The sequence below is a fragment of the Dakarella massiliensis genome (assembly GCF_001182045.1).
Lineage (GTDB): Bacteria > Pseudomonadota > Gammaproteobacteria > Burkholderiales > Burkholderiaceae_F > Mesosutterella > Mesosutterella massiliensis.
On the sequence record NZ_CVTY01000007.1, the window covers coordinates 975,866 to 1,033,063 of the forward strand.

Annotated in this window: 49 protein-coding genes, 3 tRNA genes and 1 other RNA gene (1 of these 53 running past the window's edge); 12 read left to right on the top strand and 41 right to left on the bottom strand. The window is 60.0% G+C overall.

Going from position 1 to position 57,198, the window contains the following annotated elements:
* Window positions 1-75, bottom strand: partial view of a preprotein translocase subunit SecA gene (gene secA, locus BN1936_RS10845; RefSeq protein ID WP_022443783.1) — the beginning only. 2,664 nt of this gene lie to the left of the window's left edge; only the first 75 of its 2,739 coding nucleotides appear in the window; it begins with the start codon at window positions 73-75; its stop codon lies beyond the left edge, outside the window.
* 214 nt (window positions 76-289) lie between these two features.
* Here secA and BN1936_RS10850 point away from each other — a divergent pair, with 214 nt between their 5' ends.
* Window positions 290-784, top strand: coding sequence for a hypothetical protein (locus tag BN1936_RS10850; protein WP_022443784.1), 495 nt, complete (start codon window positions 290-292; stop codon window positions 782-784).
* Between the two features lie 8 nt (window positions 785-792).
* On the opposite strand, the gene lpxC is transcribed toward BN1936_RS10850, so the two are convergent.
* The 16 genes from lpxC to rnpB all read right to left on the bottom strand — a co-directional run bounded on the left by lpxC (window position 793) and on the right by rnpB (window position 19,670).
* Complete coding sequence (lpxC, locus tag BN1936_RS10855; protein ID WP_049687387.1) at window positions 793-1,710, bottom strand: UDP-3-O-acyl-N-acetylglucosamine deacetylase; 918 nt, start codon at window positions 1,708-1,710, stop codon at window positions 793-795.
* A gap of 91 nt (window positions 1,711-1,801) precedes the next feature.
* Entirely contained in the window at window positions 1,802-3,253 is a 1,452-nt protein-coding gene (gene ftsZ / locus BN1936_RS10860) for a cell division protein FtsZ (RefSeq protein WP_082164582.1), read from the bottom strand.
* A 144-nt stretch (window positions 3,254-3,397) separates the two neighbouring features.
* On the bottom strand, window positions 3,398-4,645 hold the full coding sequence (gene ftsA, locus BN1936_RS10865; protein WP_049687388.1) for a cell division protein FtsA: 1,248 nt from the start codon (window positions 4,643-4,645) through the stop codon (window positions 3,398-3,400).
* Between the two features lie 11 nt (window positions 4,646-4,656).
* Window positions 4,657-5,529, bottom strand: coding sequence for a cell division protein FtsQ/DivIB (locus tag BN1936_RS10870; protein ID WP_049687389.1), 873 nt, complete (start codon window positions 5,527-5,529; stop codon window positions 4,657-4,659).
* A 23-nt stretch (window positions 5,530-5,552) separates the two neighbouring features.
* Window positions 5,553-6,497 carry a D-alanine--D-alanine ligase gene (locus BN1936_RS10875; protein ID WP_082164604.1) on the bottom strand — a complete coding sequence of 315 codons (945 nt, stop codon included), beginning with the start codon at window positions 6,495-6,497 and terminating at the stop codon, window positions 5,553-5,555.
* The gene (murC, locus tag BN1936_RS10880; RefSeq protein WP_049687390.1) at window positions 6,497-7,921 is read right to left on the bottom strand and encodes a UDP-N-acetylmuramate--L-alanine ligase; all 1,425 of its coding nucleotides are present in this window, start codon (window positions 7,919-7,921) and stop codon (window positions 6,497-6,499) included. Before murC ends, BN1936_RS10875 begins: the two co-directional genes overlap by 1 nt.
* On the bottom strand, window positions 7,921-9,021 hold the full coding sequence (gene murG / locus BN1936_RS10885) for an undecaprenyldiphospho-muramoylpentapeptide beta-N-acetylglucosaminyltransferase (protein WP_049687391.1): 1,101 nt from the start codon (window positions 9,019-9,021) through the stop codon (window positions 7,921-7,923). The genes murC and murG overlap by 1 nt, the downstream gene beginning before the upstream one ends.
* A gap of 51 nt (window positions 9,022-9,072) precedes the next feature.
* Complete coding sequence (ftsW, locus tag BN1936_RS10890) at window positions 9,073-10,326, bottom strand: putative lipid II flippase FtsW (protein ID WP_022444296.1); 1,254 nt, start codon at window positions 10,324-10,326, stop codon at window positions 9,073-9,075.
* Complete coding sequence (gene murD / locus BN1936_RS10895; protein WP_049687392.1) at window positions 10,320-11,756, bottom strand: UDP-N-acetylmuramoyl-L-alanine--D-glutamate ligase; 1,437 nt, start codon at window positions 11,754-11,756, stop codon at window positions 10,320-10,322. Before murD ends, ftsW begins: the two co-directional genes overlap by 7 nt.
* A gap of 32 nt (window positions 11,757-11,788) precedes the next feature.
* The gene (gene mraY / locus BN1936_RS10900; protein WP_022444298.1) at window positions 11,789-12,943 is read right to left on the bottom strand and encodes a phospho-N-acetylmuramoyl-pentapeptide-transferase; all 1,155 of its coding nucleotides are present in this window, start codon (window positions 12,941-12,943) and stop codon (window positions 11,789-11,791) included.
* Between the two features lie 4 nt (window positions 12,944-12,947).
* The gene (locus tag BN1936_RS10905; protein ID WP_049687393.1) at window positions 12,948-14,345 is read right to left on the bottom strand and encodes a UDP-N-acetylmuramoyl-tripeptide--D-alanyl-D-alanine ligase; all 1,398 of its coding nucleotides are present in this window, start codon (window positions 14,343-14,345) and stop codon (window positions 12,948-12,950) included.
* A complete protein-coding gene (locus BN1936_RS10910; RefSeq protein ID WP_049687394.1) occupies window positions 14,342-15,850 on the bottom strand; it encodes a UDP-N-acetylmuramoyl-L-alanyl-D-glutamate--2,6-diaminopimelate ligase in 1,509 nt (502 codons plus the stop codon). The genes BN1936_RS10905 and BN1936_RS10910 overlap by 4 nt, the downstream gene beginning before the upstream one ends.
* 14 nt (window positions 15,851-15,864) lie before the next feature.
* Window positions 15,865-17,703 carry a peptidoglycan D,D-transpeptidase FtsI family protein gene (locus BN1936_RS10915; protein WP_082164605.1) on the bottom strand — a complete coding sequence of 613 codons (1,839 nt, stop codon included), beginning with the start codon at window positions 17,701-17,703 and terminating at the stop codon, window positions 15,865-15,867.
* 29 nt (window positions 17,704-17,732) lie between these two features.
* A complete protein-coding gene (locus BN1936_RS10920) occupies window positions 17,733-18,056 on the bottom strand; it encodes an FtsB/FtsL family cell division protein (RefSeq protein ID WP_022444304.1) in 324 nt (107 codons plus the stop codon).
* Window positions 18,053-19,054: a 16S rRNA (cytosine(1402)-N(4))-methyltransferase RsmH gene (gene rsmH / locus BN1936_RS10925; protein WP_022444305.1), complete on the bottom strand. Its 1,002-nt coding sequence runs from the start codon at window positions 19,052-19,054 to the stop codon at window positions 18,053-18,055. The genes BN1936_RS10920 and rsmH overlap by 4 nt, the downstream gene beginning before the upstream one ends.
* A gap of 310 nt (window positions 19,055-19,364) precedes the next feature.
* Window positions 19,365-19,670, bottom strand: an RNA gene (rnpB, locus tag BN1936_RS11230) — RNase P RNA component class A.
* 159 nt (window positions 19,671-19,829) lie between these two features.
* Here rnpB and BN1936_RS10930 point away from each other — a divergent pair.
* From BN1936_RS10930 to BN1936_RS10940, 3 genes are all read left to right on the top strand, one after another.
* Window positions 19,830-20,963, top strand: a complete 1,134-nt coding sequence (locus BN1936_RS10930) for an outer membrane beta-barrel protein (protein WP_049687395.1) — start codon at window positions 19,830-19,832, stop codon at window positions 20,961-20,963.
* A gap of 103 nt (window positions 20,964-21,066) precedes the next feature.
* Window positions 21,067-22,356 (top strand): glutamate-1-semialdehyde 2,1-aminomutase, encoded by a 1,290-nt coding sequence (gene hemL / locus BN1936_RS10935; RefSeq protein WP_049687396.1) that lies wholly within the window; start codon window positions 21,067-21,069, stop codon window positions 22,354-22,356.
* Window positions 22,357-22,375: 19 nt separating this feature from the next.
* Window positions 22,376-24,556: a protein-disulfide reductase DsbD family protein gene (locus BN1936_RS10940; RefSeq protein ID WP_049687397.1), complete on the top strand. Its 2,181-nt coding sequence runs from the start codon at window positions 22,376-22,378 to the stop codon at window positions 24,554-24,556.
* Here the strand turns inward: BN1936_RS10940 and dacB are convergent.
* Window positions 24,528-25,982, bottom strand: a complete 1,455-nt coding sequence (gene dacB, locus BN1936_RS10945; RefSeq protein WP_157274795.1) for a D-alanyl-D-alanine carboxypeptidase/D-alanyl-D-alanine endopeptidase — start codon at window positions 25,980-25,982, stop codon at window positions 24,528-24,530. The genes BN1936_RS10940 and dacB overlap by 29 nt on opposite strands.
* Window positions 25,983-26,207: 225 nt before the next feature.
* Here dacB and BN1936_RS10950 point away from each other — a divergent pair, with 225 nt between their 5' ends.
* A complete protein-coding gene (locus tag BN1936_RS10950; protein ID WP_022444312.1) occupies window positions 26,208-26,495 on the top strand; it encodes a co-chaperone GroES in 288 nt (95 codons plus the stop codon).
* Window positions 26,496-26,535: 40 nt separating this feature from the next.
* Entirely contained in the window at window positions 26,536-28,167 is a 1,632-nt protein-coding gene (gene groL / locus BN1936_RS10955; RefSeq protein ID WP_049687399.1) for a chaperonin GroEL, read from the top strand.
* 136 nt (window positions 28,168-28,303) lie between these two features.
* Here the strand turns inward: groL and BN1936_RS10960 are convergent, their stop codons facing one another.
* Window positions 28,304-28,906 (bottom strand): thioredoxin fold domain-containing protein, encoded by a 603-nt coding sequence (locus BN1936_RS10960; protein WP_148521256.1) that lies wholly within the window; start codon window positions 28,904-28,906, stop codon window positions 28,304-28,306.
* Between the two features lie 132 nt (window positions 28,907-29,038).
* Between BN1936_RS10960 and pyrF the strand changes: the two genes are divergently transcribed.
* The gene (gene pyrF / locus BN1936_RS10965; RefSeq protein ID WP_022444315.1) at window positions 29,039-29,866 is read left to right on the top strand and encodes an orotidine-5'-phosphate decarboxylase; all 828 of its coding nucleotides are present in this window, start codon (window positions 29,039-29,041) and stop codon (window positions 29,864-29,866) included.
* 13 nt (window positions 29,867-29,879) lie between these two features.
* Here pyrF and BN1936_RS10970 read toward each other — a convergent pair whose 3' ends face one another.
* The 12 genes from BN1936_RS10970 to tyrS all read right to left on the bottom strand — a co-directional run bounded on the left by BN1936_RS10970 (window position 29,880) and on the right by tyrS (window position 40,079).
* Window positions 29,880-31,214 (bottom strand): hemolysin family protein, encoded by a 1,335-nt coding sequence (locus tag BN1936_RS10970; RefSeq protein ID WP_022444316.1) that lies wholly within the window; start codon window positions 31,212-31,214, stop codon window positions 29,880-29,882.
* A gap of 64 nt (window positions 31,215-31,278) precedes the next feature.
* A complete protein-coding gene (locus BN1936_RS10975) occupies window positions 31,279-31,788 on the bottom strand; it encodes a CinA family protein (protein ID WP_022444317.1) in 510 nt (169 codons plus the stop codon).
* Between the two features lie 26 nt (window positions 31,789-31,814).
* On the bottom strand, window positions 31,815-32,351 hold the full coding sequence (locus tag BN1936_RS10980) for a phosphatidylglycerophosphatase A family protein (RefSeq protein ID WP_022444318.1): 537 nt from the start codon (window positions 32,349-32,351) through the stop codon (window positions 31,815-31,817).
* A 30-nt stretch (window positions 32,352-32,381) separates the two neighbouring features.
* Entirely contained in the window at window positions 32,382-33,392 is a 1,011-nt protein-coding gene (thiL, locus tag BN1936_RS10985; RefSeq protein ID WP_022444319.1) for a thiamine-phosphate kinase, read from the bottom strand.
* 68 nt (window positions 33,393-33,460) lie between these two features.
* Window positions 33,461-33,979, bottom strand: a complete 519-nt coding sequence (gene nusB / locus BN1936_RS10990; RefSeq protein ID WP_022444320.1) for a transcription antitermination factor NusB — start codon at window positions 33,977-33,979, stop codon at window positions 33,461-33,463.
* Window positions 33,980-33,981: 2 nt separating this feature from the next.
* Entirely contained in the window at window positions 33,982-34,503 is a 522-nt protein-coding gene (gene ribH, locus BN1936_RS10995) for a 6,7-dimethyl-8-ribityllumazine synthase (protein ID WP_022444321.1), read from the bottom strand.
* 142 nt (window positions 34,504-34,645) lie between these two features.
* The gene (locus tag BN1936_RS11000; protein ID WP_022444322.1) at window positions 34,646-35,263 is read right to left on the bottom strand and encodes a riboflavin synthase; all 618 of its coding nucleotides are present in this window, start codon (window positions 35,261-35,263) and stop codon (window positions 34,646-34,648) included.
* Complete coding sequence (ribD, locus tag BN1936_RS11005) at window positions 35,263-36,375, bottom strand: bifunctional diaminohydroxyphosphoribosylaminopyrimidine deaminase/5-amino-6-(5-phosphoribosylamino)uracil reductase RibD (RefSeq protein ID WP_049687402.1); 1,113 nt, start codon at window positions 36,373-36,375, stop codon at window positions 35,263-35,265. Before ribD ends, BN1936_RS11000 begins: the two co-directional genes overlap by 1 nt.
* Window positions 36,362-36,838 (bottom strand): transcriptional regulator NrdR, encoded by a 477-nt coding sequence (gene nrdR, locus BN1936_RS11010; protein WP_022444324.1) that lies wholly within the window; start codon window positions 36,836-36,838, stop codon window positions 36,362-36,364. The genes ribD and nrdR overlap by 14 nt, the downstream gene beginning before the upstream one ends.
* Window positions 36,839-36,952: 114 nt before the next feature.
* On the bottom strand, window positions 36,953-38,212 hold the full coding sequence (gene glyA / locus BN1936_RS11015; protein ID WP_049687403.1) for a serine hydroxymethyltransferase: 1,260 nt from the start codon (window positions 38,210-38,212) through the stop codon (window positions 36,953-36,955).
* Between the two features lie 138 nt (window positions 38,213-38,350).
* The gene (gene dtd, locus BN1936_RS11020) at window positions 38,351-38,806 is read right to left on the bottom strand and encodes a D-aminoacyl-tRNA deacylase (RefSeq protein WP_022444327.1); all 456 of its coding nucleotides are present in this window, start codon (window positions 38,804-38,806) and stop codon (window positions 38,351-38,353) included.
* A 10-nt stretch (window positions 38,807-38,816) separates the two neighbouring features.
* Window positions 38,817-40,079, bottom strand: coding sequence for a tyrosine--tRNA ligase (tyrS, locus tag BN1936_RS11025; protein WP_022444328.1), 1,263 nt, complete (start codon window positions 40,077-40,079; stop codon window positions 38,817-38,819).
* Between the two features lie 444 nt (window positions 40,080-40,523).
* Between tyrS and BN1936_RS11030 the strand changes: the two genes are divergently transcribed.
* Window positions 40,524-41,912 (top strand): M23 family metallopeptidase, encoded by a 1,389-nt coding sequence (locus BN1936_RS11030; protein WP_157274796.1) that lies wholly within the window; start codon window positions 40,524-40,526, stop codon window positions 41,910-41,912.
* Between the two features lie 118 nt (window positions 41,913-42,030).
* A complete protein-coding gene (locus BN1936_RS11035) occupies window positions 42,031-43,161 on the top strand; it encodes an anhydro-N-acetylmuramic acid kinase (RefSeq protein WP_049687405.1) in 1,131 nt (376 codons plus the stop codon).
* 89 nt (window positions 43,162-43,250) lie between these two features.
* On the opposite strand, the gene erpA is transcribed toward BN1936_RS11035, so the two are convergent.
* The 4 genes from erpA to BN1936_RS11055 all read right to left on the bottom strand — a co-directional run bounded on the left by erpA (window position 43,251) and on the right by BN1936_RS11055 (window position 45,754).
* The gene (gene erpA / locus BN1936_RS11040; protein ID WP_022444331.1) at window positions 43,251-43,655 is read right to left on the bottom strand and encodes an iron-sulfur cluster insertion protein ErpA; all 405 of its coding nucleotides are present in this window, start codon (window positions 43,653-43,655) and stop codon (window positions 43,251-43,253) included.
* Between the two features lie 288 nt (window positions 43,656-43,943).
* Window positions 43,944-44,336: a 30S ribosomal protein S9 gene (gene rpsI, locus BN1936_RS11045; protein WP_049687509.1), complete on the bottom strand. Its 393-nt coding sequence runs from the start codon at window positions 44,334-44,336 to the stop codon at window positions 43,944-43,946.
* Window positions 44,337-44,345: 9 nt separating this feature from the next.
* Complete coding sequence (rplM, locus tag BN1936_RS11050; RefSeq protein WP_022444333.1) at window positions 44,346-44,774, bottom strand: 50S ribosomal protein L13; 429 nt, start codon at window positions 44,772-44,774, stop codon at window positions 44,346-44,348.
* 320 nt (window positions 44,775-45,094) lie between these two features.
* Complete coding sequence (locus tag BN1936_RS11055; RefSeq protein ID WP_049687406.1) at window positions 45,095-45,754, bottom strand: hypothetical protein; 660 nt, start codon at window positions 45,752-45,754, stop codon at window positions 45,095-45,097.
* Window positions 45,755-45,980: 226 nt separating this feature from the next.
* Here BN1936_RS11055 and BN1936_RS11060 point away from each other — a divergent pair, with 226 nt between their 5' ends.
* The gene (locus BN1936_RS11060) at window positions 45,981-46,286 is read left to right on the top strand and encodes an HPF/RaiA family ribosome-associated protein (protein WP_022442709.1); all 306 of its coding nucleotides are present in this window, start codon (window positions 45,981-45,983) and stop codon (window positions 46,284-46,286) included.
* A 125-nt stretch (window positions 46,287-46,411) separates the two neighbouring features.
* Here the strand turns inward: BN1936_RS11060 and BN1936_RS11065 are convergent.
* From BN1936_RS11065 to BN1936_RS11075, 3 genes are all read right to left on the bottom strand, one after another.
* Window positions 46,412-46,487: transfer RNA gene (locus BN1936_RS11065), tRNA-Glu, on the bottom strand.
* Window positions 46,488-46,498: 11 nt separating this feature from the next.
* A tRNA-Ala gene (locus tag BN1936_RS11070) sits at window positions 46,499-46,574 on the bottom strand.
* A gap of 124 nt (window positions 46,575-46,698) precedes the next feature.
* Window positions 46,699-46,774, bottom strand: a tRNA-Ala gene (locus BN1936_RS11075).
* A 192-nt stretch (window positions 46,775-46,966) separates the two neighbouring features.
* Here BN1936_RS11075 and uvrA point away from each other — a divergent pair.
* On the top strand, window positions 46,967-52,639 hold the full coding sequence (uvrA, locus tag BN1936_RS11080; RefSeq protein ID WP_049687407.1) for an excinuclease ABC subunit UvrA: 5,673 nt from the start codon (window positions 46,967-46,969) through the stop codon (window positions 52,637-52,639).
* 34 nt (window positions 52,640-52,673) lie between these two features.
* Here the strand turns inward: uvrA and BN1936_RS11085 are convergent, their stop codons facing one another.
* From BN1936_RS11085 to lptF, 3 genes are read right to left on the bottom strand one after another with little or no spacing between them, the layout of a single operon-like run.
* Entirely contained in the window at window positions 52,674-54,152 is a 1,479-nt protein-coding gene (locus tag BN1936_RS11085) for a mechanosensitive ion channel family protein (RefSeq protein WP_022442707.1), read from the bottom strand.
* Window positions 54,153-54,200: 48 nt separating this feature from the next.
* A complete protein-coding gene (gene lptG, locus BN1936_RS11090) occupies window positions 54,201-55,340 on the bottom strand; it encodes an LPS export ABC transporter permease LptG (protein WP_049687408.1) in 1,140 nt (379 codons plus the stop codon).
* 10 nt (window positions 55,341-55,350) lie between these two features.
* The gene (gene lptF / locus BN1936_RS11095) at window positions 55,351-56,517 is read right to left on the bottom strand and encodes an LPS export ABC transporter permease LptF (RefSeq protein ID WP_325058620.1); all 1,167 of its coding nucleotides are present in this window, start codon (window positions 56,515-56,517) and stop codon (window positions 55,351-55,353) included.
* Window positions 56,518-56,729: 212 nt separating this feature from the next.
* Here lptF and BN1936_RS11105 point away from each other — a divergent pair, with 212 nt between their 5' ends.
* On the top strand, window positions 56,730-57,179 hold the full coding sequence (locus BN1936_RS11105) for a tripartite tricarboxylate transporter TctB family protein (protein WP_049687410.1): 450 nt from the start codon (window positions 56,730-56,732) through the stop codon (window positions 57,177-57,179).
* Window positions 57,180-57,198: the final 19 nt, after the last annotated feature.

Here is a 57,198-nt window from a genome sequence, read left to right on the forward strand (position 1 = left end):
AACGCGCCGACGGTACGCCTTCACAAGGCGGTTATTTCGGCTGCCAAAAATTTTCGTAAGAATTCCGTCAAACATATCGTCCCCTCGGCCGGACTAAAAACGGCATGAGGTAAATTTTGAAATCGGTAGAATTTCCACCCTTTTTATCAGGCTTACGCCTTAAGGGTACGGAAAAAGAATAAAGGATTATCGCACATAGCTATTAAGAAAAAACGATTCTCCTTCAGTAATCGGGGATTTCGCCCCGCTATACTTTCCCTATCAACGTAAATCCCAATCGGAACGAACCATGAAAGACCGCATCCGCTCGGGGGCTGGCTTTCAGAGGAGCCTCCGTTTTCTGAATTCTGATGAGCAGGGAATGGATTCGCTCGAGCTGAGGCTTGCCGTCTCGCGGCGCATCCTGCCCGCACTGAACCGTATCTGCGAGCGCCGCTTCCTCCGCATCTCGTTCACGTCACCCGGTCAGGTCTTTGTGTCGCCTGACGGAGCGGTCCGCCTGATCGTCAAGGATCAGTCTCAGGTCTATCAGCTGAAGAATCTGCTTCCGACCCTTCGGCGCGAAGTGGAGAAGGCCTGCGGCTTTCCGGTGCCCGAAATCACGGTGGGCGTGAATCCGGGGCTTCACGAATCGCTCTCCGGCCGCACCGAAACCGCCACCGGCGAACCCAGAAAAGCAAACCCGGATGCCGCTGCCGCCATCCGGGAGAAAGCCCGCGCGCTGCCGGAAGGCAGTGTCACGCGGAAATCGCTTGAAAGTCTTGCTGAGTCGCTCGAAAAGTAGCCGCCCTGTCAGACAATCGCGAGATTCGGACGGAAGGCGAAGTCAGCCGGAGCCTTTTCCGCTTCGGTGAACGTCACGATTTCCCAGGCGGTAGCATCCGCGAGCAACGCGCGGAGCAGCTTGTTATTCAGGGCGTGACCCGACTTGCATGCGCTGTACGCCGCGAGCATCGGGTGTCCAAGAACGTAAAGGTCGCCCATCGCGTCGAGGATCTTATGCTTCACGAATTCGTCGCGGCTGCGCAGACCGTCGTTATTCAGCACCCGGTAATCATCCATCACAACGGCGTTATCGAGCGAACCGCCCTGGGCAAGGCCGATCGAGCGGAGGAACTCCACATCGTTCACAAAGCCAAACGTGCGCGACCGGGCCACGTCCTTCTCATAGGAGTCGTGGGCGAAGTCGACCTTCGTGCTCTGAATCGTGGAGTCAATCGCCGGATGGTGAAAATCAATGGAAAATTCAAGACTGAAGCCGAAATGCGGCTCAAGCTTCGCCCACTTTCCTTCTTCCTTCACCTCAACCGTCTTCAGAATCCGCACAAACTGCTTCGGAGCATTCTGCTCAACGATACCGGCCGCGTGAATCAGGAAAACGAAGCTCGCTGCTGAGCCATCCATCACCGGAATCTCAGGGGCATCCACCTCAACGAGGCAGTTGTCGATCCCAAGACCGTTGAAGGCGCTCATCAGATGCTCGATTGTGGACACGCGCGCCTGACCGACATTCACCGTCGTCGCGAGCCGCGTGTCATTCACGTTTGTCGCGACAGCAGGAATATCTACGGCAGGCGTGAGGTCCGTCCGACGGAACACAATACCGGTGCCGGCAGCGGCAGGTTTCATCACGAGATGAATTCTGCGGCCGCAGTGCAGACCGATTCCGACGGTCGAGACAGATTCCCTCAGCGTTCTTTGCTTCAGCATAAAAAGTACCAATAAGTTCAATAGGCGGCAGAACTTGCATTCTGCCGCCGGAAAATTCAGGCGCCGGCTATTCTAGCCGCAAAAAGGGCGATCAGTGGCGTCCCTTGTTGCGCAGGTAAGCGGGGGTCTGAAGATTTCGGATTGTTTCCTCATCGAACGTACCGGAGAAATTCCAGACGTTCGGCTGGGAAGCCGCGGCCTGAGGCTTAGGCGCTTCAGCCTGCGGCTGAGGAGCCGGAGCGGCGGGTTTCGCGGGCGCTGCGGCAGGAGCCGCGGCCGGAGTTTCCAGGGGCTGCGACCCAAAAAGCGGTGCTGTTTCGCCGGTCTTATGTTCAAAGTGCGGCGCAGCGGCGGCCGGAGCGGCCTCATGCACCGGTGCTGCCGGCGTGGGATCCGCCGCGAAATGCGGCATCTCGGGAGCCGGGGCTGCCTTCACGGGTTCCGGCGCGCGGGGCGCAGGAGCCGCGGCCTGAGGTGCAGGCTGAGCGGGCTGTGCCGGCTGGTCAGCATTGGCCGAAGATCCCGAGAAAATGGAATTCCACATATTTTCCGGACGCATCCCGGTCTGAGCCTTCTCCTGCTCGGTGAGCGGGCTGTCCATACCGGTCGCCACCACCGTAACGCGGAGCTCGTCCCCGAGACTGTCATCACGGGCCGAACCGAAGATAACGTTGGCGCCCTTCGACACGAAGTCGCTCAGGACCTTCATCACCTTTCTCGGCTCAGAGAGCTTCAGAGAGTTGCTTGCCGTGACATAAACAAGGAGACCGCGGGCACCGGTAAGATCGGAACCTTCAAGCAGCGGGCTAGAAACGGCGAGTTTCGCCGCTTCTTCAGCGCGGTTCGGACCGGAAGCCGTGGCCGAACCCATCAGGGCCGTGCCGTGCTCACGCATCACCGTGCTGAGGTCATTGAAGTCGACGTTGATCAGACCCGGCGTATGAATGATTTCCGCAATGCCGTGGCAGGCCTTGTAGAGCACATCGTTCGCGGCGTTGAAGCATTCTTCCATCGTGGCGTCTTCGCCGAATTCGTCCTCAAGACGGTCATTCAGAATGACGATGAGGGAGTCGACGTATTCCTTCAGATGGGCAATGCCTTCTTCGGCGCGCTGCTTGCGGGCCGTGCCTTCATAGGAGAAAGGCTTCGTCACAACACCGACGGTGAGAATGCCTTCTTCCTTCGCGATCTTCGCGATAACAGGAGCGGCGCCCGTACCGGTGCCGCCGCCCATGCCGGCTGTAATAAAGAGCAGATGAGCGCCGGACACGGCGTCACGGATTTTTTCAGTAGAATCAATGGCGGCTTTCTCGCCAACCTGAGGATTCGCCCCGGCGCCGAGCCCGCTTTCGCCGAGCTGCAGAAGCACGTGAGCCTTATTCATGGCAAGAGCCTGATGATCGGTGTTGGCCGCGATAAACTCAATACCGTCAGCCCCCTGATCCACCATATACTGGACGGCATTTCCACCGCCGCCACCCACGCCGATCACTTTGATCACCGTGTTGCGCGGATCCTTACCCAGCATTTCAAAACTACTCATTGCCCTTCTCCGTGATGCTGCCGAACGGGTAACGCCGCCCAAAGCCTGGTCGGCCCGCGTTACCCTCGCTGTGTGTTGTTTCTTCCGATCTTAAAGGCGTCGTCAGAGTTTAGTATATTTTGCCCCATTCTCGGGGTTTGTTGCTTAATAATTTCCGATAAACCAGTGCTTGATGGTTGAGAAAAAGCCCTTCCTCAGACGCTTCTGGCCTTTTTCCTCTGAATGCCGGCCTTTCTGGGCGATGTGAGCCGCCTCTTTAAGGAGTCCGGCCACCACAGTCCAGGCAGGAGAATTCCCCGCGCCGCCAAGACCCGCGACAATATCCGGGGCTCCGATGCGGCAGTTGTGCTCAAACACATCTTCCGCGAGTTTCAGGAATCCTTCGGTCTGAGTCACGCCTCCGGTGAGCACAATACCCGCCGGAATCATCTGATCAAACTTGGACGCCTGGAGCCGCTCCTTCACGAAGGAAAGGATCTCCTCCAGTCTAGCCTGCACCACTTCAGCGAGCTTCTCCTGTGCGATCACTTCAATCGCTTCTCCCGGCCGGGTGCTCCGGCGGATATCGGCGAGATCCACCACGTCAGCGCCCGTGAATTTTGTCGGATCCGCACTGCCGTACTTCAGCTTGATTCTCTCAGCCTCATCCTCGTTCAGCTGGAAAAGCGCCGCGATATCGTGCGTCACCGCGAGACCGCCCACCGGAATAATGTCGGTGTACCAGGGCTTGCTGCCGCTGTAGACCGTGACATCCACCGTGCCGGCACCGATATCGATCAGGCAGACACCGAGCTCTTTCTCCGACTCGGTGAGCACCGAGTTCGCCGCGGCCCAGACCGGAATCTGCCAGTGTTTCACCTCGACACCGCTGCGCCTCACGCAGCGGAAGAGATTGGTCGCCGTGGTCGGAAGACCGCAGGCAAGATGCGCTGTCGCCTCAAGCCGCTTTCCGGACATTCCCACAGGGTTCAGAATTCCCGCCTCTCCGTCCACCGAGTAGCCGAGGACCTGCATTTTCAGAACTTTGGCGTCTCCCTGGAGCGCGACATCGCCGACATGCTCTGTCGCGGCATTGAGTTCCTCCTGGCCGATCTCCGTTCCTCGCACCGGAGTTGCCCCCGTGTTATTGAAGAACCGAAGACGGGGATCCTCACAGGCCGTATAGACCTCTGAGATATGGAGACCGGATGTCCGCTCAGCCTCATCAAACGCCGCCCGGATGGAACCTACGGCGGCATTGATGTCGATCACGACACCGTTTCGGATGCCGGCAGACGGCGCGGAGCCGAGGCCGCAGATCTTCACGACCCCATCGGCGCCGGGATCGGCCACGATCACGGCTACCTTGCTGCTGCCTACATCAAGCGCTACCAGTAAATTGTTGTTGTCCATAACAGATCCGCTTATACAGACGGCCCCTTTCGTGTCGTTCCTGCGCGATCCGCGCCGGCGGGTCCAGGCCCGGCTGCCGCAGCCGGCTTCACGCTGCCCGCTGCCTTGTTCGGAGCAGACGGCTCAGAATCGGTCTTCGGCCGCTCCCGCGGCAGCGTGGCCGCGAAGGCGTTGACGTAACGGGCGTCGATCGAGCCGGGAGGTCCTCCCATCATGCGCGAGACTTCCTGATAGTGCGCGGCGACAAGTTCCAGCCTGTCCTGCACGCGGCTGTCACGCGTATTGCGTCCGAGCTCAATCTTGGTCGACGGAATGTCGCCTCCCTCGATCACAACAGACCAGGAGCCGCGATCCGTAACCGAGAGGTCCCGGATCTTCGTGCCGAGTCTTTCCGCCGCGGCGGAAAGCGGCCCGTACATCTCCACCACCTCGTGCGCCATGGCGTCAGGCCCCGAGAAGGACGGGAGTCCCTGAGCCTCCGGCGTATCCAGATTCTTCGGGGCGAAAATCTCACCCCGGTCGGAAATCAGACGCGTCCCGCCCCAGATCGCGATAGGGCGGCGCTTTTCAATTTCAACTCTGATCGTATCAGGCCAAAGCCGCTCAACCCGCGCGGACGCCACCCACGGCACCTCTTCAACCGCGGTGCGCATCGGATCGAGATCCGCGAAGAAATAGTTGCCGTTCAGCTTTTCCCAGAGCGTTTTTTCCAGTGCCCCGACGTTCGTAAAGGACGTATCCCCCGTCACTTCAATATGGTGAATATCGAAGTACGGCTGATGAACGACGTAGCGGATGCCGAGACCGGCAAGCACGAGAAAGCAGATGAGCGCGAGAAGCCCGGCTCCCCGTCTCACTTTTCCGGATGCATTGGCCTGAGTCATGACGATCCGCCTCTCTTTCCGTCTCAGACCGCGTGGTCCAGACGGGCTTCAGATGCCACCTGGAGCACGAGCTCCTCGTACGGAATACCGACCGCACGGGCCGCCATCGGAACGAGAGAATGCGGCGTCATGCCAGGGTTCGTGTTGATCTCGAGGAGATAGAAGCGGCCCGAGGGCTCCATCATGAGATCGATACGGCCCCAGCCCCGGGCTCCAATCACACGGTAAGCCTTTTCAACCGTTTCCGCCATGGCTCGCGCAGTCTCCTCGGGGAGATCAGCCGGGCAGGCATAGCGGACTTCGTTTCCCTGATACTTGTTCACGCTGTTGTAGTCACCGTTCGGCGCCATGATTTCAATCACGGGAAGCGCTTTCGCGTTTTTCCCTTCGCCGAGTACGGCGCAGGTGAATTCGCGGCCATGAATGCGGCGTTCAACAACGAGATCATCCTCCACCTCGAGTGACCGGCGGATCGCCTCAGCGAGCGTCTCCTCAGTGGCGTCCTCAAGCTTCTCGACACCAAAGGAGCTGCCATCCTTATTCGGCTTCACAACGAGACTCCGGCCGAGGCGGCGGATGATTTCCGCGGCCTCTGACGGATCTGACACCTGGAAACCTTCCGGCACGGGCAGCCCCGCGTTCTCCCAGAGATTGCAGGTTGCCTGCTTATCGATACCGATCGCGCTCGCGAGAACACCAGACCCGGTATACGGGATCTGCATCCACTCGAGCACGCCCTGGATCGTACCGTCCTCGCCGCCGAGACCGTGCAGCATATTGAAGGCGCGGTCATAGCCGCCGAGCGCGAGTTCAGCGAGCGGCTGCTTGCCCGGATCAAACGCCTCAGCGTTCACGCCCTGAGATCGAAGCGCGTTCAGCACTCCCGTGCCGCTCGAAATGGAAACCTCGCGTTCGCTCGACTTTCCACCCATGAGGACTGCAACCTTCCCCAGATCCTTCGCCGCCATCATGCGCGGTCTCCTTCATTCTTAGACAGTTCGGTAACCTTGGATGCCACGTGTCCGATCGACCCGGCACCGAGCGTGATCACCACGTCGCCGTCCCGCACCACCTTCAGGATAGCGGCCGGTACATCGTCAACACGCTGTTCATAAATCAGATCCGCGCCTCCGGCGAGCCGGATAGCCCGGGCAAGCGACCTGCCATCCGCGCCGAAGATCGGCGCTTCGCCTGCCGGATACACTTCCGTCAGCACCACAACCTGAGCCTCATGCGAGAGCAGGTGCACAAAATCCTCAAAGCAGTCGCGGGTACGCGTATAGCGGTGCGGCTGGAAAGCCACCACAATGCGGTGTCCAGGGAAAGCGCCGCGGGCCGCGGCCAGTGTCGCAGCCATCTCATGCGGATGATGACCGTAGTCATCCACGAGACGGAACGTGCCGCCGCCGTTCTCCGCCGGCACCGGCAGGTCGCCGTACTGGGCAAAGCGCCGGCCGACACCCTTGAATGTGAGAAGCCCCTTCTGAATGGCTTCATCAGACACGCCGACAAGCGTCGCCACCGTGATCGCCGCAAGCGAATTCACGACGTTATGGACACCGGTCAGATTGAGCACCACGGGGAGCGGGTCGTAGCCCGGACGAAGCACCGTGTACTTCATCTGAAGCCCGCAGGCTTCCACGTCCACCGCGCGCACCTGAGCCTCTTCCGAGAGACCATAGGAAATCACGCGCTTTGTGATCTGCGGGATGATGGAGCGGGTGTTCTCATCGTCATAGCAGAGCACCGCGACGCCGTAGAACGGCAGCCGCTCGATAAACATCGTGAAGGCCTGCTTCAGACGCTCGAAATCGTGCCCGTAGGTATCCATGTGGTCCTGGTCAATATTCGTGATGACCGAGAGCACCGGAGAAAGATTGAGGAACGACGCGTCAGACTCGTCCGCTTCAGCGACGAGGTACTCACCTGTTCCGAGACGGGCGTTCGTGCCGGCCTGCATCAGCTTGCCGCCGATCACAAATGTCGGATCAAGGCCGCCTGCCGTAATCAGCGTCGTCGTGAGCGACGTCGTCGTGGTCTTGCCGTGCGTGCCGGCGATCGCGATACCCTTTCTGAGGCGCATCAGTTCCGCGAGCATCACGGCACGCGGAACGACCGGGATATGCTGGGCGCGGGCTTCCACCACTTCGGGGTTATCTTCGTGAACCGCGGAGGAAATCACGACCGCGTCCGCTCCGGCGACGTGTGACGCGTCATGGCCAAGCCAGATCGTTGCCCCCATTTCAGTGAGGTGACGCGTCGTATCGCTTTCAGCGATGTCCGACCCGGTCACGTGATAGCCGAGGTTCATCATCACTTCGGCAATGCCGCTCATGCCAACGCCGCCGATACCGACGAAATGCACGTTCTTAACAACAAATTTCCAGGCCATCAGGACACCCTAAAAGTACGGTCCGCACGGGACTCGATCATATCGGCCACAGCAGAGGCCGCGTTGGAATGAGACAGTTTTCTCGCGGCTTCAGCCATGGAGAGGAGCTGCGCACGGTCGATCGACGCGAGTACGGCGGAAAGCCGCTCAGGCGTGAGCGAATCCTGTCTGAGACAGCGCGAGGCACCGTTCTGCTCCATAAAGAGAGCATTCTGCAGCTGGTGAGACGTCGTCTTCACGACGAGCGGCACAAGAAGCGAAGCGGCGCCCGCCGAGCAGATTTCGGACACACTCGTCGCGCCGGCGCGGCAGAGCACGAGGTCAGACCACGTATAGGCTGCCGCCATATCCTCAATAAAAGGCTGCACCGCAGCCTCAACTCCGGCTTCGGCGTACAGCGCCTTCACCTCATCAACCGCTTTGAAGCCGCACTGATGAATTATCTCAGGTCTCGACTCCGAGGGCAGCAGGGAAATGGCTCTCGGGAGCAGGTGATTGAGGAACCGCGCACCGAGTGATCCGCCAAACACGAGAAGACGCAGACGTCCGCCGCGACCCGCGAAACGTTCCGCCGGAGGATCAATCTTCGTGATTTCCTGCCGGACCGGATTTCCGGTGACCACCGCTTTCTTGCCGCCGCGCTCCGCCGCCTCCCCTTCAAACCCGCAGGCCAGCGCATCGATAAAGGGCAGCACAAGGCGCACCGAGAGAAGGCTCGCCGCATCACAGTTCATCACCACCGCCGGGATCCCCATGCGGTGAGCCGCAATCGCGGAAGGCACGGCGATATAGCCACCGGTCGAGAAGAATGCGGTAGCGCGGCGCTTCTGCAGAATCGCTTTCGCGGCAGGGAACGCCTTCGCGAGCTTCACCGCTCCGGAAACCGCTCCCGCGAGCCCATGCCCGCGGACGCCGGAAAAGTCCACGGCGTCAAATTCGATTCCCTTCTTCGACACCAGCATCTTCTCCATACCGGCCTCAGTCCCGAGCCAGGAAACTTCCCAGCCCCGGGCAATCATTTCCGCCGCAACCGCAAGCCCCGGCATCACATGTCCGCCGGTACCTGCAGCCGCAATCACCAGATGTTTGTCCGATCCCATTTCTTTCCTAAAATCCCTTCAACAAGCACGCAGACACAGCCGTCCGCCGCATCAGACGTAGCCGCCGTGCATCTGGACCCGGTTCTCGTGATCCACCCGCAGCAGCAGCGCAATTCCGCAGAGCGTCGCGACGATGGCAGATCCGCCGTAGCTCATGAGAGGAAGCGTAAGGCCCTTGGTCGGCATCAGGCCCGTGGCCACGGCCACGTTGATGCAGACCTGGACTCCGATCCAGATGCCGATACCCTGCGCAACCAGACCCGAAAAAATGTTGTCCATCTTAACCGCAATACGGCCGATTTCAAACGCACTCCGGATAAGTCTGTAGTAAAGGAATAGCACAATCACGACGCCCACAAAACCGAGCTCTTCGCCAATCACGGCAAAAATGAAGTCCGTATGCGCTTCCGGCAGGTAGTTAAGTTTTTCAACCGACGCGCCGAGACCCGCGCCGAATATCTCTCCGCGGCCGAACGCGATGAGAGAGTGCGAGAGCTGATAGGCCTTGCCGAGCACATTCTCTTCATTCCACGGATCCAGGTACGCGGTCACGCGGCCGAGACGCCACGGGGTAGCGATAATCATGCCGACGCCCATCGTGATGACCATAGACCCCACGACACCGAGAATCACGTACGAGATGCCGCCAAGGAACAGAATCCCCATGATGATCGCGAGCACCACAACAGTTGCGCCAAGGTCAGGCTGCAGCGCGAGCAGCGCCGTGACAATCCCCATCACGCAAAGCATCGGGATAAAACCCTTCCGGAAAGAGTGCATGTACTCCTGCCGTGTCACAGTGAACCACGATGTGAAGATGACAGCGGCAAGCTTGGTTACCTCTGACACCTGGAGATTGAATACCGGGAACCGGATCCAGCGCCTTGAACCATTCACACTGACACCGATCCCCGGCACCAGCACGAGAATGAGAAGAATCACCGAGATGATGCCGATCGGCTTCGCCATCTTTTCCCAGACCCGCATCGGAACGTGGTACACGAAGAAGGCCGCTATAGCGCCGACCACCAGAGCCGCGATGTGACGGATCAGGAAGTAGGTGGATGTCGTGCCGTACTTCGGTGAGTCGGCAAGCGACACCGAGGCCGAGTAGACCATAACCGTGCCGATACCGATCAGGATGCACACTGTCGCGATCACCACCCAGTCAAAATCGAATGATGAGCCGCGGTAGTTTGAGCTCTGATGAGGAGCCTTCACTTCCTTCGGATAGATGACCTCAAACTCGAGCGGGTCCGAGTCACTCTTCTTCCGATTGAATCGCTGCCGGAGTTTATCTAGCACTTGGAGGAGGCCTCCTCGGCGATCTTCGCGGCTTCGCTGCGGAACACTTCAGCGCGCACAGCGTAGTTCGGGAACATGTCCCAGCTCGCGCAGGCGGGTGAAAGCATCACGGCGTCACCAGGCGTCGCCATCGCGAAAGCCTTCCGGGTCGCCTCTTCCACGGTCGCCGCGGTTTCTAGCGGAACGCCGGACGGACGGATTGCGTCGGCGATCTTTCCGCCATCGCGGCCATAGGTCACCGCGCCGCGGGCATAGGTCCGGATCGCGGGTTCCAGCGGGCTGAAATCCTGCCCCTTTCCGTCGCCGCCCAGCAGCACGACAATCTTTTGCCCGGCTTCGCCGAGCCCCTTAAGGCCGGCCGCGGTCGCGCCGGCATCCGTGCCCTTCGAGTCATCGATAAAGTCGACACCCGACGCGGTGAGAACAAACTGCGTGCGGTGCGGCTCGCCCTCGTAATGCGCGGGCACCTGAAGGGCCTTCCCTTCAGAGGCACCGGCCGCGCGGGCAAGCGCGAGGCTTGTAAGCGCGTTCATGGCGTTATGGACACCGCGGATCTTAAGGGCGCCCGCGGGCATCAGGTACTGCAGCCGCACACCGTCGTCAGACGCTTCCGCCGCGGCAAGCCACTTAACGCCGTCACGCTCCGCGATACCCCATTCACCCGGCGCCTTCGGGGCGTCACTTCCAAAGGTTTCCGTTTTTTCACCCGGAAGGGCGCTTCCGGCCGAAAGCGGATCCTCGCGGTTCAGCACCGCAAGTGTCTCAGGCTTCAGGATCCGGCGCTTCGCGTTCAGATAGGCGTCGAAATTCCCGTGCCAGTCAATATGATCCTCGGTGACATTTGTGATCGCCGCGGCGTCACAGAAAAGGCTCTCCGTCGTCTGAAGCTGGAAGCTTGAGAGCTCAAGCACCCAGGCGTCGGGAAGGGTCCCTGCCTTATCGTGCTCGGTGAGCTCCGTCACCGCGTTCGGGCCGATGTTTCCGGCGGCCACCGCGCTCACGCCGCCCGCGTTCAGCATCTTCGCGGTGAGTGACGTCGTGGTCGTCTTTCCATTCGTGCCGGTAATGCCGATCACCTTCGGGTGATAGCCCTTCTCCTCACGGAGGCGGGCAAGCTCCCGCGCGAAGAGCTCAATCTCTCCCACCACTTCGATTCCGAGCTTCTTCGCTTCGGAGACGACCGGGGCAGCGTCAGAGAATTCAGGGGAAAGCCCCGGAGAAATCACGACAAGCGACGTGCCTTCGACCGCTGCGGGGTCGAGCGTGCCGCCCGTGAACGAAATCTCAGGATGCTCCTTCAGACGGGCAAGGAGCGAAGGCTCCCTGCGGGTATCCATCACACGGACGCTCCACCCACGCTCCGCCAGATAAAGGGCGGAAGCGTATCCCGACGTTCCCAGACCGAGAACCAGTGCCTTTTTGCTTTCCATTTTCTTTCTCCACCGCCGCAGCCCGGCGGGCATCAGCGGATTTTAAGCGTGGCGAGTCCGATAAGAACCAGAATCATCGTGATGATCCAGAAACGGGTCACCACCTGCGTTTCGCTCCAGCCCTTCAGTTCGAAGTGGTGATGGATCGGTGCCATGAGGAAGATCCGCTTGCCGTGGGTACGCTTGTAATACGTGGTCTGGATCATGACGGAGAGTGTCTCCACCACGAAGACACCGCCCATGATGGCGAGCACAAGTTCCTGACGCACGATCACAGCGATGACGCCAAGCGCGCCGCCGAGCGCGAGCGCGCCGACGTCACCCATGAAGACTTCAGCCGGGTGGCAGTTAAACCACAGGAAGGCAAGACCCGCCCCTGCCATCGCGCCGCAGAAGACCACAAGCTCCCCCGCTCCCGGAATGTAGTGGAAGAGGAGGTAGGACGCGAAGTCCGCGCGCCCCACGCAGTAGGCGAAGATGCCAAGCGCCGAGCCCACCATGACGCAGGGGAGCACCGCGAGGCCATCCAGTCCGTCAGTGAGATTCACGGCGTTACTCGTTCCCACGAGAACGAAGTACGTGAGGATGATGAAGCCGAGCATGCCGAACGGGAACGAAATCTGGCGGAAGAACGGGATCGTGAAGTCGAGTTTCCCGCTCACCGGAAGCGTGAATCCGGACCGGACCCACTCCCACATCAGGGAGAAGGTCGAAGTATCCGCCGGCGCCTGAATGGCAAACGACAGATACACCGCCACGATGATGCCGATCAGGGACTGCCAGCCGAACTTCTCGCGGGCACTCATGCCGTGCGGGTCGTGATTCACGACCTTGCGGTAATCGTCCGCCCAGCCGATCCATCCGTAACCGAGCGTCACGAGGAGCACCACCCAGATATAGCGGTTTGAGAGGTCTACCCAGAGGAGCGTGGAAATCGCGATCGAGGCAAGAATCAGGATGCCGCCCATCGTCGGAGTCCCGTCCTTTTTCAGGTGGGACTTCGGGCCGTCCGTACGGACTGCCTGTCCGAAATGCAGCTTCTTCAGCTCCCGGATCGTGAAGGGTCCGAAAGCGAGCCCAATCACGAGAGCGGTAAGCGCCGCGAGCACGGCGCGCAGCGACAGGTAGTCAAAAACGGCAAACGCCCGGACGTACCCGGACAGCCAGTGAAACAGAGACAAAAGCATTTTTTTATTCCGAAACTGCAGCGTCTGAAAGGGCCTCGAGGACAGCCTTCACTACACGGTCAAAGTGCATGAAGTTAGAGGCCTTCACGAGTACCGTGCCCGCCTCCATCCCGCGTACCGTCTCCGCCGCCTCGCGGCAGAGGGTATCAAGGTCCGCATAATGCCGGGCGCCGCTGCCAAACGCGCTGCACGCGTTCTGCATCAGGTCTCCGCAGGCGAGGAGCGTACCCACGCCCTTCTCCTTCGCGTAGAGGCCGATTTCCTGATGGAATTCAGCTCCCCGGGTTCCCACTTCTCCCATGTCACCCGCAATCAGAACGAGCGGGCCGCGGCTTGAGGTGAGAACGTCGATCCCGGCTCTCATCGAGTCGGGGTTCGCATTATAAGTGTCGTCAATGAGGAGCAGTTCCGGACGAAGCTGGTGACGGACACCGCGCCGCGCGACAGGCTTGAACGCCTGCAGTCCCTGGATCACAGCATCAAACTTCACGCCGGCTGAGAAGGCTGCGGCGGCGGCCGCCGCGGCGTTATGCCCGTTATGCGCGCCGCCGATATCGAGGCGGGTCATGGCGCTGCCTTCCGCGGCGTGAATCCGGACTTCAGTCGTGCCGCCAAGCGTCATCACCTCAGCCGTGAGATCCGCGCTCACGCCAGGCTGCGTCGCGTAGGTACGGCGGCGGCAGTGCCCGGAAGCTTTTTCCCAGATCGGTGCGCAGGCATCATCCGCCGGATAGACAGCAACGCCGTCCGCGGGAAGCGCCTTGATCGAATCGGCGTTCTCTTCCGCCGTCGCTTCAACACTCGGCAGGAACTCCTGATGCTCGCGCTGCGCGTTCGTGATCACGGCGACCGTTGGGCGGATCATCGCGGCGAGTTCCGCCATCTCACCCCGGTGGCTCATGCCGGATTCCACCACAGCGGCCTTCATGCCGTCTCTCAGACGCCAGAGCGTAATCGGAACGCCGACGCTGTTATTGAAGTTGCCTTCCGTGGAGAGATAACCGTCGCGGCCATAGGCTTCGCGGAGAATCGACGCGATCATCTGCGTCGTCGTGGTCTTGCCGTTGCTGCCGGAAACCGAGATCACAGGAATTGAAAAGCGCTGGCGCCAGGCCGCGGCCGATTCACAGAACGCCTGATTCACATCCGGCACCACGATCTGAACCGCCTTGATCCCTTCGATCAGGCGGGAAACCATCACCGCGGAGGCGCCGTGCGCCGCGGCGTCAGCCGCGAAATCCGTGCCGTCAAAACGTTCGCCGCGAAGACCGACAAAGAGATCACCCGGTTCCGTCTTTCTTGCGTCCGTGCAGACACGGGCAATTCCCGTATCAGCATCACCGTGGAGCACCGCCCCATTAACCGCCTGGGCAACCCAGCCCGCTGTCGTGATGAACGTCATTCCGACTTCTCCTCTTTTTCCTTTGCCATGCGGCTCTGAAGCGCCGCCTCAACTTCCTCCGCATCCGAGAAGTGATGCTTCACGCCGCAAACTTCCTGATAATCCTCGTGGCCTTTGCCGGCAACCAGAATGACGTCAGCAGCACCCGCGCGGCTGAACACTTCCTGGATAGCCTCTCGCCGGTCAACCACGATTTCAGGCGAATGAGCGCCTGCGGCCACCGCTTCCGCGATGGTCTTCGGGTCTTCAAAACGGGGGTTATCGCTCGTCACAACGAGCTTGTCGGAGAGTTTTTCCGCGATCGCGCCCATGATCGGACGCTTGCCCGGATCGCGGTTGCCGCCGGCACCCACGATCGCCCAGAGCTTGCCGCCGCGGGCTTCCGCCACAGGGCGCAGCGTGGTGAGCGCCTTTTCAATCGCGTCCGGCGTATGGCAATAGTCAACAACGCCCATCGGCTCACCCGGGTGCGTGATCTTCTGAAGACGGCCGGGAGGAGGCGCGAGGCGCTCCGCCACACGGATCACGTCGTCCAGACCGCGGCCTGAGGCGAGCATCATGCCGATCGCGCCGATCATGTTGTCCACATTGAAGAGACCGAGAACGCCCGCTTCCACGTGACGCTCTTCGCCAGCCCAGCAGAGCGTGAAGGCAATTCCCTTCGCGCCGATCTGAACATCGCGCGCCTCGAGCAGCTCACAGCCTTCAGGCGCCTTCGTGCCGACCGCGGTCGCCGCAATCACCCGTACACCCGCGTCGAGCGACACGCGGCAGAGTCTGAGTCCCGCCGGATCATCAATATTGATCACCGAGCACTTGAGGCCTTCCCAGCGGAAGAGAAGCGATTTCGCCTCTTCGTAGGCTTCCATCGTGCCGTGGTAGTCGAGGTGATCACGCGTGAGATTCGTGAAGAGGGCATAGCTGATCGCCGTGCCGTCAAGACGCCCCTGCACCAGACCGATCGAGCTCGCCTCGATTGAGAATGCCTTCGCGCCGTCGCGATGAAGCTCCGCGAGCAGCGTCTGAAGCGTCACAGGGTCCGGCGTCGTGAGCGGCACGCTGCTGTAGGAGCGGCCGTTCATCGTGCAGCCAATAGTACCCAGGACGCCGCAGGGCGTGCCGAGTTCCGTGAGAATCGACGCCATCCACTGGCTCGTGGTTGTTTTGCCGTTCGTGCCGGTGACGGCAAAGCCTTCCATCGCGCCGGACGGATTGCCGTAGTAGAGCGAGGCAAAGCGTCCGAGCGACTTCGATAGCCCTTCGACTTCAAGCGCCGGGATGCCTTCCGGAATCTCGGCGCTGCCAGGAGCGGCATCGATCAGCACAGCTCCCGCTCCCTTCTCCGCGGCTGCCTTGATGAAGTTCCGGCCGTCGACTTTCAGTCCAGGCACGGCAATGAAGACATCCCCTTTCTCAACGCGGCGGGAATCCAGCCGCAGCTCGGCCCCCTCAGGCACGGTTTCCCGCACCCAGGCGAGGGCTGAAGCCAAATTGGCTACTGACATGTTTTTAAATACCTTTATTGCTGTTTATGTCCGCCGGCAAGAACGACACCAGGCTTGGTGCCGCCCGTTTTCGCGAAGACAAGTCCCTGAAGCGTATCAGGTCTGTCAGGCGCCACGTGCATGATCCGGAGGACGCTTTCGGTGATCTGAGAGAAAACTGGTGCCGCGACGACGCCGCCCACATGCCCCGCTTCCCTCGGGTCGTCAACGACGACCGCGACAATCACGCGGGGATTGGTGGCGGGGGCGATGCCGATAAAGTCCGCCACATAGCGGTGGACATAGCGGCCGTTTTCGAGTTTATAGGCCGTTCCGGTCTTGCCGGCAACGGAGTAGCCCGGAACCTGGGCGCGCACAGCCGTGCCGCCCACTTCAACCGTGCCCATCATCATGCCGCGCATTTCGTGTGCGGTCTTCGGCTTATAAACCTGAACCCCCTGTGCGGCATGATCCGTCTTGAAGAGCGTGAGCGGAATCACATCGCCGTTCCGGGCAAACGCGGTATAGGCGCGCACCAGCTGCACGAGCGACACGGCAACACCGTGGCCATAGGAAATCGTTGCCTGCTCAATCGGCTGCCAGGTCTTGCCGTCGCGGAGAATGCCGGAGGCCGCTCCCGGGAATCCGATATGGGGAGCCGAGCCGAAACCAAGGTCGCGGTACATCTGATACATCACCTCGCGGTCCATCTTGAGCGAGATCTTCGTCGTGCCGATGTTCGAAGACTTCGCGATGACCTGACGCACCGAGATGAGGCCGTAGTTATGCGTATCGCTGATCGTACGGTTGCCGATCGTGAGCTTTCCGGGGCTCGTATCAATCTTCGTGTCCGGCGTGACAACGCCGGTATCGATTCCCTTCGCCACGGCGAAAGGCTTCATGGCGGAACCCGGTTCGAACACGTCAGTCAGCGCGCGGTTGCGGCGTCTGTCAAAGGAAAGATCAGTCCGCTCGTTCGGGTCATAGGACGGCACATTCGCGAGCGCGAGAATTTCGCCTGTCTGAATATCGACCACGATCGCGGCGCCAGCCTTCGCTTTATGAAGCTCAACCGCTTTGGAAAGCGCATCCATCGTGATGAACTGAAGGCGCGAGTCGATGGAAAGCGTGATGTCCTTGCCGTCCGAGGGCTCCTTCAGCCAGGCGTCTTCTACGATCCGGCCCATACGGTCGCGGATCACGCGGCGCTTGCCCTGCTCGCCGGTGAGCATCTTGTTCTGCGCGAGCTCGATGCCTTCCTGCCCTTTTTCCTCGAGATTCGTATAGCCGACCACGTGCGCCGAGACCTGACCGTCCGGATACTGACGGCGGGTTTCGCTCGACACATGAACACCCGGGATCTTGAGCGCCTTCACCTGATTGGCGACGCTCACCTCAACCTGACGGTGCAGATAGGCAAAGCTCTTATTCTGTTTTCTGGCAATCCGCTGCTGGATTTCGGAAACCGGCATGCCGAGAAGCTTCCCGAGCGCCGCAAGCTGCTGCGCGGTGGCTTTCTGAGTTTCCGCGGGCACCACCCAGACAGAACGGGCCGGCATCGTGGACGCGAGAACAATACCGTTCCGGTCCAGGATCCGGCCGCGGACCGCTGGCACAGTGAGCGTGCGGGCAAAGCGGATTTCACCCTGGTGCTGCAGGAATTTCGTTCCGATGCCGCACTGCAGATAGAAGGCACGGCCCACGAGAACGCAGAGGAAAGCGGTGATGCAGCCAAACGCTATATAAGAGCGCTTCGGCTCAATTTTCACCGCAAGAAGCGGATCTTCATCAGGTCCAAGCTTCAGCTCCTTCTTCTTTGCTTTCCCGTCCTCCTCCCAAAACGCTTTTGCACGGGCGAGCATCTGAAGCTTCATGCGTTCTATTCTTTTTTTCGCATCTTCATTCATTGCTCATTCCCCTTCGGCGCCGCAGCAGACGGCACCGGCTTATATTCGAGAACGACCGTGTTCCGGCTCGTCGCGGGTCCGAGTCCTGCCTTCATCGCCTGAGAGGCGATGTAACCCGGAAGCGCCGCGCGGGAGATCTCCATATAGAGCTCGCTTGCGTCATCGTTCAGCCGCCTCTCTTCGTTCTGCAGCTTCTCAATCTGGGCGACAAGCGACCGTGCACGGTACTGGCTTGTGACAAGCGAGCAGGCACTGATGAAAAGCACTGCGGCGCCTGCCAGCGTCACAACGGTAAGAACTGAAAGACGGCTTTCGCTCATTTCCTCATCTCCTCAGGCAGCAGGCTGCTGCTCCAGGGAGCCGCCGTCCTAACGCCAACCCGGAGCGTTGCGGAACGCGCTCTCGGATTTTCAGCACATTCGGCCTCAGTCGGCCTGATGCGCTTCGCGGGCTGAAAAAGCGGAGCCGGAAGTTCGTCCGCCCGGAGCGGAATCCTCGGATCAATTTCGCGTCCGGGGTTCGATGCGTCCGAAAAGAACTGCTTCACGATCCGGTCTTCAAGCGAATGGAAACTGATCACCGCGAGATGCCCCTCAGGCTCAAGCAGCCGCCCGGCCTCGGGGAGCGCCTTCTGCAGTTCGTCGAGCTCTCCATTAATAAAGATCCGGATCGCCTGGAAGGTTCTCGTTGCCGGATGCTGCTGCGAGTCGCCGCGGCTTCTCGGCACTGTCTTCGCGACGAGATCGGCAAGATGCCGCGTCGTCGTGATCGGATTCTCCTTCCGTTCCTCAGCGATTGCCTTAGCGATGCGGCGGGCAAATCGCTCCTCGCCGTACCGGTCGATCACCCGGGTGATCTCGGACTCCGAGGCTCTTGCGAGCCACTGCGCCGCGTTTTCCCCCGTGCTCGTATCCATCCGCATATCAAGCGGACCGTCGAACCGGAAAGAGAACCCGCGCTGCGCGTCATCGATCTGCGGCGAAGAAACACCGATATCCATCAGCACGCCGCTCACGCTTCCGTCACCAAAACCGAGTTCGGCAAGCCGGTCACAGAGCTCAGAGAACGGCGCATGGATAATCCGAAACCGCGGATCGGTAATCGCGCGGGATGCCTCAATCGCTTCCGGATCCCGGTCAAAAGCAATCAGCCTGCCTTCCGGAGCGAGCTGAGCCAGAATTCTCCGGGTGTGGCCTCCGCGGCCGAAAGTCGCGTCCACGTAAAGGCCGTCCCGCCTCCACACCAGTTCCTCAGGCGCCCTGTCGGCGAGAACCGGGAGGTGGACGAAACCGCCCTCTTGCCCCGAACTATTTGTCATGCCCACGCGGTAAATTCCGAAAACATATCGATTAATGGGAAAGCTGCAGGCGCACTGCCCCGCAGCCCCGAATTTACGGGGCTACAGCTACACTCCCTCAGCTTAATTTCAAAATGTAAGGCCCCCGGGAGATCCGGTCAAGCCAAAACCCGTTATTTCATTATTAGAAAGCGGGAAAATACGGGAAAATGAGGTGATCTGTCTGAATTTTTTTATTTCAGATCATTACGGTAGGATACATTCAACTGTGTCCGGACATAAAAAATCCCGGAGCCGCTGTAACGCAGTTCCGGGACCTGTTGAATCAGAGGCACGAAGTCCATCGATAAGCCGGATTTTGTTGCCCGGGTTGCCCCGGTGACAGTCATTCGTCTAGACCCGGTCTCGCGACCGGGCTCAAGCCACTTACCCGCAGCCTCGCCGGACAGGGTCAGCGGCTGCCTATTTAGTGTTGCTTCCCGTAGAGATTGCCCGTTTCACCCGAACTTGATCGGCTCGTCTCTGTTGCTCTAATCCTCGCCTCGCGGCGGGCAGCCGTTAGCTGCTACGGTGTCCTATGAAGTCCGGACTTTCCTCGGGCGGGACAGGTCCCGTCCACGACTGTCTGATCGGCTTCGTGCAGGCGGTCACTATATATAGAAAACGATGAAGCCGCAAGAAGGCCGCTTTTGAAAGTGCGCCTATTGTTGTACATTAACGCCTAATTATTCTCAAAAAACAACTGCATCTCTCTTCTTCTCCTATGCTTCTTAAAAGAAAACTGGCACTTGCGGCCATGCTGGCCGCATTTACTCTGCCCGCCTGGGCCGATGGATTTCTCTCCAGCGCCCTCTCCGCTATCAATGAAACCACGCCTGCGGGCATGGTCTCTCAGGACAGCCGTGAGGACGGCGTCGGCGGCTGGTTCCGCGACCAGGGCCGGGGCTTCTCCAATATTGTGAAGCAGGGCAATACGGCGATTGTGCTGCCGGTTTACACCGAGCACCCCGCCTGGGACTACAACAACCGACACCAGGAGAACGGCCTCACCTGGGGCGGCGGTATCGCCCGCACCTTCGTTGACAGCCGCGGAAACGAACGTCTTGCCTATGCGGTCGCGTTTTCGGACTCTCACTACGAACTCGAGCCTTTCGTGGGCTACGGCTGGGTCTCCCGCTGGAATGTCGGCAGCACCGGTCTTCATGTCGGTGCTGGCTACCTCGCCGGCCTCACGTTCCGAGCTGACTACCGCTGGCTCCCGATCCCCGCTCCGCTTCCGCTCCTCAATGTCGGCACCCGGAATTTCGGCGCCTATATGACGTACATCCCGTTCTCGAACGTCGCCTTCTTCTTCACGACGTTCAATCTCGATGATCACGCCACGCACGAAATGCCGCTCCAGCCGGGCAGCGTCTGGTACGGCCGGAATAACCTCCTCTACGCGGGCGGCTCCTGGGGCCATAACGACCTCGGCGACCCGGACAGCGACAGAGGCCGCGCGACGATGACGTCGAACGGCGGCTGGAACGCCGGTATCCGTCACTACTTTGACCGCCACTGGGCCGCTGACCTCGGTGTCATCCGCTCGAAGCACGACACGGCCTGGGACGGCGTGAAGCAGCACGACTGGAAGATGACTCAGGTGAACCTGATGGGTCAGTACCACGCGGACGCCACGAAGAACCTCCGGCTCTTCGCCGGCGCGGGCGTTGGCTACGCGAAGCTTAAGCGCTCGGGACAGTCTGAAGACTCCATTCACCCGGTGATCGGCGCGGGCTTCACCTGGGCCTTCAGCCGTGAGTTCCATCTCACCGGGTCCATAGTTACCGCCTTCCCCCGCTTCAAGGACATTGACTCTGTCCACTGCCCGGGCGACACCGGACGTCCGGCTCCCACCTCATTCAATCTTTCTCTCGGAAAGACTTTCTGACATTTCCTTAGGCTCCCGGCCTCTCGGCCGCGGAGCCGGGTAACTAAAATAAGGGCTCTTCCCGGCAAGAGCTTTCAGGATTTTCCGTTAAGGCAAAACGACAATGAATCGCAACGACGAACTCTTTGAACGCGCACAGATCTCCATCCCCGGCGGTGTGAATTCCCCGGTCCGGGCCTTCCGCTCGGTCGGCGGCTCCCCCCGCTTCATGAACCGGGCCCAGGGCCCCTACATGTGGGACGTGACCGGCAAGCGCTACGCTGACTACATCCTCTCCTGGGGCCCGATGATCCTCGGCCACGGGAATCCGGAAGTGCTGCGCGCCGTGCACGAAGCGGTCGATGCCGGTCTCACGTTCGGCACCGCGACTGAGCTCGAGATCCAGATCGCGGAGGAAATCCGCCGTCTCGTGCCGTCGATTGAGTCTGTCCGTCTCGTCTCCTCCGGCACCGAGGCCGGCATGAGCGCGATCCGTCTCGCCTGCGGCTACACGGGCCGCAACAAGATCATCAAGTTCGAGGGCTGCTACCACGGCCACTCCGACCGTCTCCTCGTGAAGGCGGGCTCCGGAATGCTCACTTTCGGCCATCCGAGCTCTGCCGGCGTTCCGGCCGGTATCACGAACGACACGATCGTTCTTGAGTACAACAACCCCGCACAGCTTGAGGAAACCTTCAAGGAGCTCGGTGACCAGATTGCCGGCGTGATCGTTGAAGCGGTCGGCGGCAACATGAACATGGTGAAGGGCACCCCGGAATTCATCCACGCGATCCGTGACCTCTGCACGAAGTACGGCGCTGTGATGATCGTGGACGAAGTGATGACCGGATTCCGCGTGGCGCTTGGCGGCGCCCAGTCGGTCTACGGCGTCACACCGGATCTCACGATGCTCGGCAAGGTGGTGGGCGGCGGCATGCCGGTCTCCGCTTTTGGCGGCCGCCGCGAGATCATGAATCAGATCGCGCCTCTCGGCCCGGTCTATCAGGCCGGCACCCTTTCCGGCAACCCGGTTGCCGTGACAGCGGGCCTCAAGACCCTGCAGCTCATTCAGGAGCCGGGGGTCTACGACCGCATCACCGCCACGTCGAAGCGCCTCACTGAAGGCCTCAAGAAGGCGGCTGCCGATAACGGGATTCCGTTCACCGCGGACTACTGCGGCGGCATGTTCGGTATTTACTTCCTTCCGGAGGTTCCGCACCACTTTGCTGACGTGATGAAGTCTGACGACAAGCTCTTCGGCCGCTGGTTCCACCAGATGCTCGACGCGGGCTGCTACTTCGCGCCCTCCGTCTTCGAAGCCGGCTTTGTTTCCATCGTCCACACGGACGAAGTGATCGATCAGACGATCGCCGCTGCCCGCGACGCTTTCGCGTCGCTCCGTGCGGCCGTCTGATCTTCGGAGTTTTTCCCGCTTGAAAGCCCCCCGACTGCTCATCGGCCTCCTCGCTGCGGCCACGCTTATTCAGACAGCCGGGGCATCCGGCGCGTTCGTGACGGGAAGCGGCGATTCGTCACCTGCCTCCGGAATCTTTCAGTCCTCGGGGTCGGGCGCTGCCGCGTCTCCTCTGGCTCCCGGCCGCTCCGCGGTCAAAGCGCGGCTTATCACCTCTCAGACCGCTGCGGTCCCGGGAAAAAACCTGAAGCTCGCGGTTGAGCTGACGCATGACGCCGGATGGCACACCTACTGGAAGAACCCGGGAGACGTCGGTTCCCCGATTGAATTCCAGTGGACGGTTCCTTCGGGCTGGAAAGTCACCGGTCCCGCCTGGCCCGAACCCACGGAAACCCAGGCGCTCTCGCTCACCAATTACGGCATCTCCGGAAAGGCTCTCTACCCCTTCACGGCTTCCGTCCCGCAGAACGCCTCCGGCACGGCTCTCGTTCGGGTGCACGTTTCCTGGGTCGCCTGCAAGGAGCAGTGCGTGCCGGGAGATGCCACGCTGGAAGCGAAACTTCCTGTAGCCTCATCCGCCGCGGCATCGCCTGAGGCCCCTCTGATTGAGGCCGCTGAATCTCAGGTACCGGACCCCGCCCCGAAAGACATCCAGGCCGTCAAAAACGGCTCCCGGGTTCTGATCACGGTGCCGGGCCACCACGCTGACATCACTTTCTTCCCGGACGCACCCGGCACGGTTTTCAAGCCGGATGCCGGTCCCGTGATCCATCAGGGCGGTGCGACAGCCCGTGCCTACACCGTTTCCGTTCAGCCCGGCATGCAGTTCGGGAAAGTGGATGGACTGCTTCTCATTGACGGCGGAAAGAAAAACGGCGGGGCCACGTATCAGCTCTCTGTCACCCCGGAATCAGGCACTGTCCCGGCAGCCGCTGCCGCTGCTGTCACTTCCGGCTCCGCCGGGACTCCGGACGGCGGTCTGAAGCAGCTCACCTTTCTCACCGCAGCGCTTTTCGCTGCGCTCGGCGGACTGATCCTTAACCTGATGCCCTGCGTCTTCCCGGTGCTGTCCCTTAAGATGCTGGACCTCATCGGGGCCTCGAATGACGGCCGCCTTATCCGGCACGGTCTTGCCTTTACTGCGGGCGTCCTCCTCACCATGGGAGCGCTTTCCGGCACCTTGATCGCGCTTCAGGCCGCGGGGGCATCACTTGGCTGGGGCTTTCAGCTTCAGAACCCGGTGATCGTTCTCATCCTTGCGCTCCTTTTCCTCGCGATCACGCTGAATCTCGCAGGCGTTTTTGAATTTACGCTCGGCAGCCGCGCGGGCGGCAATCTCGCCCTCAAGACACCGGCCCGGGGACTCCTCGGAAGCTTTTTCACCGGAATCCTCGCCGTCATTGTCGCGAGCCCCTGCACGGCTCCCTTCATGGGAGCGGCGCTTGGCTTCGCGCTCTCGCAGCCTGCCGCCATCGCGGTCACGGTCTTTCTCGCACTTGGCTTTGGCATGGCGCTTCCGTGGCTCCTTCTCACCATCTTCCCTGGCTGGGTGAAGTGGCTCCCGAAACCTGGCGCCTGGATGGAAACGCTGAAGAAAGTGATGGCGATTCCGGTCGGCCTCGCCGCGGTCTGGCTGCTCTGGGTGCTTTCGCAGCAGCTCTCCCGCAACGGTCTCATGATCGCGGCCGGGATTCTGATTCTTGCCGCAGTGTCGCTCTGGCTCATCGGCCGGGGGCAGCGCCTGAAGCCTTTCGGCGGCCTTTATCCGGCGAGTTTCCCGGCGGCTGCCGCCGCGGCTCTCGTGCTTTATATCGGAGTCGGCCAGTTCGCGCCGGCCGCCATGAGCCTTGAAGGCACGGCGTGGCAGGCGTGGTCTCCCGAAGCCGTGCAGGCCGCGCGGAACTCCGGAAAACCGGTTTTCATTGATTTCACCGCCGCCTGGTGCGTGACGTGCCAGGTGAATAAGAAAGCGGTGATTGACACGGAAGCGGTGGAGTCAGCCGCCCGGAATTTCGGCTACGCCCGGTTCCTCGCTGACTGGACCAACAAGGATCCGGCGATTTCCGCTGAACTCGCGCGCTACCGTCATAACGGCGTCCCGCTCTACATCGTGATTTCGAAGTCGGGGGCCGTAAAGGTGCTCCCCGAGCTTCTCACCAAAGACACGCTTCTCAGCGCTCTGAAGGAAGGGGCGAACTAGCCGCAGGCGTCCCGTCAGACGCGGCGTAATTCAGCACCGCGTCGAGCACCGGTTTCGCCCCGAGCGCTTTCGGGTCATTCACGATCGCGCTCACGGCGTAAAGCGTTCCGGACGCCGATCTCACATACCCCGCGACCGATCTCACGCCCCGGATGTATCCGGTCTTGATATGCGCGCCGCCTTCTTCAAGCCCACGGCGCTTCATCGTGCCGTCGACCCCGGCGATCGGAAGCGACGACATGAATTCCGGGCTCCAAGGCTTCTTGCCTGCCGCCAGCAGCACGCCGGTCAGCTGGTCAGTCGAAATCCGCGCGGTGCGGCTGAGCCCCGAGCCGTTATCAATCAGAAAGCCTTCTGTCGGGATGCCAAGCGACGCGATCCATTGCGTGACGGCGTTCCTCGAGGCAAGTCTCGTCGCGCCGCCCGGAGTCCCTTCTGAAATTCCGAGAAAGAGATTTCTCGCGATCGGGTTGATGGAATTTTTATTCATATCCCGGATCATGAGGCTGAGGGGCTTTGAATTCAGCGTATAGAGCACCTGCGCGCCTTCGGGCGTCTTCCCCTTCATCCACTTACCGGTCCAGACACCGCCGAGCGCGGTCCAGCCGGCCCGCATGGCTTCTTCATCAAAGATCGCCGCGCCGCACGCCACGGGCCACGGCACCGCGCTCCAGGAGCCTTCACCGCACGCCATCGGATAGCTGCCGCGGAAAGAAATCCGGCCGGGTTCTGTCTCCGGACGGAGTGTCGCGGTGAGATTCGGGGGACAGGCGCTTTCCGCGTAGGAAAGCGGCACGCGAAGCGGGAAACTGTACCCCGCGAGGTCCGGATCATGCAGCACCGCCGCCTCGCTCTCGCCCGGAAGCGGCACGAAGCTGAAAGTCACGGACTGGAGCGCGAGCCCAAGCAGATCGTGTCCCTGGTTATAGGGACGGTCAGGGTGTCCGTCAAACTCCGCGGGATCCGCCTCGGGTTCCGCGAAAACCGAGGGATCCAGCACCACGGGGCCCGTGATCGTGCTGACCCCGACCGCGCGGAGCGCGGCAAGCGCCTCACGGAACCGTGACGCGGGAAGCCACGGGGCGCCGGATGCCCGGATATAAAGCGCGGGAATGGTTCCTCCCGTCGGAAGCGACGCCGACAGGAACTCGGTTTTCCAGACCTTCCCGGATCCGAGCAGATCCATCGCGGCCGCGGCGGTCACGGTCTTCATCACAGAGGCAGGGCTCCGGGGCACACTCCCCTCCCAGCGGATCGCGGCCTTCCCTTCCCCATACACCGGCGTGAGGGTGACAGAGAGCGACGAGGCACTGATTCCTGTCGAGGCAAGAGCCTCATTCACTTCAGGCGGCAGCCCCTCATCCGCCTGAGCGGCGGAAATCGGAAACAGAAGAGTTACAAATAGACACAAATACGCTATCTTCATGAATAAATAAGGCTTTCGCCGCTCCAAAGAGTCTATTGCGCCGCGGGCGTTTCTTTTCAGTTTAAGACCAGCCCTTGAAAAAGGGCCCTGTTCCCCCCATATAGAGAATAAGGCAGAGGCGGGAGCCCCCTCCGGGGAGTCCTGCGCCCTGCTTTTGATTTTTCTGCTTATGGAGAGCCCTTCCGGTCTCTCCCTCATATTAAGAAGCACTGTGGAGATTGAAAAATGGAAATCCGTCCTTTGCACGACCGTGTGATTGTCAAGCGCCTCGCCGCTGAGCGCACCACTTCTTCCGGCATCGTGATCCCTGAATCCGCCGGCGACAAGCCCGACCAGGGCGAAGTGATCGCAGTCGGCCCCGGCCGCCGTGACGATCAGGGCAAGCTGATCCCGATGGGGGTCAAGGTCGGCGACAAGGTTCTGTTTGGAAAGTACTCCGGCCAGGCCGTCAAGATCGAAGGCGACGAGTTCCTGGTGATGCGTGAAGACGACATCATGGGCGTCCTCGCCTGATTCAGCCCCCATTGATAAGTGATTTTGGAGAATTTAAGACATGGCAAAACAGGTTTTGTTCGGCAATGACGCCCGCACCCTGATGGTTCAGGGTATCAACACTCTCGCGAACGCCGTTAAGGTGACCCTCGGACCGAAGGGCCGCAACGTCGTTCTCGAGCGCTCCTTCGGCGGCCCGACCGTCACGAAGGACGGCGTCTCTGTCGCCAAGGAAATCGAGCTGAAGGACAAGTTCGAGAATATGGGCGCCCAGATGGTGAAGGAAGTGGCTTCCAAGACTTCCGACAACGCCGGTGACGGCACCACCACCGCTACGGTTCTCGCCCAGGCGATCGTCGACGAAGGCATGAAGTACGTTGCCGCCGGCATGAACCCGATGGATCTGAAGCGCGGCATCAACAAGGCTGTCGCCGCTGCCATCGAAGCCCTGAAGGGTATTTCCCGTCCGACCACCACGTCGAAGGAAATCGCCCAGGTCGGTGCCATTTCCGCCAACTCTGATGAAGAAATCGGCCAGATCATCGCTGACGCGATGGACAAGGTCGGCAAGGAAGGCGTGATCACCGTTGAAGACGGCAAGTCCCTCAAGAACGAGCTCGACGTTGTCGAAGGCATGCAGTTTGACCGCGGCTACCTGAGCCCCTACTTCATCAACAATCCGGACAAGCAGGTTGTTCTCTTCGAGAACCCCTACATCCTGATTCACGACAAGAAGATCAGCAACATCCGTGAGCTTCTGCCGGTTCTCGAGCAGGTTGCCAAGTCCGGCCGTCCGCTCGTGATCGTCGCTGAAGACGTCGACGGTGAAGCCCTCGCCACCCTCGTGGTGAACTCCCTCCGCGGCGTGCTGAAGGTTGCCGCTGTCAAGGCTCCGGGCTTCGGCGATCGCCGCAAAGCCATGCTCGAAGACATCGCCATCCTGACCGGCGGTCAGGTGATCTCCTCTGACCTCGGCCTGCAGCTCGACAAGACCACGCTCCAGCAGCTTGGTACCGCCAAGAAGGTTGAGATCAGCAAGGAAAACACCACGATCATCGACGGTGCCGGTGACGCTGCTCAGATCGCTGCCCGCGTGAAGAACATCCGCATCCAGATCGAAGCCGCTACCTCCGAGTACGACCGTGAGAAGCTCCAGGAACGTGTCGCCAAGCTCGCCGGCGGTGTCGCTCTGATCCGCGTCGGTGCTGCCACCGAAGTCGAAATGAAGGAAAAGAAGGCCCGCGTTGAAGACGCTCTGCACGCTACCCGCGCCGCTGTTGAAGAAGGCGTTGTGGCTGGCGGCGGTGTTGCTCTGATCCGTGCGAAGCAGGCTATCGCCAAGGACCTGAAGGGTGACAACGACGAACAGAACGCCGGTATCAAGATCGTGCTGCGCGCCATGGAAGAGCCGCTCCGTCAGATCGTGAAGAACGCTGGCGACGAACCCTCTGTCGTGGTGAACAAGGTTGCTGACGGTGACGCGAGCTTCGGCTACAACGCTCAGACCGGTGTCTACGGCGACATGATCGAAATGGGCGTGCTCGATCCGACCAAGGTGACCCGCACCGCTCTGCAGAACGCCGCTTCTGTTGCTTCCCTGATCCTCACGACCGACTGCATGGTCGCTGAGCTCCCGGAAGAGAAGCCGCTCCCGCCGGCTGGCGGCATGGGCGGAATGGGCGGCATGATGTAATCTGGTCTGCCCAGACCCACTCTTGAAGTTCTGAGAGAATAAGACCGGCCCCGGAGCTCACGCTCCGGGGCCGTTTTCTGTCTGCGGCGCGGAGTCCGGACCGGGGTATCTTCATGGAGATACCCCGACCGCGCACTCAGAGGTCAAAGACCTTCTTCAGATCCTCTGTCGTCATGCCGGAGTAAATCGCGCGGTACTCGCCCTTCGCGGTCCGGAAGACGCCGAACGGAATCGTGCGGGTACCGTTCCGGCGGACGATCTTGGAGTTCGTCCAGACCTTCGCGCGGATCTTTTCCGGAAGCTTCCAGACCTCTTTCTGATCAACGGGCAGGCCGCGGAACGCGGCATCATGGAAGTGATCCTCATGCTCAAGGAACTTCTTCCAGGGGTCCGGAGCCGAAAGAATCATGGAACCCTGCGGCTCGGAATTGATGTTCAGCACAGCGACCGGGCACCAGACGATGCGCACCTTGCCGTAGAGAGGCGTTGCCGCGCGGTGGAGCTTTTCGCACCACGGGCACTGCGGATCGAAAGCGATGTAGGCGGTGGGCAGACCTTCGGTTCCGGGGGCTGTCACGCCGGTACCGTCCTTCGCGAGATCCTGGTACATGCCTTCGCCATACCAGCCTTCGGGCACCTTCGGCCAGACCTTCTTCGGAGCGCCTGTGGCTTCAGCCGCGAGGGCTGCGGGAGCGGCCGCCGCGGCAGCGATCGCCGCAAGCATCTGTCGACGTTTCATTCTTCTTTTCTCCTTGAGTCCGCGCCGATGGGAATTCCGGCGCAATGACTTAAATATCCCACGATCCGGAAGAATCTGCCTCGCGTCGAGGTAACATAAGGTAATTTTTCTGATTCATCCGAACTTGACGACATGAAATTCATTGATCAGCTTGAGGCCCGCTGGACCGGGTCGGACACCATGCTCTGCGTCGGTCTTGACCCGAATCCCGCAAGACTCCCGAAGACTGCTTCCGGAGCCGCTGTCCCGGTGTTCGACTTCTGCCGCGACATCATCGACGCGACAGCGGACACGGTCTGCGCTTTCAAGCCGCAGTTCGCTTACTTCGCTGCCATGCGTGAGCTTGACGCGCTGGAGCGGCTCACCGCGTACATCCACGAACGTCATCCGGGGATCCCGGTGATTCTCGACGCGAAACGCGGCGATATCGGCTCAACCGCCCGGGCTTACGCGGTTGAAGCGTTCGAAGTGTACGGAGCGGACGCCGTCACGCTCTCCCCCTATATGGGTTTTGATACCGTGGAGCCGTACCTCGAGTACGAGGACAAAGGCGTCTTCCTCCTCTGCCGCACGTCGAACCCCGGCGGCGCAGATATCGAGATGCTGCAGGCAGGAGAACGAAAGGTGTTCGAACACGTGGCTGCGAACGCTTCCGAGCGCTGGAATACGAATGGGGAAATGGGACTGGTGGTCGGCGCGACGTTCCCCGAGGAACTCGCCGCGGTGCGGCGTCTTGCGCCGAAGCTGCCGTTCCTCGTTCCGGGAATCGGAGCCCAGGGCGGCGATATCAACGCCGCGGTCCGCGCCGGTGTCACGGCGTCCGGCTGGGGCATGGTGATCAATTCAAGCCGCGCCGTGATTTACGCGGGGAATGGCCCTGACTTCGCGGACGCCGCCCGCGCGAAAGCGATTGAAACCCGGGACGCGATCCGGGCAGCCCAGGCCTCTCTCAAGGCCTGATGCCTGATTGCTTTCAGGATGCGGAGGAGCCTTCGGACTCCTCCGTTTTTTTGCTGCCCGAGAGCGGAATCGCAAGCACCTTATCGATGCGGCGCCCGTCCATATCGACCACCTCAAACTTCCAGTCCGCCCAGTCGACCGAGTCGCCTTCACGCGGCACGCGGCCGAGGAGCAGCATCACCATGCCGGAAAGGGTGCTGTAGCGGTCCTCGTCCTCTTCCGGCACTTCGCGGATCCCCAGCCGGTCCTTCAGGTCAGGCGTCGAAATGATGCCGTCGAGCAGCCAGGAACCGTCCGAACGGCGGATCGCCCACTGATCGCCGGTGTCCTCAGGCTTGAACTGCCCCGCGATCGCTTCCAGCACGTCACGCGGTGTCACAATGCCCTGCACTTCGCCGTACTCATTCACGACGACAGAGAGCGGCGTATCCGTCTTTCTGAAGTGATCGAGGAGCTCCATGCCGGTGAGTGTCTCCGGCACATAGGTGACAGGCGTCAGAGCGCTGTTGAAGTCCGGCTGTCCGGTATGAAGAATCTGCTTCATCAGCATCGGGGTGGAGCAGATGCCCTTCACCGTATCCAGTGACCCGCTGGCGACCACGAGCCTCGAGCGATGCGAGTTCAGAATCTTATCGATCTTCACCTGCTGCGGATCATCGAGATTGATCCACTCGATTTCGCTTCTCGGAGTCATGAGAGAGCTGATCTGACGGTCATCGAGCCGGAACACGTTTTTCACCATATCGCGTTCCTGAGGATCAATGACACCGGACTCGCTCCCCTCTTCGATCATCGCGTGAATTTCCTCTTCCGTCACCTGCGGTCCGATGACGTTTCCTTTCAGCACTTTCGCAAGCATCACGTTCGTGGACCAGGTGAGGAGATTCACAAACGGCTTCATGATGAAGGACAGGAACTCGAGCGGCCGCACCACTTTCCGGGACGTGTCCTCCGGAGAAATCTGTCCGAGCCGCTTCGGGAAGAGCTCTCCCATCACGATCGAGAAATAGGTAATCAGCATCACGGCGAGGAAGAGGGCAAGGCCGGTTGCCACCGCGGACGGCACGCCTACGTACTCGAGCGCCGTGCTGATCGGCCCGGCGAGAGCTGTCTCGCCGATCATACCGGACACGAGGCCGATGATCGTGATGCCGATCTGGATCGTGGACAGCGCGGCAGTCGGATTATCCATCATGCGGAGAATCTTCTTCGCCACTCCGTCACCATCATCCGCGCTTGGCTGAAGCCTGGCACGGCGGCAGGCAATCAGGGCCGTCTCACTCATGGTGAAAAAGCCGTTGAGGATAATGAGTGCGCAGAGCACCAGCAAACTGATTATCGCTGTCATAAAGGGTCGAGTTCTTTTTTAAATTCCTGCGTTATCAGGGAGAATAACGCAGATTATGTGTCTTTCAGAGTGAAGTTTCATTAATCCGTTTAAGGAGTCCAGCGAGAGCCTGTCTCACAGTACTCTCTCTTACCGCGGCGCGGTCTCCCGTGAAATGGCACGTTTCGGATTCAATCACAATACCAGATGCCGTTCTTTCCGCAAAACCAAAACACACCGTCCCAACCGGCTTATCGGGTTCCGCGCCGTCCGGTCCGGCAATCCCGGTGACAGCCACGGTGTAAGCCGCATCCGACCGGTCAAGCGCACCCTGCGCCATCGCGGCGGCCACGTCTTCAGAAACCACGCCTCGGGAGCGGATCACGCCCATCGGAACACCCAACATTTCGATCTTTGAGCGCTCGGTATAGGTGACAAAGCCGCGGTCAAACCAGCCGCTCGAACCGGGAACCGACGTAATGGCGTAGGAAATGCCGCCCGCCGTGCAGGATTCCGCCGTCGCGATGCGGGCACCGTGTTCGCGCGCCGCGCGTCCCAGCTCTTCGGCGAGAGACTCAATGCTTTTTGCTTCCATTCTTTTTAATCTCCTATATCGGAATCTCAGACGAGAGCGAGTCCCGTCAGACGGGCAATTGCCCAGAGAGCCGCCCACGCCCAGAGCGCTGCGAAGAGGTCATCAAGCATGACGCCGAACCCCGTATGCAGCTTCCGGTCAACGATCGACGCGGGCGGGAGCTTAATAATGTCAAAAACACGGAAAGCAGCGAATCCCGCGGCCGCCGTAAGAAGGCCCGGAGGAATCACTGCGAGAAGCAGCCACACGGCGGCCACTTCATCAATCACGATGGCACCCGCATCCTGAACGCCCAGATCATCCCCGGTACGGCCCGCAGCCCAAATGCCGATCAGAAAGGCAGCCACGCCGGGAATCCAGAGAAACGAGGCTGGAATCAGCGCTTCAAAGAGAAGGAAAACGAGTGCCGCGGCGAGCGACCCCCAGGTGCCGGGGCCTGGTCTCAGGCATCCCGCACCGAAAAAGAGAGCGATCGCGTGCGATGGTGCTGAAAAGGCAAAACGGAACCCCGGCCGCAGCCGGTAGGCAGGGTTGGAGGAAGAATATTTTTCAAGCATTGTCATTCATCCTCCGGGGATCGCAAGGGGCTACTGTCAGGCAAAGTGATCGAACCCGCCGTTCTTCAGAATCACAGCGGCACCCCTCGCGTCATAGACCGTAAGCGACGTGCCGTCGCCGTCAGAAGGCAGAATTTCGCCCACACGGGTGACCAGGGTGTCCGACGCGATGCCGGCCTCGAACACCGCCTTTCTGAGCGAAGGAGGAGCCGTAAAAATCAGTTCATAGTCGTCACCGCCTGAAAGCGCAGCCTCGCGCTGCTCCCCTTCAGGAAGTGACATCAGGGCTTCGGATTTCGGCACATCGTCCCAGCTCACACGGGCCCGGACGTGGGAGCGTTCGAGGATATGGGTAAGGTCCTGGGAGAAGCCGTCAGAGACATCGATTGCCGCTGTCGCGAGCGGCAGAATCGCCCGGCCGAGCGCGTTCCGGGGCTCAGGGCGGTCCATACGGCGGCTCATCAGCCGGACAGCCTCAGGCGCCGCGGTCCAATGGCCCCAGCGGTACTTCAGCGCGGCATAGGCGTCGCCAAGCGTCCCGGACACCCAGATATCGTCACCCGGCTTCGCGCCGGCTCTGGTGAGACCGAGTCCCGGGGGCAGATCCCCCATGGCGGTAATGGAAAAGACGGCAGGAGAATGTTCCCCCGTCTTGGGATTCTTCGGCGTACGGACCGTATCGCCCCCGAGCAGCGCACAGCCTGCTTTTTTCGCAAGCTCCATCAGCCCCTCGGAGAAGGCTTCAATCCATGCGTCATTTTTATCGGGAAGACCGATAGAGAGGAAAAAGGCACGGGGTGTCGCGCCGGCTGCCGCAAGATCAGAAAGATTCACGGCGAGCGTTTTGTAGCCGACATTCCGCGGATCAGCGTCTGGCAGGAAATGCGTTCCCATCGCCAGCATGTCAATCGTGACAGCGATCCGGCTGTCGCCGAAATCGATAATTGCGCAGTCATCCCCAATCCCTTTGCAGAACCAAGGGCCTGCCGCAGAACCTGAAGAAAAGAACCGGTCAATAATCGAAAATTCGCCGCTACGCTCCGCCATTGATACGCCTCATTCCATACAGCAGGATCCGGACGGAAGAGTTTCCGTCCGGTCTTTCAGACATCCGGTCAGGCAGCCCGGCCGCGGGCCGTTTCTTCCGGACGCAGATCGCGTGCAACCTTGTCGAGCACACCGTTCACGAACTTGTAGCCGCCTTCAGCCGAACCGAAGCGCTTCGCGAGCTCAACCATCTGGTCAAGAATCACGAGGTACGCGGTTTCGGGGTGATAGCGGAGTTCGGTCGTGCCGAGCAGCAGAATCGCATGCTCCACCGTGCTCACCTGCTTCAGCGGACGGTTGAGGTACTGAGAAAACTCAGCCTCGAGTTCTTCGCGGTTCGTAATCGCCTCGGTCAGCAGAGCGCGGAAAAGGCCCTGATCACAGCGATCAAATTCCTCAGGCGTAAGGTCGCCCGCTTCGGTGTCCTCCTGATTGATCAGGGAGGGAACGATCAGAGCGAGCGCTTCAGGCGAGCTGAGCGGATTGACCAGCCACTCGTAGAGACCGAGCAGCGCGAACTGCCGGGCAAAAGCCCGGTCGCGGTTCGTCGGGACCCGGGCGGCTTCAGTCTTGTTGCTTTCCGTCATGCTTATTCGCCTGCCTTTTCTTCTTCGTCTTCGGCGTCTTCCGTATCGTCATCCTCTTCGCCATAGGCGGGGAATTCAGTCGCAAGGTTCGCCATCTCAACCGCCACCTGAGCGCAGGCCTTCGCCTTGCCTTCAATGCGGTCCTCGCACTGTTCGTCGTCTTCGGTCGTGAGGATACCGTTCGCCACCGGGATGTTGTAGTCGAGCGCGACGCGGATGATACCCGACGCGGACTCGTTCGCAACTAGCTCGAAGTGATAGGTCTCACCGCGGATCACGGCGCCGAACGCGATCAGCGCATCGTATTCGCCGGTCTGCGCCATCTGCTGCAGCGCAAACGGGATCTCGAGAGCACCCGGCACATGGCAGACAGTAATGTCTTCTTCCGCCACACCAAGGCGCTTCAGCTCGCCGAGGCAGTACTCATACTCGCCCCGTCCTGCATACTCGTTGAAACGGGCGATAACGATGCCAATGCGAAGACCCTTTCCATCCAGGTTCTGGGGGATTTCATCGACTGCCATTTCTGACTCCAAAATAAAAAATGATTCACTGCGGCGCCGGTGTCTCACCGGTGCCGCCTATACGCTTATTCTATCGCAGGGCAGGGGTTTTAAGCCTCAGACACCGGGCTTTTGCCGACTGCCCCGCAGGTCCCGGCATCCTTTAGAGAATGTCGTCGCCTTCACGCAGCTCCATGTTCCGCTGAACATAGCGGGCGATCAGGTCAACCTCGAGGTTCACAAGGCTCTGAGCCTTGAGGAAGTGAAGCGTCGTCACTTCCATCGTGTGCGGAATGAGATTGATCGAAAAACGGGGGCCGACAGAGGTGTCTTCCACTTCGTTGATCGTGAGGGAGACGCCGTTCACCGCGATTGAGCCCTTGTAGGCGATGCAGGGGGCGAGCTTGCGCGGGGCAAGAATCACAAGCTTGTAGCTCTCAGCCACCTGCTCAAGCGACACCACCTGACCGATGCCGTCCACGTGGCCCGACACCAGGTGCCCGTCCACACGGTCACCAAGGCGCATGGCCTTTTCCAGATTCACGGGGCCAAAGGTGTCGAGTCCCGCGGTCTTCGAGAGCGACTCGGCCGACACATCGATCCGGAACCAGTCGTCGCCCTTCTCGACCACCGTCATGCAGGCGCCGTTCACGGCGATCGATTCGCCGATGCCGACCTGATCAAGCCCGAGATCGGGAGAGGAAATCGTGAGCCGCACGCCGTTGCCGAGCTTCTCGGGTTCGCGCACTTTGCCGATCGCCTGAATAATTCCAGTAAACATTAGTCTTTCCTCTGATTGCGTAAGTCAAAGCACAGGTCTTCACCGAGACGCGACACGGAGCGGTATGCCCAGCGCTCAGCCTCAGCAAGACGCTTATAGGGGCCGACGCTCCACATTCCGCGCCCTTCTCCGATCAGAATCGGAGCGGTGTAGACCACAATTTCATCCACCAGTCCCGCGTCAAGCAGCGCACCGTTCAGCGTCGCGCCGCCCTCCGCAAGAAGATCATTCACTTCGCGGCGTCCGAGTTCGGACACCAGGGCTCTGAGATCAACCCGGCCGTCACTTCCCGGCAGTTCGATCACCTCAGCGCCCCGCATTTCCAGTTCCGCCTTCCGCTTCGGATCCGCTTTCGCGCAGACGATCAGGCAGAGGCCGTCCTCCCCGATCACGCGGGCCGTAGCCGGCGTGCGGAGCGATGAATCCACCACCACGCGAAGCGGCTGGCGGATTTCCACCGGATCCCGCCCCGGCAGCCTGACGTTCAGACGGCAGTCGTCAGCGAGCACCGTACCGATACCGGTCAGGATTGCCCCCGACTCGGACCTCAGGCGCTGCACGTCCTGACGAGCGGCTTCTCCCGTGATCCACTGGCTTTCTCCGTTCGGAAGCGCGGTGCGGCCGTCAATCGACGCTCCGACCTTCAGCGTGACCCAGGGCGTACCCCGCGTCATCCGGGTGAAGAACCCCCGGTTGCTTTCCCAGGCCTCTTCCTCAAGCACGCCGCAGGCGGTCGGAATTCCGGCTGCTTCAAGCATGGCGAGTCCCTTTCCGGCCACGAGCGGATTCGGATCCTTCATGGCGGCGACAACGCGTCCCACGCGGTGGTTGATGAGAGCCAGTGCGCAGGGCGGCGTGCGCCCGTAGTGAGAGCAGGGTTCCAGCGTCACGTACACCGTGGCGCCTTCGATATTCACACCGCGCTTCTCCGCGTCGGTGAGCGCCTCAATCTCCGCGTGGTGGCCGCCCGCTTTCTGCGTGAAGCCGCTCGCGATGATTTCCCCGTCCCGCACGATCACACAGCCGACCGCCGGATTCGGGGGCGAAAGCGGCCTTCCCTTCGCGGAAAGCCGTATCGCCTGCTCCATGAAGTAGCTGTCAGGATGCTGCATCCGTCTTCTCCCTCGGCTCAAGCGCCTCGCGAAGGAGCTCGGCGAACGCCTCGGGCTTCTCAACGTTGAAGTAGACCGACGCGAAACGGATGTAGGCAACCTTATCAAGCTGCCGCAGCTCATCGAGCACAAACTGCCCGACGCGGTCGCTCTTCACCTCGCGTTCGCCCAGCGCCATCAGACGCTGCTCAATGCGGCCCACCGCCTCGTCCACCTTCTCACGCGGAACCGGACGCTTGCGGAGCGCAAGCGTCATCGAGGCCCGCAGCTTGTCGCGCGCATATTCGGTTCTCGCGCCGCCCCGCTTGATGATGGTCGGCATAGCAAGCTCCACGCGCTCATACGTCGTGAAACGCTTGCCGCACTTCGGGCACTTACGGCGCCGCCGAATCGTCCAGCCTTCTTCCGAAGACCGGGAATCAATAACCTGAGTATCTGGACTGTGACAGAAAGGGCATCGCATGATAAACCTCAGGCAGGCGATCCTCAAAACGGGATCAGCCTGCCGGAAAAAGCAGGCAGCCTTCCTTTCTGACGGGGGCTGCCTGCCTGTGTGCTGCTACAAAGAAGCGCCGGATCAGCGGGCGTAGACCGGGAAGGCCTTCGTCAGCTTGGCGACCTCAGCCTTCACATGCTCGAGCACCGCGGCATCTTCCGGGTGATCCAGCAGCTCGGCGATCAGATCAGCCACTTCACGCACCTGCTCTTCCTTGAAGCCGCGGGTGGTCATGGCAGCGGTGCCGAGACGGATGCCGGAGGTCACAAAAGGCTTCTCGGGGTCGTTCGGGATCGCGTTCTTGTTGGCGGTCATGTGGCCGGACTCGAGCAGAGCCTGAGCGGCCTTGCCCGTGATGTGCTTCGGGCGGAGGTCAACCAACATCACGTGGCTTTCGGTGCGGCCGGAAACAATACGCAGCCCCTTCTTCGTGAGTTCGTCAGCCATAGCGGCGGCGTTCTTCACAACCTGGGCGCCCCAGGCCTTGTATTCGGGGGTCAGGGCTTCGCCGAGCGCGATCGCCTTGGCGGCGATCACGTGCATCAGGGGGCCGCCCTGGATGCCAGGGAAGACAGCCGAGTTGATCTTCTTCTCAAGCTCAGGCTTGCAGAAGATCACGCCGCCGCGCGGGCCGCGCAGCGTCTTATGGGTGGTCGTCGTCACGATATCGGCGTAGGGGAACGGGCTCGGGTAGACACCGGCCGCAATGATGCCGGCGTAGTGGGCCATATCCACCATCAGGTAAGCGCCGACGCTGTGAGCGATATCAGCGAAACGCTTGAAATCGATACGGAGCGAGAAAGCGGAAGCGCCGCAGATGATGATCTTCGGCTTGTTTTCCTTCGCGAGACGCTCGACCTCTTCGTAGTCGATGTCTTCATCGGCGTTGAGGCCGTACGGCACGCAGCGGAAGTACTTGCCGGAGAAGTTGAGGTGCATGCCGTGGGAGAGGTGGCCGCCCGCGTCAAGAGACATACCCATGAAGCAGTCGCCCGGCTCCATCAGCGCGAACTGCACAGCCATGTTGGCCTGAGCGCCGGAGTGCGGCTGCACGTTCACAGCCATCTCCACACCAGCCGGCTCGCAGAACAGCTTCTTCGCGCGTTCCTGGGCGATGCGCTCAACGACGTCGACATTCTCGCAGCCGCCGTAGTAGCGCTTGCCCGGATAGCCTTCAGCATACTTGTTGGTCAGCTGGGAGCCCTGAGCAGCCATAACTGCGGGGGAAGTGTAGTTTTCCGACGCGATAAGTTCGATGTAGTCTTCCTGGCGGTTGTTTTCCGCTTCGATAGCGGCCCAAACCTCAGGGTCTTCGGCTGCGATGGAGATCGGCTGATACATAAGTGTTGCCCTCACTTAAAAAAATAAAAAATCCTTCCCCCGGCCCCGATCTGAGGCCAAACAGGAAAGAATATCAATCAAGTCTGTAGATTATAGGAGAAGAACGGCTGCCGCCTGAAGCGGATTCCGTCTTCTCCGTCAATTCTTTGATACAGCGGGAAGCCGGAGCCAGATCGTGACGGGACCGTCATTCGTGAGCGAGACTTCCATGTGGGCGCCGAACACGCCTGTCTCGACGGGGATTCCCTCGGCTCTGAGCGCTTCGGTGTACTCCTCGTAGAGCGCGCGTCCGAGTTCAGGATCCGCGGCCGGCGTAAAGCTCGGCCGTGTCCCGGACCGGGTATCGGCCGCGAGCGTGAACTGCGAAACGACAAGCGCCTCACCCTTCACGTCAGCCAGACTCCGGTTCATCTTCCCCGCCTCATCCTCGAAGATCCGCAGCCGTGCGGTCTTCGACGCGAGACGCTTCGCGAGATCCGGGGTGTCCCCCTTCTCCGCGCAGAAGAGCACGAGATACCCCCGACCGCACCGGCCGACGGTTTCACCCGCCACCCGGACTTCGGCCTGGGACACTCTCTGAAGAAGCGCGATCATCGGGCTGCCGTTACTTGACGGAAACCTTGGCCCACTTGCGCTTGCCGACCTGAACAATGAAGTTCATGCCGGAGGTGATCTTCATCGTGCGGTCAGTCACCTTGTCGCCGCCGATCTTCACACCGCCCTGATCAATGTTGCGGTTGCCTTCAGAAGCGGAGGCAACAAGACCGGCTTCCTTCAGGAGCTTGCCGAGCGGAATCGAGCCGCCTTCAGCCACCACGGTGACTTCCGGAATGTCTTCCGGCATCTCACCGGACTTGAAGCGGCGGTTGAACTCTTCCTCAGCCGCGGCAGCCTCCGCCTCGTTATGGAAGCGGGCAACGATTTCGTGCGCGAGAGCTGCCTTCGCGTCACGCGGGTTGCGGCCCTGGTTCTGGCACTCGTCCTTGATACGGGCGATTTCCTCGTTGCTCTTCAGCGAGAGGAGGTCGTACCAGTTCCACATCAGATCGTCGGAAATCGACATGACCTTGCCGAACATGCTGTCGGCGGACTCGGTGATGCCGATGTAGTTGTGCTTCGACTTGCTCATCTTGTTCACGCCGTCGAGGCCGACCAGCAGCGGCATCGTCAGAATGCACTGCGGTTCCTGGCCGTACTGGCGCTGGAGCTCGCGGCCGACGATGAGGTTGAAGCGCTGGTCAGAGCCGCCGAGCTCGAGGTCAGCGTGAAGCGCGACCGAGTCGTAGCCCTGCATCAGCGGGTAGAGGAGCTCGTGCATCGCGATCGGCAGGTTTTCACGGAAGCGCTTCGCGAAGTCATCGCGCTCCAGGAGCCGGGCGAGCGTGTAGCGGGACGCGAGCTGAATCAGGCCCACGGACCCGAGCGCGTTCGACCACTCAGAGTTGTAGCGGACTTCGGTCTTATTCGGATCGAGAACGTGGCCGGCCTGATCAAGATAGGTTTCAGCGTTCTGCTTGATCTGCTCAAAGGAGAGCGGCGGACGGGTCACGTTGCGGCCCGACGGATCGCCGATCGACGCGGTGAAGTCACCCACGAGGAAGATCACGGTGTGGCCGAGATCCTGGAGCTGGCGAAGCTTGTTCAGCACCACCGTGTGGCCCAGATGGATATCAGGGGCAGTCGGATCGAGACCGAGCTTGCAGCGCAGCGGCGTCCCGGTTTCTCTTGCCCGTGCCAGTTTCTGCAGAAGCTCATCCTCAATCAAAAGCGTATCGGCGCCGCGCTTGATGAGTGCGAGCGCATCCCGGTCTTCCTGAGTTACGGTGTATTTCTTCACCTGATCTGTAGCTTTCTGTTCTTCTGCCATCGGTGTATCTAAAGTCCTGTTAACGACCTGTGCCAGGTCTGAATCAAGAGAATAAAAGCCTGTCGGGGCTTATGGTGTGTCCTGCCGGCAGGCCTGCTCAGAGCGGCCCGCGTCTTATCGCGCCGGGTCCGCCCTCTGGGCGGTGCCTTGTCTTATAGCAGAAAAAGACCGCTCCGGGGCGCTGAGACTCCGGAACGCTTTTTCTCTCACCCCCTGCCTCTTGCGGCGGGGAGCCCTGAGGAGCGCCCGAAACAGGCTAGATTATCCTCCAAAAAATGTAAAAAAGATTTACATCCGACATTTTTCTGGTTTCGCTGTCCGGGTTGAGGCATTCCGACTGTTATACTCGGTAGGTTTTCCAATTCATCTAATTATTTCCGTCACTTCATGCTGCCCCACTCGATCATCGCCGAGAAGTTTTCCCGCCTCAGGGAAGGTGCAGCTGTGCTTTGCCGGAGGATCCGGGTTACGTGCCGCCGCAGGCACTTCACCCGAGGGCAGATCGCCGTTGCAGCCATTGTCGCTGCCCTCCCGCTTTCCGCTGCTCTTGCTACCCTGACGGTCAGCACGAGTCCCGAGACGGAACAGGCGCCATCGGCTGCGCCTGCCGCAGCAGTTGCTCCTGCCGCTCCCCGGGATGCGTCGCTCATTATCAATAATGCTGAGACGGCCTCTTCACTCATGGCCCGCCTTGGCATCAATGACCCTGAACTCGAAAAGTTCATCTATTCCAACCCTGACGCCGCGGTTTTCGCTTATCCGAGACGCGGCCAGTTCGCTCTCGCCCGCGTGGCCGGGAACGGTCAGGTGATCTCCCTCTCGATGTATGTCGAGGGAGCCCGGAACAGAAACATCAAGACCACCATTACCCGTGATGCAAAGGGTCTCACCGTTGCATCCGCTCCCTTCAAGTTCGACAGCCATAACTCGATGGCCGCGATCCGCGTGGGCCGCTCCTTCGCAGCTGAAGCGCGCGAAGCAGGGGTCCCCTCTGACATCATTGCAGATGCGAACCGCGTTGAGTACCGCAACAGCCCGCTGCTTCGCAAGGCCGGCCGCGGTGACACCGTGAGCCTGATCTACGAGAACCGCTTCATCGACGGGCACCTCGTCAGCACCGGCCGCCTCCTCGGTATCGAGCTCCAGCACGGCAAGGAAGTCACCCCGCTCTACTGGTTTGAGGACGGCACGAAGGGCGGCGGTTACTACTACGCGAACGGCGAGACGACGGAGCAGACGTTCCGCCGCTATCCGCTGAACTCCTTCCGCATCTCATCCCCGTTCACGACCAGCCGTCGCAATCCGGTGACCGGACGGGTCCGGGCCCACGAAGGCGTTGACCTTGCTGCTCCTCGGGGCACCCCGGTGTACTCGGTCTCTGACGGCATCATTGAGGCCGCGGACAGCTCGCTCTCCGGCTACGGCAACCGAATCGACATCAATCACGGCAACGGCTACTCCACGCGCTACGGCCATCTGAAGGGCTACGCGAAGGGGATCCGTCCGGGTGTCTTCGTGAAGAAGGGACAGCTGATCGGTTACTGCGGTTCCACCGGTGTTTCCACCGGCCCGCACGTTCACTTCGAGTTCCACGTGAACGGCCGCCCGGTGAATCCGGTCAAGGTCGCGATCCAGACGAACGCCAGGATTCCGTCCCGGTACTACGCTGCCGCCCGCCCGCGGGTTACCGCGCTCGCGCGTCAGATGAAGCAGCTTGACGCGGTGCAGACCGCCTCAAACGGCAAGACGGTTCCCGTGATGAGCGCGGACCAGGTGAAGGCGGCGCTCGCCGCAGCCGACACCCCGGCCTCCAAGAAGAAACAGCAGGGCTGATCCGCGAAAACCGGCCAGCCCCGCATTCAGGCCCTGCCCAGACGCTAAGATATGGCTGAAGGCAGGGCTTTTTACTGCCTGACAAAAACCTTTTCCTTTCGGACATTCCCCCTTCGCCATGACGACACCCGAATCCTTTATCTGCATCGGCATCATGTCCGGTACGAGTCTCGACGGCGCGGACGCCGTCGCCGCTGACTTTTCCTCTCCTGTGCCGGTGATACGCGGGCGCGCCCACGAGCCTTTCTCCCCGGAACTCCGGGCCGAGCTCCTCAGCCTCTGCGCCCCGGGTGAGAATGAAATCGAGCGATCCGGGGCCGCCTCGGTGAAACTCGCCCAGTGCTACGCGAAGGCGGTTGAGTCCCTTCTCGCCTCAAGCCGCATCCCGCGGGAAGAAATCCGCGCGGTGGGGGCGCACGGGCAGACGATCCGCCACTGTCCCGATCAGCACTTTTCGATCCAGCTGAATTACCCCGCGCTCCTCGCGGAGCTCACGGGGATCGATGTGGTGTCTGACTTCCGAAGTGCGGATCTCGCGGCCGGCGGCCAGGGCGCTCCGCTCGTCCCGGCGTTTCATGCCCGGGCCTTCCGCTCTGACACCTTCCGCGTGATCGCCAATATCGGGGGCATCGCGAACCTGACGATCCTTCCCCCGATCTCATCCGGCGCTCCTGTCGCGGGCTTTGACTGCGGTCCGGGGAATATGCTGATGGACGCCTGGTGCTTCCAGAGAACCGGGCGCTTCTATGACGAAGACGGCGCCTGGGCGAAGAGCGGGCTTCCGCAGCCGGACCTGCTCTCCTCGCTCCTCTCAGACCCCTACTTCAGCCTTCCGCCGCCGAAGAGCACGGGGCGCGAGCGCTTCAGTCTCAGCTGGCTGAAGTCCCATATCGCGCAGTGCGGAAACCGCCTCATGCGGACGCGTGACGTGCAGGCCACGCTTCTCAGGCTGACGTCACAAAGCCTCGCCGAAGCCGTGATCCGCTACGCACCGGCCGCGGAAGAGGTGTATCTCTGCGGCGGAGGAGCGCTGAACCCAGCGCTGCGGGAAGACATCGCGCGGCTCCTCGCCACGCAGCACGTCGGAACGACTTCCGAGCTCGGCATTCCGCCGATGGATGTCGAGGGGCTGGCGTTTGCCTGGCTCACCTACGCGCGGCTCGCCGGAATTCCGGGAAACTGTCCGGACGTGACGGGGGCCGCGGGCAGCCGGGTCCTTGGGGCGCTTTATCCGGCACCCCGGAAATAAAAAAGAACCTGAAGCAGCACTCTGCCTCAGGCTCTCTTCACCGTAAACGCGCCGGGCGGTATATCCGTCCGGCGTTTTTCCGCGCGGTATCAGACGTTGAACGAAGAACCGCAGCCGCAGGTCGTCGTGGCGTTTGGGTTCTTGATCACGAACTGCTTGCCGTCAAGATCATCCTTGAAGTCGACCGACGCGCCCACCAGGTACTGGTAGCTCATCGAGTCAACGAGGAACGTCACATCACCCTTCACGATGCGGGTGTCGTCGTCCTCAGCCTTCTCCACGAACTCAAATCCGTACTGGAAGCCTGAGCAGCCGCCGCCCTGAACGAAGATACGAAGCATCAGATTCACATCGGGATTCTTCTTCTTTTCTTCATCGAGGAGCCCCTTCACGGCATCCACAGCGGCATCGCTGAACTGGATCGGGTCGGGCATCGCGGCGAAATCCGGAACTTCGCCTTCAGTATTCTGCGCAACAGCTTTTTCCTCAGCCATATCTCTCTTAATTCCTGTATTCGTCGTACTGCTGTTTCCGGTCTGCTGGCCAGGCCAATATTCTGCGTCCGACGGAAACCTGCCCTCGGGGGATCTCGAGGGAATCTCTTGTAAAACTGCGTGCTAATAATATCAGTTCCCCGGAAAGACCATGAGGCTTTGTCGGGTATTCTGGCCGCGGCACGCCGCGGATAAAAAAAACGCACCCGAAGGTGCGTTTTTTCTCTGCCGGGAGTCCGGAGAGAAGCCGCACTGAGCGGCCCCGGTACCGGATTCCGGAGAAGCGTATTAGCGCTTGGAGAACTGCTTCGCGCGGCGGGCCTTGCGCAGACCAACCTTCTTACGTTCGACTTCACGAGCATCGCGCGTGATCAGGCCGGCGTGAGAAAGCGTGGGCTTGAGGGCGGCGTCGTAGTCAACGAGAGCGCGGGCAATACCGTGGCGGATGGCGCCGGACTGGCCGGTTTCACCGCCGCCGCTGACGTTAGCCATCACGTCGAAAGCTTCAGCGTTCTCAGTAAGAACGAGCGGCTGACGAACGACCATGATGCTCGTTTCGCGGTGGAAGTAGTTGGCGATATCACGACCGTTGATGACGATCTTGCCGGAACCCTTCTTCAGGAAGACACGGGCGACGGAGCTCTTGCGACGGCCAGTGCCGTAGTTGTAATTACCGATCATCATTCAACCTCAGATATCCAGAACCTTGGGCTGCTGCGCGGTATGCGGGTGCTCAGCACCGGCGTAGACGTGCAGCTTCTTGATCATGGCATAGCCAAGCGGGCCGTGGGGCAGCATGCCCTTGACAGCCTTCTCAAGAACGCGACCCGGATACTTTTCCTGCATCAGACGATAAGAAGTCTCGTAGATGCCGCCCGGGATCATGGTGTGGCGATAATACTTCTTCTTCTCTTCCTTGCCACCAGTAACGACGATCTTGTCAGCGTTAATGACGACAATGTTGTCACCCGTATCAACGTGGGGAGTGTATTCGGGCTTGTGCTTGCCACGCAAGCGCAGCGCGATTTCGCTAGCAAGGCGGCCGAGCACCTTACCGGATGCATCAACCACGTACCATTCGCGCTTAACCTCAGCCGGCTTTGCCGAGAAGGTCTTCATTTGCGATTCACCTATATTCAGGAACTTGGTGCGGCATGGCGTCCGCGCCAAAAAGATTAAAAACAGTCTTGAGGAACAGTTTCCTCAGAGCGTCTAGCTTCCCCGCTCCGCTGCGGCATCCGGTGTTGCAACACTGGACAGTGAGCTGTCCGCGGGGATAATTAACTGCCTACCCGACCGGGCAAGTGGAATTGGGGCAAGCACACAGCCAGTGGACAGTCAAGGCGCGAATTTTACAATAAAACTGCGCCTCTTGTCTAGCCGGCTTTTTTTAAAACCGCTCCAGGATTCCGCTCTCCGGCCGCGCGCGGCCGTTTTCCTTACTCAGCCTTATCGGCCTTAGCGGCGGGAGCGTCGGCTTCCGCTTCAGAAGCTTCGACTTCTTCAGTCTCGTCTTCTTCGTAATCGTCTTCAGCCGTGTCTTCCACGTCTTCGGCGGTTTCAGCTTCAGCGGCGAGCTTTTCCTCGGCGGCCTCAGCGGCACGTTCCTTCACCTTGCGGGTGAGTTCGATCACGAGGCGCAGGGCGTCATTCACGTCCTTCGCGGTCGGGAAGAAAGCAGCGACTTCGCTGTCGATCTTCACAATCTGACGCTTGCTGTAGTCTTCGCGATCCTGGAAGCGGCCTTCACCGAAAGCGCGGGCGCGGGGACCGGTCTTCGAGCTGTAACGGTCGTCGCGGTTGAAACGCGGACGATCACCGAAACGCGGACGGTCGTCGCGGTTGAAGCGCGGACGGTCACCGCCGAAGCGGCGGTCGCCGCCTTCAAAGCGGTTTTCACGGTTGAAACGGGGACGGTCATCACCAAAACGGTCTTCGCGGTTGAAACGCGGGCGGTCATTGCCGAAGCGGTCTTCGCGATTGAAGCGCGGGCGGTCTTCACCGAAGCGGCGGTCGGAACGGTCAGAATTCCATTCACGGCGTCCGCCGAAGCCTTCACGGTGAGAGTCACGATTTTCCCAGGGCTTACGATCCATCATTTCTATAATCCTTATTAATCAGTATGTTAATTTTTCAGTATGCTCGTCGAGCGAAATTTGAAAATTAATTATTTTTAAACTGCAGTTAAATAAATGCGCTTTTTTCGGTTGCGCGGGCTACACTATCTATAGCGGAGACCGAATTCAAAGACCGATTCAGTTACTGAAAAGCTATTTGAAAGGGTTTGCGCCATAACACTTGCTTCTATAAAAAAGGAGGTCTCACATGCTTCAGACGCCTCAGGTTGTTTTCCACGGCATTTCTCGTTCTCCAGCAGTCGAGGCTGCTATCAACGAAAAAGTTGAAGCTTTAACTAAATTTGACAGCCGCCTTGGTGCTGTCAGGGCAACGATTTCACTGGACGGACATCAGACGACCAATGAGTTCAATGTGCGCCTTGATTTCGTCACTTCCGGCAAAAACGTTGTTATTAACCGTAAGGGCACCGATGTTATTGCTGCCCTCAATGAGGCCTTCGATATAGCGGAACGTTCCATTAAGGAAGAAGCCGCGAAACTGCGTCAGCCGTAAATCACCTTAGCTGACTCAGTAGGTCAAGAGCCGTCCAATTCCGGGCGGCTCTTTTTTTACCCGGGGTCAAGTATACCTTTTCCGGATAAAACAAAGGGAGCCCATTCTTGAGCTCCCAGTGTTAATGGCGTCCCCAAGCAGATTCGAACTGCTGTACCGACCGTGAAAGGGTCGTGTCCTAGGCCTCTAGACGATGGGGACCTTTTAAATTTTGGTGGAGATAAACGGGATCGAACCGTTGACCTCTTGCATGCCATGCAAGCGCTCTCCCAGCTGAGCTATACCCCCAAAAAGAATCAGTATTATATCTATCTCTGAGATAAAAAGCAAGTGATCAGCGGAAACGCTTACTGCTGTCTTTCTCTCGATAAGAAGGGGTTTCTGTCGTCAGGCAGAAGCTCCAAAAAATCCGTGGTGGAGATAAACGGGATCGAACCGTTGACCTCTTGCATGCCATGCAAGCGCTCTCCCAGCTGAGCTATACCCCCACAGAGGATTGACATTATATGGGGGATTTTTTGAAATAGCAAGTTTTTTGAAAAATATTTTTGGACTCCCTCTTTTTTCCTTTTCCTCCCGTCTCTTAGAGAGGTTAATCTTTCGCTATGCTTTTCTTTTATCTGCGGGGCTCATCCCCTGATAAAAGATCCTCTGACACAGCGGCTGAAAAACCAATATCAATGACACGCGCTCGTAAAAACCTGAAGGCAGGCAGTCTGCCGGCCTCTTCTGCAGCAAAAATTTCTATCCGCGGAGCAAGACAGAACAATCTGAAAAATGTCTCTGTGGACTTTGATCTCGGGAAACTCACGGTGGTCACCGGTGTCTCGGGATCCGGCAAGAGTTCGCTGGTCTTCGATACCCTTTACGCCGAGGGCCAGAGCCGCTACGTCGAAACGCTGAGCCCCTACGCGCGTCAGTTCCTTGACCGCATGGACCGCCCTCATGTGGACCGGATCGACGGCGTGCCGCCCGCGATCGCGATTGATCAGACAAACCCCGTGCGGACGTCCCGCTCCACGGTGGGCACTATGACGGAACTGAACGATCACATCAAGCTGCTTTTCGCGAAGTGCGCGTCGCTCTACTGTCCGAAATGCGGGAAGAAGATTGAGGAAGAGGCGCCGAACTCTCTCTGGAAGAAGATCCGGGCCGCAGCCGAAGCCGCGTCGGACCCCAGGCTCATTCTCACCTTTACATCTGTTGTGCCGAGGAAGTTCGGTCTGAAGAAAGCGATCGACTCCCTCTCAGCCCAGGGCTTCACCCGGATTCATAAGCAGACCGCCACAGCCTCCGGCTGGACGCTCAAAGTCATGGTGGACCGGTTCCGCGCGAGCCGCGTTGAGGAAAGCCGCGCGATCGAGGCGCTTGAACAGGCGCTTGAACGGGGTCACGGCACAATCGCCGTACACCCGCTGAATGATGAAGGCGAAGAAGCGGACACCTGGAAATACACCCGGGGGCTTGCCTGCGCGGACTGCGGCATCAGTTTCTCCCACCCTCACCCCTCCTCCTTCAGTTTTAATTCGCCTCTTGGCGCCTGCGACACCTGCCACGGGTTCGGCCGCGTAATCGGAGTCGACTTCGGGCTCGTTATCCCGAACCCGCGCCTCAGCATCGCGGAGCACTGCGTGAAGCCCTGGAGCACTCCGTCTTTCGCTGAGTGCCAGAAGGATCTTGAATGCTACGCGAAGAAAGCCGGCATCGCGCTCGACGTGCCGTTTGAGGAGCTGCCGTCCGAAGACCGGTGGTGGATCCTTGAGGGCGATCCGGACTGGACGGGGGACTGGGATCATCAGTGGTACGGCGTCCGACACTTTTTCGAGTGGCTGGAAACGAAGTCCTACAAGATGCATATCCGTGTGCTTCTCTCCCGCTACCGCAGCTACACGCTCTGTCCGGACTGCCACGGCGCCCGCCTGAAGCCTGAGTCGCTCTACTGGAGAGCGGGCCGCCTCTCAGACGCTGATGCCGCGCTCCTCCCGCAGGGAGAAGAGCGGAAGCTGGAGCGGTTCCGGCCGAAAGGCATGACCGTACCGGACGCGGTGCTGAATCAGCTCCCCGGACTCACGGTTCATGACCTGATGATGCTGCCGCTTTCGCGTCTCCGCCGTTTCTTTGACAGCCTTGCCACTGATCCGGATCTCCCGCCTGAAGCCGCGCCGATTCTGAAAGAGATCCGTTCGCGCGTCATCTTCCTCTGCGCGGTCGGCGTCTCTTACCTGTCACTTGACCGTCAGAGCCGTACGCTTTCAGGCGGCGAAATTCAGCGCCTCAACCTCACCACGGCTCTTGGCACCTCACTCGTCAACACCCTCTTTGTTCTTGATGAGCCGTCCATCGGTCTCCATCCTCGGGATATGGACCGGATCAACGCGATCATGCGCCGCCTCACGAAGGCAGGCAATACGCTTGTCGTGGTGGAGCACGACCCTCAGGTCATGCTGAAAGCGGACCGCATTATTGATATGGGACCGGGAGCCGGCGAAAAAGGCGGCAACATCATTTTCTCGGGTTCTCCGAAAGAAATCTTCAGTGCGAAGACGCTCACCGGCGACTATCTCTCGGGACGGCGCCGGATTGCCCTCAAAGGGCAGAAGCCGGTGTCAAAGAAGGCGCCTTCCATCCGCCTCACCGGGGTCACCGCGAATAATCTCCGCGATATCGATGTCTCGTTCCCGCTTCACTGCCTCACCTGCCTCACCGGTGTGTCCGGTTCCGGCAAATCGACGCTCGCGCAGGAAGTGCTCGTCCCGGCGCTCCAGAAGCGGCTCGGCGTTCCGACTGAAGCACCGGGGCCATATAAGGACATCAAGGGCTTCGACCTGATCGAGGGGGTGGACTTCGTTGATCAGTCCCCGATCGGGAAGACCTCCCGTTCGAACCCCGTGAGTTACGTCGGTGCCTTTGACCCGATCCGGAAACTTTTCGCCGCGACTGACACCGCCAAAATGCAGGGCTGGGGTCCTGGGACCTTCAGCTTCAATTCGGGTGACGGCCGCTGCCCCACCTGTATGGGGTCCGGTTTCGAGCATGTCGAGATGCAGTTCCTCTCGGACGTTTACCTCCGCTGCCCGGACTGCAACGGGCGCCGCTACCGCCCGGAAATCCTTCAGGCAAAGCTCGAGCGGAACGGCCGCAGCGCTTCGGTCGCTGATGTGCTCGAAATGACCGTGTCAGAGGCCTGCGATTTCTTCCGGGATGATCTCGAGGTGATTTCGCTCCTTCAGCCGCTGATCGATGTCGGTCTGGAGTATGTGCAGCTCGGGCAGCCCGTGCCGACACTCTCGGGCGGTGAAGCCCAGAGACTGAAGCTCGCCGGGTTCCTCGCCGCAGCGCTTGCTGAAAACGGGCGCCGGAAGCCGAAGGACGCGAAGGGCCGGCTCCTCGTTTTTGATGAGCCGACCTCCGGGCTTCACTTCTCGGACGTCGAGAAACTCCTTCTCGCCATGCGGAAACTGATTGCCGCAGGGCACTCGGTGCTGGTGATCGAACATAACCTCGACGTCATCGCGAACGCCGACTGGATCATTGACCTCGGTCCGGAGGGCGGCGAGGCGGGCGGCTGCGTGGTCGCGGCCGGCACCCCGGATGACATCATGGCGGAGTCCCGCTCTTACACCGGCCAGGCGCTGATCTCCTACGAGAAGGCGGTCGAAAGCGGCACGCCTTATCAGGAGGACTTCACGACAACTGAGATCGATGCAGAAGCTGCCCTCCCCGCCCAGGCTCATATCGCGAAGAAGGGAGAAATCTCAGTCCTCAACGCGCGGGAGCATAACCTCAAGGATCTCTCGGTCGACATTCCCCGGAATGAACTCACGGTGGTTACCGGCCTCTCCGGCTCCGGAAAGTCGACTCTCGCGTTCGACATCGTTTTTAACGAAGGTCAGAGACGCTATCTCGAGTCGCTTAACGCCTATGCCCGTTCGATCGTGCAGCCTTCGGGCCGCGCGGATGTAGACGCGGTGCTCGGCATTCCGCCGACTGTCGCTATCGAGCAGCGCACTTCGCGCGGCGGCCGGAAGTCCACCGTGTCAACGATGACGGAGCTCTATCACTTCCTTCGTCTCATCTATGTGAAGCTCGGTGTTCAGACCTGTCCGAACTGCCACGTGGAAGTGCGGCCCCAGACGCCGGCCGCCATTGTGGAGGCGATCCGGAAGGCCGGAAATGGAAAGAAAGTGATGCTCCTCTCCCCGCTTGTCACGCACCGCAAGGGTATCTATACCGAACTCGCACAGTGGGCTGTGAAGCACCACTACGACACGCTGCGGGTGGATGGAAAGATCGTTGACGCGCATCACTTCCCGAAGCTCGCCCGCTATAACGAACACAGCATTGAGCTCCCGGTGGCGGAGCTTGATATCTCCGAGCGGACGCTTCCGGAGCTCAAGGCTCACGTGGCAACCGCGATCACGCTCGGCAAAGGACAGGTGGCCTCCATGATTCTGGAGGACGGTGAACCCGTAAACAATACTTTCAAGATCTGGTCCACGCGGCGCGCCTGCCCGATCTGCGGCACGAGCTTCCCGGATCCGGATCCCCGGCTCTTCTCCTATAACAGCAAAATGGGGTGGTGCCCGACCTGCTTCGGCACCGGGCTGCAGCTCTCCGGGTTCGACGCCGAGCAGACAGGAGAGGAATCCGCCTGGTCAAAGACTGAGGGCGAGGAAGAGAAAGTCTGTCCCGACTGCCACGGTCTGAGGCTCAACCCGGTCGCGCTCGCTGTCATGTTCTGCGGGAAGAACATCAGTGAACTCTGCCAGATGAGTGTGAAGGAAGAACTCGCTTTCTTCCGTGCCCTCAAGCTCGACCCCCGGGATGAGGCGATCGCGCACGACGCGATCCGGGAAATCGTTTCCCGGCTTGAGTTCCTCGATCAGGTGGGGCTTGGCTACCTGACGCTCGACCGCGCGGCACCGACTCTTTCTGGCGGTGAGACACAGCGTATCCGGCTTGCCTCGCAGCTCGGCTCCAACCTCCTCGGTGTCTGCTACGTGCTGGACGAACCGACAATCGGCCTGCACCCGAAAGATAACGGCATTCTGCTGAACGCCATGGATCATCTGTCGAAGAAAGGCAACACGCTTCTCGTCGTGGAGCATGACGAAGACACGATCCGCCGCGCGGACCACGTGATTGATATCGGCCCCGGCGCCGGAAGCGAAGGCGGGCGCCTCGTCGCGGAGGGCTCGGTCGAGGACATTATGAAGTGCAAGGACTCCGTTACAGGCCGGTTCCTTGCCTCTCCCGAAATCCATAACGGCATTCCGCACCGCCCGGTACGCTCCGGGAAGACGCCCACGATTTCTGTGCTCGGCGCCTCGCTCCACAACCTCCGGATCCCGAAGGTGGAGTTCCCGCTGAACCGGCTGACGGTCGTCACCGGTGTATCCGGTTCCGGCAAATCCAGTCTCTGCCGTGATCTGCTGCTTCGGAACCTCCAGGACGCACTGCGGGCAAAAGACACCGCTCCAGTCTGGACCGGGTGCCGTGAAATCACAGGCTGGGAAGCCGTGAGCCGGGTGCTGGAAGTGGATCAGACCCCGATCGGAAAGACACCCCGCTCCTGCCCGGCGACCTATGTCGGCATCTGGGACGGGATCCGGAAGATCATGGCTGAGGCGAGTCTCGCGAAAGAGCGCGGCTACACCGCTAGCCGCTTCTCCTTCAATACCAAGGGCGGCCGCTGCGAAACCTGTCTCGGTCAGGGACTGCGGACGATTGAAATGAATTTCCTTCCGGAAGTGAAGGTGCTCTGCGAAAGCTGCGGCGGCAAACGTTTCAACCCGCAGACGCTTGAAGTGAAATGGAAAGGAAAGAGCGCGGGCGACATCCTTCAGATGCAGGTCCGCGAGGCGGTGGAGTTCTTCGCGTCAACGCCCTCTATCCAGCGGCCGCTGAAGCTGCTTGAAGAGGTGGGGCTCGGCTACCTCACGCTCGGACAGCCCTCCCCCACGCTTTCGGGCGGTGAGGCGCAGCGCCTGAAGCTCGTCACGGAACTCTCCAAGGTGAAGGACACGGAGTACGTGTCTGAGGATGAAAGCACCACCGGTACGCTCTACGTTCTTGATGAACCGACGGTCGGTCTTCATATGGCGGATATCCAGAAGCTCATCAATGTGCTCCATAAGCTCACGGACTCCGGGAACACCGTGGTCGTGATCGAGCATAACCTCGACGTGATGTCAGAGGCGGACTGGATCATCGATATCGGTCCTGAAGGCGGAACGGCAGGCGGCAAGGTGGTCGCCGCGGGAGCACCGCTTGATGTCGCGGAAAAGGGCACCGCAACGGGTGACGCCCTGAAGGAGTTCTTTGGGACACATAAAAAAGAGGCGGCCGCGTAAAGCAGCCACCCCCTGATCCGCTTCCGCCTGCCGGTCAGGCGGAGGCAGGCTTCGCCGCGGAACCTCCCGCGGCTTTTTCTTTTTCCTTCTCGGCTTTCAGGCGATCCGCTTCTTTCTGATCCTCGAGGAACGTGAGAAGCCGGGCCATATCCTCGATCGAGATCTTCTGCGTCTGATTGCTGCGGAGACGCACATCGAGCTGCGGGAAAGGCACCTCGATCCCTTCCTCATCGAAACGCTTCAGCACGTTAATCAGCACCTGCGTGCGGAGGCCCACCGTGCCGTCGCCGACATTCGGCACCCAGACACCGGCTTCGAGGTCAATCGCGCTGTCGTCCAGCTTCGTGATACCGGTCCAGCCCTTGCGGTTCTTGATCACGCGATCCGGCTTATTCGCTTCCTCATTCAGGATCTGCAGCGCCTTGTTGAGGTCAGTGCCGTAGGCCACCGACACCCGGATCATGGCGATACAGACGTTATCCGTGTGGTAGTAATTCTTCACTGAGCTCGTCACAAACGTTTCATTCGGGACGATGTTCTCAATGCCATTCCAGTCACTCACCACGGTGTAGCGGGTGTTGATTTCGGTGACGATACCCTGGAATCCGCCGATTTCAACGAAGTCACCGATCTTAATCGAGTGATCAAGAAGAATGATGAAGCCTGAAATGTAGTTGCTCGCGATTTTCTGCAGACCAAAGCCGATACCAACGCCGAGAGCGCCGCCGAAGACCGAGAGCACCGTGAGATCGATACCGACAGAACTCATCGCGATCAGGATCGCGCAGACCATCAGAATCCAGCGGGCAATTCGCGAGAACACCACCTGCAGATTCGGAGCGAGTCCTTTCGTACGTTTCAGCACGCCTTCAAGAACATTCGCGATCCAGTTCGCGACACCGAGCGTAAGAAGCGCAGAGACGAGCCCCGAGAAGAGTGTCCAGAGCGTGAGATTCTGAGTTCCGACCGGAATCGACTGCTCACGCATGAACTTCACGATGGTCGGCAGAATACCCGCAAATTCGAGGACAACCAGAATCCAGAACACCCAGGAAACGACGGTGGCAAGACCATGCGTCACCACCTTGTCGCCCAGCATACCTCGCAGGATGTAGAGCATGATCCGGAGGAACGCGAAGGCATAAAGCACCATGTAGCCGAGTTCGGCAAACACGAGCACTTTGTGGTCCGGGAGGATATCCACCTCGCGGAGCGTCCAGTCAAGCATCCAGAGGAAAGAGGCGCCGATGAGCGAGAAGGACAGGTGAGACGCAATATCGATCGCGTAGGTCTTCACGCGGTCCCGCAACCGGTCAGAACCGGGAGGCGGCAGCAGCTTCTGCAGCCTCGCGTTGAAGCGTCGGGAAATAAAGAGCGACAGCAGTACCGCAACGGCAAACGCCGCAATCTGCCAGATATAGTCTGCGGTCCACCCTCCCTGGAGAACCTGCACAATCTGGTGAAATATCGCCTCTGTTTCGCCGATCTTCGAGATCGAGGAAGCTACCGTCATTCAGTCAATCCTTGTCGTTATAGGTTTAAAAAATCAATTGCCGGGGCATCACCGCCGTTCGACCTTCGCGATCGCCACGGCTGCGAGTATGAGTGTCACCAATATTGGTGTTATGGCCGCCATAATCGGCGGGAACGTACTCAGGATACCAATATAAGAGAACAGATTGTTCAGCGCGTAGAACGCGATACCGATCATGACGCCCACAAAAATCTTGAGCGACACGCCGCCGGACCGGGTGCTCAGGTACGCGAACGGCATCGAGAGCGCGAGCATCACGAGAATCGAGAGCGGATAGAAGACCTTCTTCCAGAAGGCGACCTCATAGCGGCTTGTGTCCTCGTGGTTCTGCTTCAGGTGATGCAGATAGGAACCGAGATCGAGAATCGGCATATGGTCCGGATCCGCCACGATCACGGAAAGAATCCTCGGAGCGAGCGTCGTGCTGAGCACCATGCTCGGCTCCGTATGCCGGACGACCGGCTTCGGGATCGCCCGGGGATCTGCGCCAAGAAGCGACGGAAAATCAGTCACCACAGCGTTCTTCAGCACCCAGCCCTTTCCTTCCTGATAAGTGCCCGAGGGAGCCTCAATCATCCGATGAAGCTCGTTTCCAGTCGTGAATTCGTACACCCGCCAGCCGTTTGCTTCCTGCGCGGCTCCCGACTTAAGGCTCTGCACATTCACGTAACGGGACAGCACGAGTTTCTTTGATCCGTCGTAGACCTGGTCACGGGCCCAGACGCCGGAGTCATACCCCGACGCGGTAAGCGGCCGGCTGTAGATTTTCATCTGGACTTCCTGGCGGAGAGCGTCGCTCTCCGGCGCCACAAATTCGCCAAGCAGATACGTGAAGCCAACCAGAATCAGACCAGGCACCATGAGCGAACGCGTAAGCGAAAGCGGGCTCAGGCCGGCCACACGGAGAATCGTGAATTCGGAGTTTGCGGCCCAGCGGCTCATCGTGTAAACCGCGCCGAGCAGCACGCCGATCGGCATCACCTCGTAGAGGTGCGACGGAATGGAGAACCCGGTAATCGCCAGAGCCTGCAACATGCCGTATCTCGACCCGATCTTATCCACCTGGTTCACAAGGTCGAAGAAGAGGAAAAGACCGATCAGCGCCATCAGCACAAGACTCGTCGCCAGGATGATCTGAGAGGTCAGATGTCGTGTAATAACCCGCATAATTTTTTCCTCACTCCATCCGATCGCGCCAGTAGCCGATAGTCAGTTCCCGCGGAAGCCAGCGCTGAAGCCAGATTCTCCGCACGAACAGCAGGGCGGTGAGAAGCAGCATGGAACCGTGAAGCGCTATCAGGCCTGACCACCAGTGCCACCGGCCCTCCGAAATCCAGCTCTCCATGATGTTGATGAAGTTCAGGTAGAGAATAAAAACGAGAACCGCCACCACCACGTTGAGAGACTTGCCGGCTCTCGGGTTCGTGAATGACAGAGGAATGGCAAAAAGCACCAGGTTGAGCGCCATCAGCGGCCACGAGAGCCGCCAGAAGAACTGACCCAGATTCTTCGGATTCGGATCATTCAGGAGATAGCTGGTCGGAAGCGAGTGCACTTTGTCAGGCGACAGAATCTGGTCCGGCTTGATATCCAGTCGGATTCCATAAGTCCCGAACCCCGTTACCCGATAGGACTTGGCGTCCGGGGCGATTTCGTACCGCTTCCCATCCGTCAGCTCAACGTAACGGTCGCCTTCCTTATTGATGCGGAGACGGCCTTCGGTCGACGACACAACGGTCGCTTTCCCGTTCCGATTCAGTTCAGAAACAAAGATGCCTTTGACGTTCTGCGTGTCCTCGCTCACCTGCTGAATGAAGAACACACGGCGGCCGGAACTCGATTCGATGAACTTCCCGGAGGCAATACGGCTCGTGTCATCACGCTGGGAAAACTGCGCCTTGCTCACATCCATCTGACCGCGGGCCCAGGGCGTGATCGCCAGTGCCACCACGGCGGTAAGCAGCACCACGGGAAGCGAAAAACGGAGCACCGGACGGATCCAGGAGAGGAGCGACAGACCGCCTGACGAGAACCAGACAATCATCTCGTTCTGCTGCCAGCTGCGGATCAGCGCCATCAGAATCGCAAGGAAAAGCGACAGAGCGAGCAGCGGCGCCAAGGTTGTGAGTGACGTGTAAAGCACCATCTGGAGGATGGCCCCGGCGTCAGACTTACCGACCGCCACCTGGCTCATCACCCGCACGATGCCCACCGTAAGAACGATAGAAAACAGCACGGTGAACACACCGCCAGCTGTATTCATGAATTCTGAGATGAGCGAGCGCCTGAAAATCATAAAAATGGATCCCAAAGCTCCCCTGCAGATGGGGAGAAAAGCGGCCATGAAAAGACAAACTTACATTTTACGGCATGAAGGAGGAATCTTTGCGGAAAGGGCTTTCCCCTTCAAAATTTCTTGCAACAGATTCTTACTAAGTTCTACTAAAATAGGGCAATTCACCGAGTGGATCTTACCCCTCAAATCCAGAAGCCCATAAAAGCAATAAGAGCAACCTTCCACGGTGGATCCCTTTCCTGTTTATCTACTTTCGGAAAATGAAAAAATCTGACTTCGGTGTTATCACCGTCCTCTACCTAATAGGAATTGCGTTCCTGGTCATGACACTTGAACTTCCCAAAGGTGCCATGCGCTACCCGCTTTTCCTCACGGTCGTCTTTCTGGCTCTGGTTTCGATTTATCTGATTCAGCAGGTCCTTCACTACATCAAGACCCGCAAAATCGTTGATGACCTGAAGCAGAAATTCCAGGACTTTCAGGCTGTGCAGTTTTTCGGTGTCTGCGCGTTCTGTGTTATCTACCTCATCCTGATTCAGAAGCTCGGCTACTACCTCTCCAGCGTGCTCTTTATGCTGGGCTGCATGCTGTTCCTCCGCGTGAAGCCTCTTTTCGTGGTCCTCTCCACCGCGATTCTGATGGGCATCATCTATGGTGTCTTTACCGTCTTCCTCAAAGTCCCGCACCCCGTGGGACTTATTTTTGGCTAGGCCCCGCGGAGAATAACCA

Excerpts from the sequence above, each read along its gene's own strand:
- rsmH (WP_022444305.1), bottom strand. The coding sequence starts at position 19,054 with ATGACAAATAGTTCGGGGCAAGAGGGCGGTTTCGTCCACCTCCCGGTT.
- dtd (WP_022444327.1), bottom strand. The coding sequence starts at position 38,806 with ATGATCGCGCTTCTTCAGAGAGTGTCCCAGGCCGAAGTCCGGGTGGCG.
- BN1936_RS10960 (WP_148521256.1), bottom strand. The coding sequence starts at position 28,906 with ATGAAACGTCGACAGATGCTTGCGGCGATCGCTGCCGCGGCGGCCGCT.
- BN1936_RS11060 (WP_022442709.1), top strand. The coding sequence starts at position 45,981 with ATGCTTCAGACGCCTCAGGTTGTTTTCCACGGCATTTCTCGTTCTCCA.
- BN1936_RS10930 (WP_049687395.1), top strand. The coding sequence starts at position 19,830 with ATGCTGGCCGCATTTACTCTGCCCGCCTGGGCCGATGGATTTCTCTCC.
- lptF (WP_325058620.1), bottom strand. The coding sequence starts at position 56,517 with ATGGCCGCTTTTCTCCCCATCTGCAGGGGAGCTTTGGGATCCATTTTT.
- BN1936_RS10875 (WP_082164604.1), bottom strand. The coding sequence starts at position 6,497 with ATGGCGGCGAAGGATCTGGGGAAGGTTGCAGTCCTCATGGGTGGAAAG.
- groL (WP_049687399.1), top strand. The coding sequence starts at position 26,536 with ATGGCAAAACAGGTTTTGTTCGGCAATGACGCCCGCACCCTGATGGTT.
- BN1936_RS10975 (WP_022444317.1), bottom strand. The coding sequence starts at position 31,788 with ATGGAAGCAAAAAGCATTGAGTCTCTCGCCGAAGAGCTGGGACGCGCG.
- tyrS (WP_022444328.1), bottom strand. The coding sequence starts at position 40,079 with ATGGCAGAAGAACAGAAAGCTACAGATCAGGTGAAGAAATACACCGTA.
- nrdR (WP_022444324.1), bottom strand. The coding sequence starts at position 36,838 with ATGCGATGCCCTTTCTGTCACAGTCCAGATACTCAGGTTATTGATTCC.
- ribD (WP_049687402.1), bottom strand. The coding sequence starts at position 36,375 with ATGCAGCATCCTGACAGCTACTTCATGGAGCAGGCGATACGGCTTTCC.
- lptG (WP_049687408.1), bottom strand. The coding sequence starts at position 55,340 with ATGCGGGTTATTACACGACATCTGACCTCTCAGATCATCCTGGCGACG.
- BN1936_RS10905 (WP_049687393.1), bottom strand. The coding sequence starts at position 14,345 with ATGACGTTCATCACGACAGCGGGCTGGGTTGCCCAGGCGGTTAATGGG.
- BN1936_RS10870 (WP_049687389.1), bottom strand. The coding sequence starts at position 5,529 with ATGACTCAGGCCAATGCATCCGGAAAAGTGAGACGGGGAGCCGGGCTT.
- lpxC (WP_049687387.1), bottom strand. The coding sequence starts at position 1,710 with ATGCTGAAGCAAAGAACGCTGAGGGAATCTGTCTCGACCGTCGGAATC.
- dacB (WP_157274795.1), bottom strand. The coding sequence starts at position 25,982 with ATGAAGATAGCGTATTTGTGTCTATTTGTAACTCTTCTGTTTCCGATT.
- BN1936_RS10920 (WP_022444304.1), bottom strand. The coding sequence starts at position 18,056 with ATGAGCGAAAGCCGTCTTTCAGTTCTTACCGTTGTGACGCTGGCAGGC.
- BN1936_RS10980 (WP_022444318.1), bottom strand. The coding sequence starts at position 32,351 with ATGACAATGCTTGAAAAATATTCTTCCTCCAACCCTGCCTACCGGCTG.
- BN1936_RS10915 (WP_082164605.1), bottom strand. The coding sequence starts at position 17,703 with ATGAAGCTTCAGATGCTCGCCCGTGCAAAAGCGTTTTGGGAGGAGGAC.
- BN1936_RS11035 (WP_049687405.1), top strand. The coding sequence starts at position 42,031 with ATGACGACACCCGAATCCTTTATCTGCATCGGCATCATGTCCGGTACG.
- BN1936_RS11085 (WP_022442707.1), bottom strand. The coding sequence starts at position 54,152 with ATGACGGTAGCTTCCTCGATCTCGAAGATCGGCGAAACAGAGGCGATA.
- pyrF (WP_022444315.1), top strand. The coding sequence starts at position 29,039 with ATGAAATTCATTGATCAGCTTGAGGCCCGCTGGACCGGGTCGGACACC.
- BN1936_RS10950 (WP_022444312.1), top strand. The coding sequence starts at position 26,208 with ATGGAAATCCGTCCTTTGCACGACCGTGTGATTGTCAAGCGCCTCGCC.
- BN1936_RS11055 (WP_049687406.1), bottom strand. The coding sequence starts at position 45,754 with ATGATGGATCGTAAGCCCTGGGAAAATCGTGACTCTCACCGTGAAGGC.
- rpsI (WP_049687509.1), bottom strand. The coding sequence starts at position 44,336 with ATGATCGGTAATTACAACTACGGCACTGGCCGTCGCAAGAGCTCCGTC.
- glyA (WP_049687403.1), bottom strand. The coding sequence starts at position 38,212 with ATGTATCAGCCGATCTCCATCGCAGCCGAAGACCCTGAGGTTTGGGCC.
- mraY (WP_022444298.1), bottom strand. The coding sequence starts at position 12,943 with ATGCTTTTGTCTCTGTTTCACTGGCTGTCCGGGTACGTCCGGGCGTTT.
- BN1936_RS11105 (WP_049687410.1), top strand. The coding sequence starts at position 56,730 with ATGAAAAAATCTGACTTCGGTGTTATCACCGTCCTCTACCTAATAGGA.
- murG (WP_049687391.1), bottom strand. The coding sequence starts at position 9,021 with ATGGGATCGGACAAACATCTGGTGATTGCGGCTGCAGGTACCGGCGGA.
- ftsA (WP_049687388.1), bottom strand. The coding sequence starts at position 4,645 with ATGGACAACAACAATTTACTGGTAGCGCTTGATGTAGGCAGCAGCAAG.
- ribH (WP_022444321.1), bottom strand. The coding sequence starts at position 34,503 with ATGGCAGTCGATGAAATCCCCCAGAACCTGGATGGAAAGGGTCTTCGC.
- BN1936_RS10970 (WP_022444316.1), bottom strand. The coding sequence starts at position 31,214 with ATGACAGCGATAATCAGTTTGCTGGTGCTCTGCGCACTCATTATCCTC.
- rplM (WP_022444333.1), bottom strand. The coding sequence starts at position 44,774 with ATGAAGACCTTCTCGGCAAAGCCGGCTGAGGTTAAGCGCGAATGGTAC.
- BN1936_RS11000 (WP_022444322.1), bottom strand. The coding sequence starts at position 35,263 with ATGTTTACTGGAATTATTCAGGCGATCGGCAAAGTGCGCGAACCCGAG.
- erpA (WP_022444331.1), bottom strand. The coding sequence starts at position 43,655 with ATGGCTGAGGAAAAAGCTGTTGCGCAGAATACTGAAGGCGAAGTTCCG.
- murC (WP_049687390.1), bottom strand. The coding sequence starts at position 7,921 with ATGGCCTGGAAATTTGTTGTTAAGAACGTGCATTTCGTCGGTATCGGC.
- ftsZ (WP_082164582.1), bottom strand. The coding sequence starts at position 3,253 with ATGAGTAGTTTTGAAATGCTGGGTAAGGATCCGCGCAACACGGTGATC.
- BN1936_RS10910 (WP_049687394.1), bottom strand. The coding sequence starts at position 15,850 with ATGTCAGTAGCCAATTTGGCTTCAGCCCTCGCCTGGGTGCGGGAAACC.
- murD (WP_049687392.1), bottom strand. The coding sequence starts at position 11,756 with ATGGAAAGCAAAAAGGCACTGGTTCTCGGTCTGGGAACGTCGGGATAC.
- nusB (WP_022444320.1), bottom strand. The coding sequence starts at position 33,979 with ATGACGGAAAGCAACAAGACTGAAGCCGCCCGGGTCCCGACGAACCGC.
- BN1936_RS10850 (WP_022443784.1), top strand. The coding sequence starts at position 290 with ATGAAAGACCGCATCCGCTCGGGGGCTGGCTTTCAGAGGAGCCTCCGT.
- thiL (WP_022444319.1), bottom strand. The coding sequence starts at position 33,392 with ATGGCGGAGCGTAGCGGCGAATTTTCGATTATTGACCGGTTCTTTTCT.
- uvrA (WP_049687407.1), top strand. The coding sequence starts at position 46,967 with ATGACACGCGCTCGTAAAAACCTGAAGGCAGGCAGTCTGCCGGCCTCT.
- hemL (WP_049687396.1), top strand. The coding sequence starts at position 21,067 with ATGAATCGCAACGACGAACTCTTTGAACGCGCACAGATCTCCATCCCC.